We start from the raw sequence: 46,742 nt of genomic DNA on the forward strand, positions 1-46,742 counted from the left end.
GGGCGACGGTGGGGTGGGAGGTGCCCGCGCTCCTGGCGTTCGCAACGGTGTTCGTGGGGCTGGCCGCGTTCAGCGTGAGCCGCCGCGAGTAGTTCGCGCGGGCCCAGGGTTGCCTGGGGGTTGTTGGACTTGCCCGGTGCCTTCCACTACGACGGCGGGCACCGCATCACGGAAGAATCCTCCAGAGGAGACCGCCTCATGAAGCTGCGCCTGTTTGGCTTGTCGATGGTCGGTGTCGCGGGGCTGCTGGCCCTGCCCGCGTGCAAGAAGGAGGAGGCGCCCGCGCCCGCCGCGGCGGCCCCCACCCGGGAGGCCACGCCTCCGGCCCCCACGGCGGGAGCGGGGACGGGCGAGGCGGCGGCCCCGGCGGCTCCGGCGGGCAACGGCGTGGTGAAGGGCACGGTGTCCTTCACCGGCACGCCGCCGGCGATGGCGGACCTGGCGCCCAGCGCCGACCCGGCGTGTGACGGGCGGCCGGAGAAGGAGCAGTCCGTGCTGGTGAAGGACGGCAAGCTCCAGAACGTGCTGGTGCGCGTGAAGGGCCCCGTCGCGGGCGCGCCGTCCGCGCCGCCGTCCGAGCCGGTGGTGGTGGACCAGTCCAAGTGCACCTACGTGCCGCGCGTGCAGGGCGCGGTGGCGGGCCAGCAGGTGGTGTTCAAGAACAGCGACGGCACGCTGCACAACGTGCGCGGCGTGGTGGGCACGCGGCCCCTGTTCAACGTGGCGCAGCCGCCGTCCGGCGCGCCGGTGCAGAAGCCGCTGCCGGCGGACGCGGAGGTGCTGCGCCTCAAGTGCGACGTGCACCCGTGGATGACGGCCTACGTGGTGAGCAACGCCAACCCGTACTTCACCACCACCGGCGCGGACGGCTCCTTCACGCTGACGGGCCTGCCCGCGGGCACGTACACGCTGGAGGCGTGGCACGAGACGCTGGGCACCAAGACGGCGGAGGTCACCGTGAAGGACGGCGCGCCCGCGGAGGCGACGTTCGCCTTCGCCGCGACGGACGCGCAGGCGAAGCAGTAGTCAGGTAGCGGGGGAGGGGCTGCAAGCGCGGCCCCTTCACCCCGGCACGCCCGGAGGCCCGGCCTTGCGCACCGTGAAGCCCACGCGCGCGCCTCCATGGGGCCGGTTCTCCGCGAACGTCTCCCCGCCGTGGGCCCGGGCAATGCGCTGCACCAGCGCGAGCCCCAGCCCCAGCGACCCTGCCTCGCGCGCCTCGCCGCCCCGGTCCTTCCGGTAGAACGGCTGGAAGATGCGCTGCTCCTCGCCGGGCAGGAGCCCCGGCCCCCGGTCCTCCACGCTGAAGGCCAGGTGCTCCTTCCCGTGCTCCTGGATGCGCAGCGACTCCACGCCCACGCCGTGCTTGCGCGCGTTGTCGAGCAGGTTCACCAGCGCGCGGCCCAGCAGCGTCGCGTCCGCCATCAGCGCCACGTCGTCCGTCTCCGGCTGAAGCAGCGTCGCGGACAGCCCCACGCGCTCCAGTGCCTGCGCCGCCAGCACGCCTGCCTCCAGCGCCTTGGGCGTCAGCTGTCCGAAGTCCAGGCGCGAGCTGGCCAGAAGCTCGCCCACCAGCGCGTCCAGCTCCACCACCTCGCGGTCCACCTGGTCCAACGTGCGCGGGTTGCCTCCGCCGTCGCGCAACAGCTCCGTCAGCACCCGCAGGCGCGCCAGCGGCGTGCGCAGCTCGTGGGACACCGCCGCCAGCAGCTCGCGCTGATCCGCCAGCTGCTTCTCGATGCGCGCGGCCATGTCGTTGAAGGACTCGGCGAGCACCGCGAAGTCTCCGGTGAGGTGGCGGTCCAGGCTCGCGCGCGTGCCCAGCTGGCCCTCGCCCAGCGCCTGGGTGGCCTTCACCAGCGTGTCCACCGGCCGTGCCAGCCGGAAGGAGATGCCGCCCGCCGCCGTCCACAGCACCAGCACCGCGATGCCCAGCGGCAGCACGGCGCGCCACGGGCCTCGCGAGCGGTTCTGCAGGTAGCAGGCCTGCAGCGTGCCCAGCTGCGTGTCGTCCCGCATCACCGGGATGCTCGCGTCCGGCTTCGCGCAAGGAGCGCCGCCCCGCGCCACCGCCGCGCCGGACAGGTCCGTCAGCACGACGTCCACGTCCAGGTCGTCGGAGATGCTGCGCACCAGGGACTCGCGCTCGGCGGGCCTGTCCCACACCTCCGCGAAGCGGTGCCCCACGAACGCGCGGACGCGCTCCGTCTCCTGCCGCCAGCTGTTGCCGCCGGTGAGGTTCATCACCCACGACACCACCAGCACCGTCACCAGGATGGTGAGCCCGAACATGACGAACAGGCGCCGCCGCAGCCGCTCCTGCACGTAGGAGCCCAGCCGGCCCAGGTGGAACTTGCGCCGGTGGTGCTCTCGCGCGTGGCGGCCGAAGCCCCGCCTCAGTCCCGGCGCGCAGGGGTCTCCTTCCGGAGGCCAGTGGCGGTGGCCCCAGCCCATCAGGTGCCCTCCTTGGCGAAGACGTAGCCCACGCCGCGCACCGTCTTGATGAGGCGCGTGCCCACGTCCCCCAGCTTCTGGCGCAGGTGGGAGATGTGCACGTCCACCGTGCGCTCGCTCACCACCGTGTCGTTGCGTCCCGCCTCGCCCAAGAGCGCGTCGCGGGGAATCACCCGGCCCGCGCGCCGCACCAGCGCGAGCAGCAGGTCGAACTCCAGGCCCGTCAGCTCCACGGACCGCCCCTCCACCTTCACCTCGCGCCCGGACACGTCGATGGAGACCCCGCTCGACTCGATGCGGTCCGCCACCGCCGCCGGCTGCGCCCGCCGCAGCACCGCGCGCAGGCGGGCGAGCAGCTCGCGCGGGCCGAAGGGCTTGGGAAGGTAGTCATCCGCGCCCAGCTCCAGCCCCACCACGCGGTCCGTCTCGTCGCCCTTGGCGGTGAGCATCAGCACGGGGATGCGGCTCTTCGCCCGGATGCGCTTGCACACCTCCAGGCCGTCCATGCCCGGCATCATCACGTCCAGGAGCACGGCGTCGAAGGCGTTCGCCTCCAGCGCCGCCAGCCCCCGGCCACCGTCGGGCGCGTGGCTGACGGCAATGCCGTTCTGCCCGAGGTACTCCGCGAGCAGTTCGAACATCCGGGTGTCGTCATCGATGAGCAGGACGCGGGTGGGCATGGGCGGGGGCGAATCCTAACGTGCTCCCGGCGCGTCGGCGGTGCCCGCGGTGCCCTGCGGCCTCTGCCCGTGCCAGTCCCAGTACGGAGGCATCCCGTTGCGGTAGGCGGGGCCGCCCCAGTCTCCCCGGTGGCAGGCGGAGCGGTGGTGGCGGGCGAGGCTCGCGAAGCCGGAGGCATAGCCTCCGAGGGCACCCGCGGCGAGGAGGACGACGAGCAGACGGTGGCGCATGGGCAGATCTCCAGAGAGAAGAGGGCAGGGGGTTCAGACGAAGGACGCGGGGCCGTCATCGTTGTGGGGACGGCCACCCCAGCGGCCGTACCCGCCGCAGTGACGCCCGTGCCAGCCCCGGCCCCCGCCGCGCCAGCCTTGGCCCCAGCCGTGCTCGATGATGTCCGCGAGCTCGCGGCGCTGGTTGGGCTCCAGCGCCTCGTGCACCTGGGACAGGGCGTCCTGCACCGCGTTGCGCAGCGTCTCCAGGGCCACGTCGTGGCGGGTGAACAGCTCGCGGAGCATGGCGCCGTCGAAGTGCTCTCCGCGCAGCGAGCCCGCGAGCGACGTGCGGCTGGGGCCCCACTGGTCCTTCACCTTGGCGCAGGCCTCGCGCACGTTCTCCACGGCCTTCACGATGACCTTCTCCTGGCCGGGGGACGTCTCCAGCCGCTCGAAGAGCCAGCGCAGCCGGGGGCGCATGCCGAAGCGGCCTCCCCGGTGGTGGCCGTAGTGGCCGTGGCGCCCCCGGCGCAGGGTGGCGAAGAGACCGGCGAGGCAGGCGGTACCGAAAATGAATCCGAACATGGGCTTGGCTCCAGGAAGCAGGCGGGCACCCGCTTGGGTGGACCCGCGTCGTTTCTGACGGAGCTCAAGGTAGAAGGCGGGTGTGAAGCCTGGTTCCGGGGGCGGTGAAGAAGTGTGAAGGCCTCCGGAATGCCCCGCGGGGCATGGGATGTTCCAATGCCGGGCCTCGACTCCAGCCGCTGTGTCGGGTGGAGGACGACTGTCGGTGGGATTCCACCCTCAGGAGTGGAGTTCCCGCTGGAAGTGGGTAGAGTGCCCGGCGTGCCGGGGCGGTGTTCGTTCCGGCACCGGTGGAAGGCGCGAGCCTGTCACCTGTACAGAGCAGAGAAAGAGAAGAGACTCACAATGGCAACTGGTACCGTGAAGTGGTTCAACGACGCGAAGGGTTTCGGCTTCATCGCGCAGGACAATGGCGAAGACGTTTTCTGCCACCACACTGCGATCAACATGGATGGCTTCCGCACCCTGGCTGAAGGCCAGAAGGTGGAGTTCGAAGTCACCAAGGGCCCCAAGGGCCTGCAGGCGCAGAACGTTCGCGCGGCCTGAGCCAGCTGAACCTTCGACTCACCCCTTGAGGTGAGTCTTCGAAGCCCAGTCTCCCCAACGGAGGCTGGGCTTTCGTCTTTCCGGACGCAGGGCGGGCGAGCGGCCATCCCGACGCGGTCCGCCACGGCCCGGGGTCTTCCCTACCTTCTCCCAGGAGGAGCGCGGCGCCGGACGCCGCCCCCCAAGGAGAGGCGAACATGGGCGACACCAGCGTGAAGAAGGTCGAGAGCCGCCATTCCCCCAAGGGGGAGATGGGCCAGAAGTACCTCGCATCCGGCGTCCGCGTGGCCATGCGCCTCTGGGAGGACGAGCCGCCCGCCGAGGCCAAGCCCGCCAGCACGCGCGACTACGAGACCGTGGGCTTCGTGCTCAAGGGGCGCGCGGAGCTGCACCTGGAGGGACAGATCATCCTGCTGAACCCGGGTGACTCCTGGCTCGTGCCGCGCGGGGCCAGCCACACGTACAAGGTCCTGGAGACCTTCTCCGCCGTGGAGGCGACCAGCCCCGTGTCCTCCGCGCACGGCCGTGACGAGCACGAGGCCCCGAAGGGCGCCAAGGCCTGACGCGCCACTCGCGCCAGGTGGCCCATGTGCAAGCCACCTGGCGCTGAGCCTGTCAGCCCCTCGGGCACGCCGCGTCCGGGGCGCATGCGAATCCTGTCTGTCGAAGAGAAGCCCCTTCATGAATGGTGGTACCTGAACGCGGCGCCGCGCGGTGGAAGCCGCCCGGAGCGGCTGCCCTTGCTCTGCGGTTGGGTGGATGCCCTTCCGGAGGACTTGGACGCGGTCATCGCGCTCTCGGACCTCCAGGGCATGGCGCCACATGCCCTGCAGGACGGCGCGGCGGCGCTCTTGGGAGAGGTCCTGGCCGACGAGCTGGCGATGATGGGCGAGGCGGGCGACCTGCCTCCCGCGAGCCGCACCGGCATCATCCTGGCCGGAGACCTCTTCTCCAACGCCACCGCGGATGAGCGCGGCGCCTCCGGTGACGTGCGCAGCGTCTGGACCGCCTTCACCCGGAACTTCCGCTGGGTCGTCGGCGTGGCCGGGAATCACGACACCTTCGGGCGGGGCCTGGAACTGGAGCGCTTCTTCCGCCAACCCGGGCGCGAGCTGCTGGACGGCGGCGTCGTCGCGCCGGACGGACTGTCGGTGGGCGGGGTGAGCTACATCATCGGGCGCCCGGACAAGCTCAACCGGCGCGAGCAGTCCGCCCAGCTGGAGCGGATTGAGATGGTGCTGCTCCAGGAACCCGAGGTGCTGGTCCTCCACGAGGGCCCGGATGCTCCGGGGCTGCGCGGCAACCCCATCATCCGCGAGGCGGTGGAACCCTGGAGCCGGCTGCTCGTCGTCTGCGGCCACTGTCATTGGGACGTGCCCTTCGTCACGCTCCCCAGCGGCACCCAGGTCCTCAACGTGGATGCGCGAGCGGTGATCCTCAGGCGCGCCGGGGCGAAGTGAGCAGCCGCGCGTTCCGTGCTGACGCAGGCGCTTGTTGAGGTGACGCGGCGCCAGGGCCAGTGCTGGGCCCGCCAGGGGCGAGCGCACCGTGGCATCCGGCTTGCGTAGGGATTGGGGCATCCCCTCGCATCGGAAGAGAGCCCCCATGACCGCCAAGACGCCGTTCACCCAGGGCATCCTCATCTGCCCGACCACGCACATTGACTGGGATTGGGTCTACACGTTCGACCAGTACTACGCCTCCAACAACCAGGCGACGGGCGGCTCTTCTGGCCGCGACACGGTCCAGAACATCTTCAATGCCGCGGCCGCGCTCTTCTCCCGGCGGATTGGCTTCACCTTCTCCGTCACGGAGGTGGGCTTCCTCCAGCGCTACGCGCGGGAAAACCCGTCAGGCATCGCGACCTTCGCGGCGGCGGGGGAGGACTTCTGCCTGATGGGCGGCGGCATCACGTCGCCGGACAACCTCGTCTGCGCGGGCGAGCTCTTCATCCGCAACTACCTGGTGGGACGCACCTGGGCGAAGCAGGCAGGGCTCGGGGCCAACCTGTATGACTCGGCGTGGCTCCCGGATGACTTCGGGCATGACCCGCAGCTTCCGGTGGTGCTCCACGCCATGGGCCTCACCACGGCTGGAATCTCCCGCGTGCCCGGCTCGCCGCAGGGGTCGCCGGGGGCCAGGCCCATCGACCCGCCCGGGCCCTCCATCGCGTCGCAGCTGAACACCGACGGCCTGGTCTTCCACTGGCAGGCGGGGGACGGCTCCCGCATCACCACGCTCTTCATGCCCGACACCTACGGCACGGTGGGCTACCTGGACGCGGACGACATCCCCAGCAATACCCAGACGGTGAACCAGTTCGTCAAACAGTACAACTCGGGCTGGCCCAACGGCCTTCGCTTCATCCCCGCGGGCATCGACTTCGCCACGCCCGGTGCCATGTCCTCGTCGGGAGAGCCGATGAGCTGGTTGAACGTGACGAACGGCTACAACAGCAGCTACGGCAACAGCAACGGCGTCAAGGGAACCACGGGGACGTTCAAGACATACATGGATGCCGTCTTGAAGAGCGGCGCCTCGCTCCCCGTGAACGCGCCGCTCAACGCGCAGAACTACTGGACGGGGTACTTCGCCAGCCGCCCGGCGCTGAAGCGCAACCAGTACGTCGCGGTGCGCGCGTTGATGTCCGCGGAGGTCGTCAGCGCGCTGCTGCGCACCAGCAGCGGCTATGCCACCTCCTCGCTGGATGCGTTCGACGCCAGCATCTGGAATGGCTGGGAGGTGCTGGCCCCCAGCTCCCATCACGACTTCGTGACGGGCACGTCTCCGGACAACGTGTATTACGGCGAGCAGCTGCCGCTGAGCCGGCAGGGTGTCTCCGTGGCGAGGGCCGCCCTGGACCAGGGCATGGAGTTGCTTGCGCGGGGCATCTCGCCGAAGCCGCGGTCGCAGGAGCTGCCGGTCGTCGTGTGCAACACGCTCGGGTTCAAGCGGGTCCACGGACTGCTGGCGGAGCTCACGCCTCCCGCGGCGGACCCGCGCTTCGATGCAGTGAAGAGCGTGAGGACCCGCGACGGGTTGCTGCCCATCCAGCGGACCGCGAACGGGAACCTGCTCTTCATGGCGGCGCCCCCCAGCGCGGGCTACGAGACGGTCTCCCTCTCCACCCAGACGCCTCCGGGACGCGTGGCTGTCTCGAATCCTCCCGTGGGGGACACGGCGATCCTCGAGAACGAGTGGATCCGCGTCACCCTCTCCAAGGCGGACGGGTGGGGCATCAGCCAGTTCTCGTATGGGAAGGACGGCGCCAGCCTCTTCGCCTCCCAATGCGTGGGCAATGAGCTTCGGTTCTACACGGACTCCGGCAACATCTATCAGTTCGGCAATGAGCCGTATGGCTCCACCAATCCGCCTGCGTATGGCACGTTCAGCCACGACACCTCCGCGACGTTCGAGGGAGGAGAGGCGCGGTGGCTGGAGCAGGGGCCGTACCGCTACCGCCTGCTGGCGGAGGTGACGGAGCAGAACAGCGGCCACCGGTTCACGCTGGAGTACTCGCTGGTGGTGGGCGAGCGCTTCCTGCGGATGAAGCTCACGGGCGCGGCGCCCGCCGGAAGGTCGGTCGCGGTGGCGTTCCCCATGGTGGACCCGAACGGGACGGCGCCCACGACGCTCAGCTACGGCACGCCGCACTACCAGCAGGACGTCCTGCCCGTGCCCAACTGGCCCGGCCCGACCTTCGTCGCCACCCATGACTACGTGATTCCCTGCCTCCAGCAGGGCAGCCAGCCGGTGGGAGGCATCTACCATCAAGGCGTCCCGGCCTGGACGCTGGACGACACGGGCGTCCTGCTCGGCGTCGTGCTCCGCAACACCCCCGCGGGCGGCCGGGGCGCGTCCGGCAGCGACAATGGCTGGCACGAACAGGAGTACGTCGTGGCGCCTCCGGTGTCCGTCCATGGCGCGCCGGTTCTGGGCACGCCCCTGAAGGACGCCCTGTCGGTCACCACCCCGCTGGAGGCCCGCTTCATCCCCGACGGCCAGGAGGGCCAGGACCTCCGGTTGCCGGAGACGGGCACGCTGGGGCGGGTCTCGGCGACGAACTCCGGTGTGCCGGTGGAAGCGGAGGACGTGATGATCCGCGTGGCGCGGGTGCAGGCTCCCGGGGCAGCGGGGGGATACCCCAGCCCCGGCAATGCGACGGTCAGCGGCGCGATCCCGACCAGCCTGGTGGTGCGCACCGAGAAGCGGGGCAGCCAGGCGACCCAGCTCACGGTCCAACTGCCCTTCCTCAAGACGGCCGGTACTCCCAAAACGCAGGCCGTCACCGCGCTCGAAGCGCCGCTGGGGGAGCTGGCGGCCGTGCCCTCCGGGACAGACACCGTGACGGTGGACTCGTCCCATGCGCTGGCCGCGCTGCGGATCGCGTGGTGCCGCACGCAGGGTGGCTGAGCGCGTCCAACAAGCGCTTCTCTTCAGGGGAGGACCGGCACAGGATGACGGGAGGATGCCTCCCCGTGCTGCCCGTCCTCCCCGCTGTTCGCGCTGCAACCTGGCGAAACACCTGTGCCTGTGCACGGAGGTTCCCCGGGTGGAGACCCGGACCCGCTTCGTCTTCCTCCAGCACGTGATGGAGGTGTCCAAGCGCAGCAACACCGGGGGCGTGGCCGCGCTCGCGCTCGCGAACTCGCGGCTGCTCATCCACGGCTCCATGGCGGGGACCTTCGACCTGGAGGTCCTCTGCGAACCGGGGACCTGGCTGCTCTTCCCGGACGGCCCCACCGCGCCGGTGGACGCGCCCCCTCCCAGGCAGGTGGTGGTGCTGGACGCGAACTGGTCCCAGGCGCGGCGGATGACCCAGCGGCTCCCGGAGCTGCGGGCCCTGCCCCGGCTGGTGCTGCCTCCGCCGGAGCCCGGTTTGCTCATGCTTCGCGAGCCCTCGCATCCCGCCGGCATGTCCACCCTGGACGCCGTCGCCCGCGCGGTGGCGCTCCTGGAGGGGCCGGAGGCGGCGGCCCCGTTGGCGCGGCTGGCGGCGCTGCGCGTGCAACGCATCGCGGACTGCGGCACGCTGAACTGAAGGCACCCATGGCATACCGGCTGATCATCTTCGACTTCGACGGGACGCTCGCGGACAGCGCGGACTGGTTTCGCGGCGTCTTCAACGACGTGGCCCTGCGCTATGGCTTTCGCACCGTCAGCGCGGAGGAGCTGGAGTCGCTGCGCGGGCAGGACAGCCGGGCCATCATCGCGCGGCTCGGCGTACCCATGTGGAAGCTGCCCTTCATCGCTTCCCACATGCGCAAGCTCATCGCGCGTGACGCGCACCGCATCCCGGTCTTCCCGGGCGTGGAGGCGATGCTGGAGCAGCTGGAGGCGCGGGGCCTCATCCTCGCCGTGGTCAGCTCCAACTCGGAGGAGAACGTGCGGCGCGTGCTGGGGCCGGTGGCCGCCGCGCGCATCCGCCACTACGCCTGCGGCGCGGGCCTCTTCGGCAAGCGCCCGAAGTTCCGGCAGGTGCTGAAGGCCGCGGGCGTGCGTCCCGGTGAAGCCCTCTCCGTGGGCGACGAGGTGCGCGACATCGAGGCCGCGGCGGCCGAGGGCATCGCCACCGCCGCTGTGACGTGGGGCTACGCGACGGAGGCGCTCCTGCGCTCACGCTCGCCCACCGTCGTCCTCACCCACGTGGACGAGCTGCTGCGCACCGTCGCGGCTTGAGGCGCGACCCAAGTCAGCGCGTGGTGTTGCGCAGGTACTGCGCATAGAACCGGATGGCGGCGGCGTGCTCCTCCACGGAGAGCCGTTCGTCCCGGCCGTGCATCCGCGTCAGGTCCTCCCGCGTCAGCCGCACCGGCACGAAGCGGTACACGCTGTCGCTCAGCGGATGGAAGTAGCGCGCGTCCGTGGCCGCCACGGTGAGGAAGGGCGCCACCAGCACGTCCGGGTACACCTGCCGGATGCTGCGCTGCAGCTGCCGCCAGCCCTCCGTGTCCAGGCTCGACACCGGTGAGGCCTCGTCGCCCTCCGCCACCAGCTCCACGCGTTCGTCGTCCACCACGTCGCGCACGTGGACGCGCACGTCCTCCAGGCTGTCACCCGGGAGCAGCCGGACGTTGAGCACCGCGCGCGCCCGCGAAGGCATCACGTTGGGCTTGGGGCTGCCCTCCAGCATGGTGGCCGCGAAGGTGGTCCGGATGCTGGCGTTCGTGGACGGCGCCGCCGCCATCTGTCTTTCGATGATGGGCGCGAAGAGCCAGGTGTTGGCGAAGAGCAGCCGCATGCCGAAGCCCATCTCCGGCCCCACGTACTCGAAGAGGGCCCGCGTCCCGCCGCGCAGCTCGGCGGGGAAGGGGTGCTCCTCCAGCCGCACCAGGGCCTGGGCGAGGGTGTTCGCGGCCGTCTGCCGGGGCGGCATGGACGCGTGCCCGCCCGCGCTGCGCACCACCAGCTCCACGCGCGCCGAGCCCTTCTCCGCCACGCCCACCAGCGCCACCGGCGCGGCCACCCCGGGCACCAGCCCCACGCCGATGGGGCCGCCCTCGTCCAGCACCGACTCCAGCCGCACGCCCCGCTCGCGCAGCAGCGTGGCCACGCGGGCGGCGCCGTCGTGCCCGCCCACCTCCTCGTCCGCGCCGAAGGCGAGCATCACCGTGCGGCGGGGCCGGTAGCCCTCGGCGAGCAGCCCCTCCACGGCTTCGAGGATGGCCAGCACGCTGCCCTTGTCGTCCAGCGCGCCGCGCCCATGGACGAAGCCCTCCGCCACGACCCCGCCGAAGGGCGGGTGGCTCCAGGTGGCCTCCGCCTCCGCGGGCACCACGTCCAGGTGGCCCATCAGCAGGACGGGCGCGAGGCCCGGCTCCGAACCCGGCCACGTGTACAGGTGCGCGTGCGCGCCCACGGGCTCATGCGTCAGCTGTCCGTGCACGCGGGGAAACGCCTTCACGAAGCCCGCGTGCATCGCCCGGAAGGCGGCGTCGTCCGCGGCCATGCCGCCGGAACCCGCGACGGTGCGGTGGCGCAGCGCCTGGGCCAGGCGGTCCGCGGCCGCGGCGGCATCCACCGGGAAGGGATCCGCGGGTTCGGCCGCCACCTGTCTTGAGCTGAAGCGCAGCGTGCGGACGACGAGGACGCCCGTGAGCACCAGGACGCAGGTCAGCAGGACGAGGAGGACGCGCTTCATCGGTGGTGGGTTCCCGGGGTGGCGTCCGCCGAGCGTAGCAGCTGGCATGGCGCGGCAGCCCGGTGGAGACGCCCGGATTCCAACACCCGCGTTGTCCCTGGGTGCGGCTCCAGCGCAGGGGGCCAGAAGGCTACCCTGCAACGGGAAAGCCAGTAACAAACCGAAATACAACCATGACGACACATGCGAGCGGGCACCGTGCGCGTCTGGGTTCATCTTGTGCCGCCAGCAGCAGGGCGGCAGTGGACGTGGCGGGACCAGGGGGCGCGGACATGCGGATGATGCGAACGAGGGCCATGCTCGTCCCCGACCAGGGAGCCTTGGCGCTGTCGGAGGACTACTTCCGCTCCGCACACCACCTGCGCGCCGAGCAGGTGACGCATACGCTGGTCATCGAGGACGGCGCGGGGAACTCGCAGCGGCTGCCGCTCATCGTGCGGCCCATTGAAGGCACTCCCTACCGCGACGCCATCTCCCCGTATGGGTTTCCCGGCGGAGCGTTGAATGGGCTCTGGGAGGTGCCCAAGGACGCCGTGGACTGGACGGGGACGGAGCTCGTCAGCATCTTCGTGAGGGATCGCGTCGTGGGCCCCCGGTGCTTCGCGGGCGGCACGGAGCGCAACGAGGTGTTCTTCATCGACCCGCGCCTGCCCGTCGAGTTCCGGGAGATGCACTACCGGCACATCCGGCGCAACCTCCGGCTGGGCTTCGTGAGCCGCGCATGCGAGGCGCGCGCGGCGCCGCTCAAGGCGCGGGAGGGCTTCAAGGAGGCGTACCGGCAGACCATGATCCGCGAAGGAGCAAGCCCCCGGTACTTCTTCTCCGACGCCTACTTCGAGGAGCTGTTCACCTCGCCGTGGGCCTGGCTGGTGACGACGTATGCGCCGGAGGGGGACGTGGCGTCTGGCGCGCTGTGCGTCAGCAGCGACGGCATGTTGCACTACTACCTGGGCGGAACGGTGGATGCGCGCCTGTCGCGCTCGCCGGCGAAGAATGTCTTTGGGACGCTGGCGGAGCTGTGCACGCAGCTGGGGGTGCCGCTGCACCTGGGCGGAGGGGTGCGTCCGGGGGACAGCCTGGAACAGTTCAAGCGGAGCCTTTCCAACTCGAGCTCCCGCCTCCACACGCATGAGCTCATCTGCGAGCCCGCGGTGTACGCCCGTCTGTCTACGGGACACACCCCCGGAGACTTCTTCCCGGCCTACCGCGCGCCCCGGAGTTGAAACACATCCATGTGACGCGCCCGCGCTCCAACGCGGGGGCCAGCGCCTGCGGAAGACGTGACACATGCCCGCGACTGGAGGGGGCATGGTGGGAACGCCGGGACACCCCTACCGTTCGCTCTACCCCAAGTGCGAGTCGGAGCGGACCAGGAAGGCTGAGCCCGGATGACACACGTTCCTGCTGCTTCAGAGACGCATCCGCCAAGGCTGGTGGAATTGGATGCCCTCCGGGGCTGCGCCGCGGTGGCGGTCGCGCTGTATCACTTCACGGCGGAATACAGCGACCTGTACGGGCACTCCGTTCCCCTCTGGGAGATGCGCTTCGGCAAGTATGGGGTCCAGCTCTTCTTCGCCATCAGCGGCTTCGTCATCCTGATGTCGCTGGAGCGCGTCACACGGGCCCGGGACTTCGTCTGGAGCCGCGCGGTCCGGCTCTATCCGTCGTACTGGACTGCCGTGGCGCTCACCTTCACGGTGGTGACGCTGTTCGGGCTGCCGGAGCGTGAGTTCAGCCTCCAGACGGCGCTGATCAACCTGACCATGTTTCACGAGCTGCTTCGCGTCCCGCACGTGGACACGGTGTATTGGACGCTCACCATCGAGCTGTCCTTCTACCTGCTGATGTTCGTGCTCGCGTACGCGCGGGCGCTCCCCAGAGTCATCCCCATCTTCATCGTGCTCGTCGTGCTGCAGGCCCTGGCGGAGCTGGCGGCCCAGGCCCTGGGCATGACGTTCCTCTCGCGCCTCGCCAGCCGGCCGCACCTGCAATACTTCGCGCTGGGCGTGCTGGCCTTCAAGCACAGCCGCGCAGAGGTCTCCCTGCCCGCCGCGCTGACGCTCGTGGCCGTCAGCTTCGCGCACGAGGTGCTGGTGGGCAGCGAGGCTCCAGCTCCCGTGTTTCCGGTCGTGCTGGGCATTGCCTGGGCGTTGTCCCGGGGCGGGCTGCGGTGGCTCACCTGGCGGCCGCTGCTCTTCATGGGGTTCATCTCCTATCCGTTCTACCTGGTGCACCAGAACATCGGTTACGTCCTCATCCGGCGGCTGGAGGCCGCGGCCTGGCGCCCCGAGGCGGCCATCGCGGTGGCCCTGGTCACCGGGTTCCTGCTGGCCATCCTCATCACCTACGGCGTCGAGCAGCCCGCGCTGCGTGCCTTCCGGCAGTGGAAGCGGAAGGCCGAAACCCGGGCGGCGGTCCCGCCACACCTCGCCTGAGGGCCTTCGCGCCCCGCGCTGGGGCAGGGGGGGGGCGGCGTGCCTGCGTTGCTCATGGAAAGGATGCGTCCCAATGGTGAACCACACCGAGGCCTTGCGACTGACGTCTCCGGGCCTGAAGCCCTGCCGCGCCGTGCTGCTGCCGGATGAGGGGATGTCCGCGTTGTCGGAGGACTACTTCCGGTCCCCGCACCACCTGCGCGCCGAGGGCGCGACGCATACGTTGTGGGTCGAGGACGCGGTGGGACGCTCGCTGGGGGTCCCCCTCATCGTGCGCCCCATCGACGGGACGCCGTACCGGGATGCCATCTCCCCGTATGGGTATCCCGGCGCGCGGCTGGATGGCTTGAGCGAGGTGCCGAAGGACGCCGTGGACTGGACGGGCACCGGGCTCGTGAGCCTCTTCATTCGCGACCGGGTGGTGGGGCCCCGCTGCTTCGCGGGCGGGACCCAGCGCAACGAGGTGTTCTTCATCGACTCGCGGCGCGCGCTCCAGTTCCCGCCGGAGGCGCGCCGGCAGATGCGGCGCAACATCCGGCTGGGCTACGTGAGCACCTGCGCTCCGGTGCGAGAGACGACACCGGAGGAGCGTGAGGGCTTCAAGGAGGTCTACCGGCAGACCATGATTCGCGACGGCGCGCACGCCCGGTACTTCTTCTCCGACGCGTACTTCGAGAGCCTGTTCGCCTCGCCGATGGCCTGGCTCGTGACGACGCTTGCGCCGGAGGGCGGCATCGCCTCCTCGGGCGCGGCGGTCGTCAGCGACGGCGTGCTGCACTACTACCTGGGCGGGACGGCGGACGCGCACCTGGCGCGCTCTCCAGCCAAGAACACCATCTACGAGACGCTGGTGGCGCTCGGCGCGCAGCTGGGATTGCCGCTGCATCTGGGCGGAGGCGTGCGGCCGGGGGACGGGTTGGAGCAGTTCAAGCGGAGCTTCGCGAACCTGTGCTCCCGTCTCCACACCCACGAACTCATCTGCGAGCCCGCGCTGTACGCCCGCCTGTCCGCGGGCCGCGAAGACACGGGCTTCTTCCCGGCGTATCGCGCGCCCCGGGGCTGAGCGGACGCGCTATCCCTTCCGGTCCCGGCGCCACCTCGCGGGGGCGCCGGGGGCAGGCGGATGGGGCCCGAAACCGGGGATCGTCCTGCTCGACGGCGACACGGCATGGCCCCTGGTGGGCTACGCGTCGCTCATGGCAAGCGTGACGCTGGGGTGTCTGGCCTTCCTCCGGAGACGCTGACAGCGCGGCTTGCGGCCGCAGGGCGCGGATGGTCAATTCGCGCCCCTCGCGATGAGCGCCCCCACCTCAGAAGACTCCTTCCGGACGAAGCTCGACGGCCTGCTTGTCGTGGCGCTGCTGCTGTGGGGGCTCGCGCAGCTGGCGCCGCACCTGGCCCATCCCGCCATCTACAACTGGGACGAGGCGATGCATCAGGCCGCCGCGCGCGGCACGCACGACACGTTCTTCACGCCGCACATCTACAAGGACCCGCTCTATCCCAGTGACATCCGGCACTGGTGGGCCGCGAACGTCTGGATGCACAAGCCCACGGGCCCGTTCTGGTTCGGGGCGCTGATGATGCACGTCGTGGGCGTGACGCCGCTCGCGCTGCGGCTGGCCTCGCTCCTGGGACACCTGGCGGCGGGGGCCGCCATCTACCTCATCGCGCGCAGGCCCGCGGGCCGGCTGTGGGCCACGCTGGGGGCCATGGGGTTCCTGGCGCTGCCCTTCGGCTGGCAGCTGGTGCAGGGGCGCTTCTTCGGCGACGTGACGGACTGCACCCTGGCGGGCTGCAACGCCCTGGCGGTGGCGCTGCTCTTCCACGCGACCCGGGAGGATTCCTGGCGCTGGGGGCTCGCGGCGGGAGCGGTGGTGGGGCTGGGCTTTCTTTGCAAGACGGGGCTCGCGCTGACGCCGCTGGGCGTGGGCGCGACGCTGTGGGCCCTGAGCCGGCTGCGCTTCTGTCCGGGACCCCGGCCAGGCACGGTGGTGGCCATGGTGGCCGCGGCCGGCGTGGTGGCGGCGCCCTGGAGCCTGTACTCCGCGTGGCGCTGGCCGGAGCTGCACGACCTGGAGTCGCGCGTCACGCGCGCGCACCTCTTCCCTGATCCGGCCGTGGACGTGGGCCCCTGGCGCCGCCCGCTGGACGCCGTCCTCAACGAGGTCAACCGCACGAGCCTCCAGCCGCTCGCGAACGTGCTGCCACTGATGGCCTTTGGCTGGCTGCTGGTGCGCGCCGTGCGCAAGCGGGAGCTGGAGACGGTGGGGCTGGCGCTGTGGGTGGGGGCGACGTGGCTCGTGCTGTCCCTGGGCACGGTGAAGGTCCCGGCCATCGCGTGGGGCGCGGTGCCCGCTGTCATGGCCGCGCTCGCCATCGCGGGCTCGGACGCGCGGCGCCACCCGGTGCTCGCGGCCGTGCTGCTGGCGGGGCTCGCCACGCCGCTGGCCATCGAGCACCTGCCCGTGCTGACCCGCCTGCGCGAGTCGCTTCCCGCGTCGTGGGAGCAGACGCGGACCCTGCCGGGGCTCGCGGAAGGGCTGGTGCTGTCCTTGGGCGTGGCCGTGCTGACCGCCATCGTCTTCCGGCTCGCGCGCCGGCCCGGGTGGATGACCGTGGGGCTGGGCTTCGCGGCGTCGGCGGTGCTCGCGTGGCACCTGGCCCTCACGCTGCCGGTGGAGAAGGCGCGCTACCAGGCGGAGCACCTGGAGGAACTGTACGTCAGCCACACGCGCGAGGTGGGCCTGGCGGTGTCCCGGCACACGCCGAAGAACAGCGTCCTCTTCGCCGCGTTGGACTTCGACGCCCCGCTCAACTTCGAGAACCTCAACCTCATGTTCTGGAGCGGCCGCATGGCGTACCGGCGGGCGCCGGACGTGGCGCTGGCGCGCGAGCGGGGCTACCACCCCTATCTCGTGTCGCCTCTGGCGGAGCCCTACGCGCCCGTGCCCGGCATCCCGCCCCAGGCCGCGCTGCGAGCCTACGACCTGGAGGCGCCCCTGCCGCAGCCCGCGCCCCTGCCTGACGGCCTCACGCCCCTGTCCGTGCGGCAGGGGAACCTGGAGGTGCTGGGCTTCGCGTCCCGGGGCCTGGGCCATGGCCTGGAGCGCTATGCCTTCTACGTCCGGGCGCTCGGTCCGCCGCAGCCGCTGCGCGTCACCTTCCACGGTCCCGACGGCATCGTGGAGCGGGTGCTGGAGACCGGGGCGACGCTGCGCCACCCCCAGGCCCTGCGGGGCGCGGCGTGGTTCATCCTGCCCACGCTGGGCCCGCCTCGCGCGAAGGTGACGCAGCTGGAGTTCGGCGCCGTGGGACAGCGGGTGGCGCTGTCCCCGGCGTCTCCCTGAGCCGTCCCTACCTCACGGCGTGGCGGTGGGGTTGGAGTAGTAGACGATGAGCCGCGGCCAGCGGGCGCTGGTGTTCGAGTACTCGCGCGAGTCGTACACCGAGCGGCTTCCCGGCGAGTCGAGCCGGAGGGACAGCTGGCCGTTCATGGACAGCGTCTCCTGGACGATGGGCACCAGCAGCGGGCTCGCGTTGATGCCCACCTGCGTGGTGTACGGCACCGGCCGGCTGGGGAACTGCCAGGAGCCCAGCTCGCAGCTGAACACCGAGGGCCGGGTGTTCCACGTCATGGCCGTCTCGCTCCACGTGTTGTCGGGGACCCACCGCGTATAGACGTTCGTGTCCGCGCCCGCCGTGAGGTCGCCACCGGAGGACGTGGTGACGAGGACGACGGAGGCCACCTGGACGGTGGGCGGCAGGGAGGAGAGGTCGAAGCGCAGGAAGCTCTCCGCGTCCGCCCGGTCCACGGTCAGCGCCATGGACGTGCCCGCGTTCGCGTTCGAATTGCTCTTCCAGACGGACGTGTCCGCCACCGGGAAGAAGGACGCCGCCTCCAGGTGAGACGTCACCTGGGCGTCGTCCGGCCCGAAGTAGCTGACGACCAGCCGGGGCCGCTCGCTGGCGACGCCGTACTCCCGCGAGCGATACACCGTGTGGTAGCCCGGCGAGCGCAGCCGGAAGGAGATGCGCCCGTCCGAGTCCAGCGCCTGCTGCACGGGGGCCTTCAGCTTCGCGTCGGCGTTGACGCCCAGCTGCAGCGGCTTGGGCGAGGTGTTGGCGTTCCACAGCCACCACGAGCCCAGGTCGCTCCCGCTCACCGCCGGCCGGTTGTTCCACGTCATGCCCGTCTCGCTCCAGCTGTCGTCCGGCACCAGGTGCGCGTAGACGCTGCCGTCGCCCCCGGCCGAGGAGCCGTTGAAGGACAGGGCCTCCAGCCGGACGGAGGCGATGTGCGAGCCCGCCGGGATGTTGCCCAGGTTGAAGCGCAGGTACGTCTCACCCTTGCCGGAGTCGACCCACAGGTCCTGCGCGGTGCCGTAGTTCGTGGCCGGGTTCGCGGACCAGACGTACGTGTCCGCCTCCGGCTCCAGGACGACCTGCGTGGGCGCGGAGGCCACGGGCGTGGGGCAGGGGGGCGGGATGAAGTAGGAGACGATGAGCTGGGGCCAGCGGGCCTCCGTGTTCGTGTACTCGCGCGAGTGGAACAGCGTCCGGTACCCCGGCGAGTCCAGCCGCAGGGAGATCATCCCGTCCGACTCCAGCGCCGTCTGCACGGGCGCCACCAGCTTCGGGCTGGAGTTGATGCCCACCTGGGTCGTGTACGGGCCCGTGTGGTTCCACGGCAGCCAGGAGCCCAGGTCGTCGCTGGAGGCCGCGGGCTTGTTGTTCCAGGTGATGCCCGTCTCGCTCCAGGTGTTGTCCGGGACGAGCCGCGTGTAGACGTTGCCGTCCGCGCCGGCATACGCGGTGCCGTCATAGGACGTGGCCACCAGGGACACGGCGACCACCTGCGCGTTGACCGGGACGCTGCCCAGGCCGAAGCGCAGGTAGGACTCCGCCGCCGTCCGGTCGACGGTCATCGTCATGCTCTTGCCGGAGTTGGTGGTGGGGCTGCCCGCCAGGACCTGCGCGTCCGCCTGCGGGTAGAGGGCCACGACCTGGAGGTCGGTGTTCACCTGCGGATCCCCGGGCTCGAAGTAGTTGATGATGAGCTTGGGGCGCTCGCTGGCGACGCTGTGTTCACGCGAGCGATACACCGTGTGGTAGCCCGGGGACATCAGCCGGAAGGACACCAGGCCATCCGAGTCCAGGGCCTGCTGCACGGGCGCCTTCAGCTTCGGGTCGAAGTTGAGACCCACCTGCGAGGGTTTGGGAGAGGTGCTGGCGTACCAGAGCCACCAGGAGCCCAGCCTGTCACCGGTGACGGCGGGCCGGTTGTTCCACGTCATGCCCGTCTCGCTCCAGGTGTCGTCCGGCACCAGGTGCGCATAGACGCTGCCGTCGCCCCCGGCCGAGGAGCCGCTGAAGGCCAGGGCCTGCAGCATGACCGAGGCGATGTGGGCGCCGGCCGGGAGGCTGCTCAGGTTGAAGCGCAGGTAGGTCTCCGCCTTGTTGGAGTCGACCCACAGGTCCTGCGCGGTGCCGAAGTTCGTGGTCGGGTTGGCGGGCCGGACGTACGTGTCCGCCTCCGGCTCCAGGATGAGCTGCTTGGGCGTAGGCGTCGTGAGGAGTGGCGAGGCCTGGACCCGCGCTGACGGCGGGGCCGGCTCCGGCGGTGCTTCGCCGCTGCCACAGCCAGGGACGAGCCCCGCCACGAGCGGTGCGATGAGAAGGGAACGCAGGGACTTCTTCCACGGGGATGCGGGGTGCATGCAATGGCACTCGGAGGCACGCGCGCCGGTCCGTTCCGGCGCGACGTGCATCCCTTGAGCAACCCCCGCGCCAGAGGTCGGATCTCCTGTGACTTCCAATGCTTGCGTGGCGACGTGGCGCCCGCGCCGGGGTGGAACGTGCCAGAACCGGCACGCACGCGAGGCCGTCCAGCGGACGCGGGTGTCATGGGCTTCGCGAATGCCGCTGCTTCAGCTCGCGAGAGGCCGCGCGAACTTCCAGCCCACGAGCATGAGCAGGCTGGCGATGACGGCCTTGATCACTCCCCCGGGGATGAAGGGGAGGAAGCCCTTCTGGAAGGCCGTGGCGAAGTCGAGCCCGGCCTTCACGCGGAGCCACGACACGCCAATGGCCAGGACGAGCAGCTGGCCCGCGAGGAACAGCGGACCCGCCGTCCACCAGCGTCTGTCGTAGCCGTGTCGCGCCGCGAGGCCCACGAGGAACGCAGCGGGGAGGAATCCCACCAGGAAGCCGCCGGTGGCGCCGGTCAGCGCGCCCCAGCCGCTGGCGCCTTTCGCGAAGAAGGGCAGGCCCACCGCCCCCAGCAGGAGATAGGCAGCCTGCGCGGCCATGCCACGCACGGGCCCGAGCGCGGCCGCCGTGAGGATGACCGCGAGCGTCTGGCCCGTGATGGGCACCGGTGAGCCCGGCACGGAGACGGCGACCTGCGCGAGCAACGCGGTGAAGAGCGCCGCGACCAGGACGAGCAGGGCCTCCTGTGCGCGCGTGCGGACGAAGCGGTCAGCCAGGACGTCATGGGGTGAGTGAGACACGGGCCGATGCTCGGTGAGGCCGCACCCCGGTGCAAGGGCCGCCCATGGGCTTCATGAAACGGCTACCGTCGCGGCCTTCTCGTGGTTGGAGGCCTTCGCTTTGACGACCCCCCTGCTCGGCACGCTCTCCCTGGTCCCGGTGACTTCGCTCTACGCCGCGCTCAACGTCCTGCTTGCGGTGGTGCTCTCCATCAACGTCAGCCGGGTCCGCACGAAGCACCAGGTGTTCCGGGGCGACGGAGGACATGCCGGTTTGATCTCCGCCATCCGCGCGCACGGCAACAACATCGAGCAGGTGCCCATGACGCTCATCCTGCTGCTGCTGGCGGAGCTGAGCGGCGGGAACTCGACGGCGCTGCATGTCTTCGGCGGTGCGCTGTTCGTGGCGCGACTGGCGCATGCCATTGGAATGCTCCGCACCCATTCCATCCAGGCGGTGGGCGCGGTGCTGACGCTGGTCGTGCAGCTGGGCCTGTCGGTCTGGGTGCTCTGGCTGCGGCCCTGGGGCTAACCCGCATCCTCCTTCGCCCGCGCCCGGACCTCCGCCGCGAACAGCTCCGCCGCGGGCGTGCGCGGCGCGCCCTTGCGCCAGAGGAGCGCGGCCAGCTCCGAGCGGGGCGCGGGGGACAGCCGCTTCACCACCAGCCGCTCCGCGTCCGTGAGCCGTGGCTCGGGAAGCACCGTGACGGCGAGGCCCGCGCGGACGATGGCCAGCACGGTGGCCACCGCGTTCGACTCCAGCGCCACCCGGGGCGCGAACCGCATCGCCGCGAAGTGCGCGTCCACCCGCGCGCGCACCCGCAGGCCGCGTGACAGCAGCGCGAATGGCTCCTCCGTGAGCTGCTTCATCCCCACGGACTCCGCGCCCGCCAGCGCATGTCCCCGCGCGACGACGAGCGCCAGCCGGCTGTCGAAGACGGCTTCCGCGTCCAGGTCCGACAGACGCGCGGGCGCATAGCCCAGCCCCACGTCCAGCTTGCCGGCCGCCAGCTGCCGCTCCAGCTTCCGGACCACGGCCTCCTGCGCGCTCAGCGCCAGCCCGGGATGTCTGCGCAGCACCGCCGCCAGGGCCGGCACCACGAGCCCGCGCATGCTCGGCGGATAGCCCACGCGCAGCGCACCCGTGGCGAGCCCCCGCAGCGCACCCACCGCGGACAGCCCCGCGTTCACGTCCTCCAGCGCGCGGGAGGCATAGGTGCGGAACAGCTCTCCGGCCTGGGTGAGCCGCACTCCGGTGCGCGCCCTCTCGAAGAGCGGCGTTCCGACCTCTTCCTCCAGCTGGTGGATCTGGTGCGACAGCGTGGGCTGGGAGACGTGCAGCCGCCGCGCGGCGCGCCCGAAGTGCAGCGCGTCGGCGACGGCGGAGAAGTAGCGCAGGTGCCGGAGCTCCATGGGGGCATCATAGACAGCATCTATCGATTCGATGAAAACAGACGAATGTACGAATCGGTGCCCCTGGGTACATCTTCCGCGTCACCTGAGGAGAGGGACCCATGAAGGCATCGGATCTGTTCGTGAAGGCGCTCGAAGCCGAGGGCGTGCGCTGTGTCTACGGCCTGCCCGGCGAGGAGAACCTGGACCTGCTGGAGTCCATGCGCACCGCGGGCATGCGCCTCATCGTCACGCGCCATGAGCAGGCGGCGGGGTTCATGGCCGCCACGCAGGGGCGGCTCACCGGACGCGCGGGCGTGTGCCTGGCGACGCTGGGGCCGGGGGCCACCAACCTGGTCACCGCGGCGGCGTACGCGCAGCTGGGCGCCATGCCCATGGTGATGCTCACCGGCCAGAAGCCCATCAAGGTCAGCAAGCAGGGCCACTTCCAGATCGTCGACGTCGTCGGAATAATGCGGCCGCTCACCAAGTCCACCCGCACGCTCGTGTCGGCGGAGCATGTCCCCTCGGCGGTGCGTGAGGCCTTCCGCCGCGCGGAGGAGGAGCGCCCCGGCGCCACCCACCTGGAGCTGCCCGAGGACGTGGCGCGCGAGTCCACCGAGGCCCAGCCCCTGTCGCCGGGCGTCGCGCGGCGGCCCGTGGCGGACGAGGCGTCCATCGCGCAGGCGGTGGAGACGCTCGCTTCGGCCCGCCGCCCGCTGTTGATGATTGGCGCGGGGGCCAACCGCAAGCTCACGTCGGAGATGCTCCGCGCCTTCGTGGACCGCGTGGGCCTGCCCTTCTTCAGCACGCAGATGGGCAAGGGCGTGGTGGATGAAACCCACCCGCTGTGGATGGGCACGGCGGCGCTGTCCGACGGCGACTTCGTCCACCGCGCCATCGAGGCCTCGGACTGCATCCTCAACGTGGGCCACGACGTCATCGAGAAGCCCCCGTTCGTCATGCGCGACGGCCGCCGCACGGTCATCCACCTGAACTTCTCCTCGGCGGAGGTCGACCCCGTGTACTTCCCGCAGGTGCAGGTGACCGGAGACCTGGCCAACGCCGTCTGGCGCATCGCGGAGGGCGTGGGCCCGCGCTCGCACTGGGACTTCACGCCCTTCGAGCGCTCCAGGGCGGGGCTCGACGCGCAGTTCGTGAGCGGCGCCGCGGACGACCGCTTCCCCATCTACCCCGCGCGGCTCGTGGCGGAGGTGCGCCGCGCCATGCCGGATGACGGCGTCGTGTGCCTGGACAACGGCATGTACAAGCTGTGGTTCGCCCGCTACTACCGGTGCCGCCGGCCCAACACGCTGCTGCTCGACAACGCGCTCGCGACGATGGGGGCGGGGCTGCCGTCCGCCATCGCGGCGAAGCTCGTGCACCCGCGCCGCAAGGTGGTGGCGGTCTGCGGTGACGGCGGGTTCATGATGAACTCGCAGGAGCTGGAGACGGCGGTGCGCCTGAAGCTGGACCTGACGGTCATCGTCGTGCGCGACGACGGCTACGGGATGATCCGCTGGAAGCAGGAGGAGATGGGCCTGCCCGACTTCGGCATGACCCTGGGCAACCCGGACTTCGTCCGCTACGCGGAGGCCTACGGCGCACGCGGCCACCGCCCCACGAGCGCCACCGAGTTCGGCGCCACGCTCACGCGCTGCCTGGAGTCGGGCGGCGTGCACGTCATCGACCTGCCCATTGACTACACGGACACCGCGCGGGCGCTCGGTGCCGGTCCCCTGGAGGAACGCCATGCTGGCTGAGAGCTATCCGTACTACCTGGCCAACCGGCCCCGGCAGCCCAACGCGGAGCTGCCCGTCACCGACAAGTATTCAGGAGAGGTCGTCACGCGAGTGGCCGTGGCGGACGCGGCCGCGGTGGAGGAGGCCATCGCCGCGGCGGTGCGCGCGGCGGGGCCCATGCGCAAGCTGGCGCCGTATGCCCGCCAGCAGGTGCTGGAGCACTGCGTGCGCCGCTTCCAGGAGCGCGCGGAGGAGTTCGCGCTCGCCCTCTGCATCGAGGCAGGCAAGCCGCTGCGCGACGCGCGGGCAGAGGTCACCCGCCTCATCGAGACCTTCAAGGCGGCGGCGGAGGAGGCGGTGCGTGGAGGCGGCGAGGTCCTGAATCTGGAGGTGTCGCAGCGCACGGCGGGCTACCGGGGCTTCACCCAGCGCGTGCCGGTGGGGCCGTGCTCGTTCATCACGCCGTTCAACTTCCCGCTCAACCTGGTGGCGCACAAGGTGGCGCCCGCCATCGCCGCGGGCTGTCCCTTCGTCCTCAAGCCGTCGGACCGCACGCCGGTGAGCGCGCTGCTCATGGCGGAGGTGCTCGCGGAGACAGCGCTGCCAGAAGGCGCCTTCTCCGTCCTGCCCACGCGCCTGGAGGACGTGGGGCCGTTCATCGAGGACGACCGGCTGAAGCTGTTGTCGTTCACCGGCTCGGAGAAGGTGGGCTGGGATTTGAAGGCCCGCGCCGGCCGCAAGAAGGTGGTGCTGGAGCTGGGCGGCAACGCGGCCTGCGTGGTGGACGCGGACCAGGCCGGGCGCCTGGACTTCGTGGCGGACCGCATCGCGCAGGGGGCGTTCTTCCAGGCGGGGCAGAGCTGCATCTCGGTGCAGCGCGTGCTCGCGCACGAGTCGCTGTACGACGCCCTGAGGGAACGGCTCGTCGCGAGGGCGAAGGCCCTGCGCGCGGGCAATCCCCGGGATGAGGCCACCACGCTCGGGCCATTGATTGACGAGCCCGCGGCACGCCGGCTGGAGGGCTGGATCCAGCAGGCGGTGGAGCGGGGTGCCCGGGTGCTGACGGGAGGAGGGCGGCGCGGCGCGCTGCTGGAGGCCACGGTGGTGGAGGGCGTCCCGGAGGACGCGGCGCTGTGCGCGGAGGAGGCCTTCGGCCCCGTGGTGCTGCTCCAGCCGTTCCACGACTTCGACGAAGCCCTGCGCCGGGTCAATGACAGCCGTTACGGCCTCCAGGCGGGCCTCTTCACCCAGGACCTGTCACGCGCGATGCGGGCCTGGGACGAGCTGGAGGTGGGCGGAGTTGTCGTCGGCGACGTGCCCAGCTTCCGGGTGGACACCATGCCCTACGGCGGAGTGAAGGGCTCCGGGCTGGGCCGTGAGGGGGTGAAGTACGCCATCGAGGACATGACGGAGGTGCGGCTGCTCGTGCTCCGCCACTTTCTGGCAGAGTAAAGGCTTTCGCTGGGGGCCCCGCCATGCAGAGCAGTGCCATCACCGAGGTGTTCCTGCCTATTGCCCTGGGGGTGATCATGCTCGGCCTCGGGCTGAGCCTCACCCTCGCGGACTTCCGCCGCGTGGCCTTGTATCCGCGCGCGGCGCTGGTGGGCCTGGGCTGTCAGACGCTGCTCATGCCCGTGGTCTGTTACGGCATCGCGACAGGCTTCGGGCTGCCTTCCCAGCTGGCCGTGGGCTTGATGCTGCTCTCCGCCACTCCGGGCGGTGCGACGGCGAACCTCTTCAGCCACCTGGCCAAGGGCGATGTCGCGCTGAACGTCAGCCTGACGGCGGTCAACAGCGTGCTGTCGCTGCTCACGCTGCCGCTCATCGTGAACTTCTCCCTGGCGCACTTCATGGGAGAGGAGCGCGCCATTCCGTTGCAGTTCGCCAAGATCGTCCAGGTGTTCGGCATCGTCCTGGTGCCCATCTCGCTGGGAATGTGGGTGCGCGCGAAGCGGCCCGCGCTCGCGGATGGCCTGGACCGGCCCGTGCGCATCGTCTCGGCGCTGTTCCTGGTGCTCGTGGTGCTGGCGGCGACGCTCAAGGAGCGCGACCAGCTGGTCACCTACTTCCAGAGCGTGGGGCTCGCGGCGCTGGCCTTCAACCTGGCCAGCATGGCGGTGGGCTTCGTGGTGCCCGTCCTGGCGCGCGTCGAGCGCAAGCAGGCGGTGGCGATCGCGATGGAGGTGGGCATCCACAACGGCACCCTGGCCATCGCCATCGCCTCCAGCCCCCGGTTGCTCAATGACGGCGTGATGGCCATTCCCGCGGCCATCTACAGCGTCATCATGTTCTTCACCGCCGGAGTCTTCGGCGCCCTGGTCGCCCGCAGGCAGGCCGCGACCGTGACCGCCCCGTCAAACGCCCAGGGCTGAGGGCACCTACCGTGGCGACGGGCTGGTGAAGCGCTCCAACAGCCCGTCCACCCCGCCCGCCAGGCGGAAGACATCCATCCATTCATCGACCCCGGAGAAGCCCAGGTTGGTGGCCCGGCGCAGCAGGTCCGCCGCCGCCTGGGCGGACCGGAAGCCCAGCAGCTCGAAGAGGTGCGGACGGCCCCGCCGGTACAGCTCCGCGTCCAGGCGCTTCCAGGGCTCCAGGGACGCAGGCTCCTCCAGGGCCCAGATTTCGGCGCGCGGGGCCCGGGAGCCCGTCCGCTCCAGGATGGCATTGGCGGCGCGGCGGCCTGCCTCGCACGCGCCCTCCATCGTGGCCAGGTTGGTGTTCGTGCGGACGTAGTCCGACGCGAGGCAGAGGTTGGGAATCCTGCTCGCGGCTTCGGGCCGTATCTCCCAGGAGCCCGGTGGATGCACCAGCAGCCGTGAGGAATTGATTGGCGGGAGGCCGGCTCCGTAGTCCAGGTCCGAGTCCAGGTGCCACGAATGCAGGAGGCTGTCGGTCAGCACCTGCTCATCCGCGTCCCGGCCATTCAGGGCGGCCTTGAGCTGGGCCCAGACCTCCGTCTTGATCTCCTCCGGCGTGCAGTCCTTCGCGCGCTTGCGCACCAGCGTGCCGGGCGTGTCCCAATCCGAGATGTCGATGGACAGCAGGCCTCCCACCTGGCCATCCCCGTAGCGCTGCCGGAACAGCCCCAGCTCGCGCCAGAACTGGGGCTGGGAGATGGACGTCAGCGCCCACGGGGAGTCCGCGTAGAAGGTGTGGCCCCGGACCAGCGGCACGTCCTCGTAGAGGAAGAACTGGATGCCGACCATCCACTCCACCAGCCGGTCCACGTCCGCCAGCCGCAGCCGCGCCAGCGCCGGGTCCAGCGCGGCGAGCTCCGGCGTGATGAGGCCCTGCGCCGCGTCGATGGGGACCGCGAGCACGTAGTGGCCGGCGGTGCGCGCCTGGCCATCGTCGAAGTGGACCTGGGAGATGCGCCCGTTGGCCACGTCGAGCCCTGTGCAGCGGACGCCCTCGTGGAACTGGACGCCCAGCCCACGCAGGTGCGCGACCCAGGGCTCCAGCCACATCTGGCTGGTGGGCCCGCCCATGGTCCGGTCGTTGTTCACCTCGCTGGTGGCGAAGTCGAGCAGCAGCTGGATGAAGATGGTGCCCAGCGTCCGCGTGGAGCCGCGCCGGGGATCCATGGCCACCATCGTGCGCGGCAGCGCGCGCATCTGGCGCTGGAAGCGGGGCGCATAGCGGTCCCCTTCGATGAAGTCCCACCACGCCAGGTTCTCGTAGGCCCCCTGCCGGCGCTCGTCGCTCGATGAGAGGAATTGCAGGATCTTGAGGCCGAAGAAGCCGCCGTCCACCGCGCTCAGGTTCAGCTTCTGGAAGTACAGCTGCAACGCCTCCCAGATGTCATGGGGGCGGTCCAGCCGCCTGCGGGCGAAGCGATACCAGGTGTCCTCGTCCACCATCGCCACGGCGCTCTCGGTGGTGGCCTGGAGGTGCTGCGCCACGTTCCGGCCCGGCGCTCCGGCGGCCGGAGTCCGCTGCATCTGGTCAATCACGTGCCGGTAGAAGCGCGGGTAGAAGCGGAAGCCATGCTCCCCGGGCAGGTCGCTCCTTCCCCCGGTACCGGTGCCGGGCACCGGTTGGGAGCGGGCCTTGCCGCCCCACGTCGTTCGCGAATCGAAGACGTGGACCTCGTGGCCGCGCTCCGCCAACTCGTGCGCGACCGTCAGCCCCGCGACGCCTCCTCCCACCACGATGACCTCAGGCATGGCGTTCCTCCCGGATGAAGGAGGAACGCTAGCGGGTGCCTTTCGGATGGCGGATGACCCCGGAAGGCGAGCGGACGTCCAGGGCCCGACACCGTTCCAGTCTTCCCTGGCGTGGGGGCTACAGCCCCGTGCTCTTGAGCAGCACGCGTGGGTTCTCGTCTGGGAAGAACCCGGAGGAGTAGACGTTCGCGTCCGTGACGAAGGCCTTGTCACCCAGGACGGTCAGCTTGGGGCCGGTGGTGGCGCGGACGAACAGCGGCACCGCCAGCTGCGTCTCCGTCCAGCGCACCATGCCGTCCGTGCCGAAGGACGTGTCCAGGTCGCCGTTGGCCTGGAGGCGGAAGAGCACGGGCTTCGCGTACACATCCGCGAAGACGAGCGCCTTCCCATCCGCCTGGATGCGCACGCCGCTGACGTCCACCACGTCGAGGACTCCCGCCGGCGCGGTGAGCTGCCGCACGCCCGCGGGGCCGAAGGTGACGTCCGGCTTGCCGTCCGCCGTGTACGCCACGAGCTTGAGCACGCCGTGCAGTTCGCCACCGACCTTCACGTCCTGATCGGAGCCCGCCAGCAGGAAGCCGCCGTTCGGACGCGCGACCAATGCATGGGCCTGGCCGCCCTCGCTCGTCGCGAGGCCGCTGGTGCCGAACGTCAGGTCCTGGCTGCCGCTGGCGGTGATGCGCACGGCCTTGAAGTGATCTCCTCCGCCCAGGACGACGCTGGAGCCCTGGAGCGCCATTCCCTGCACGGCCTCCGCGTCCGTGTACGCGCCGCCAATCCAGCTGCCGGACGGACTGCCCGCGGACTTGAACGTCGTGTCGAGCGAGCCGTCCGCGTTGTAGCGGATCACCGCGAAGTCCTCATCGAGCCCGTCGGACTTGGTCAGGAAGCCGCCGGCGTAGAAGCGGCCGTCCTCCAGGGGCAGGATGCCGCGGAGGGTGCCCACGAAGTTGACGGCGTTGTCCTCGCCGAAGTGCAGGCGCGAGCGGCCCGTCTTGTTGAAGCTCGTGTCCAGCTGGCCGTCGGGCTTGAGCTTCACCACCGCGAAGTCGCGCGAATTCGTGGCGTTGCCGCCCCGCGCGAAGCCCGCGACCAGGATGCTGCCATCCGTCAGCACCGCCACCGTGTCCGCGCGGTCGTCCTGCTCGCGCTGGCCGGAGATGGGGCCCTTGGCGGGCCCTTCGAAATCCAGCACCACGGAGCCCTGCGTGCCGAACGCCGTGTCCACCTCACCGGAGGCCGTGTAGCGCCGCACGAGCAGGTCCACGCCCGTGGTGGCCAGGTTCACCTCCGTGGAGCCCACCACGACGAGCCCGCCATTGGACACCGCGAGCGCCCGGCCCTCCTCGGCGGGGAGCTTCGTCCCGGCGTCGGCTTGCGTCCCTCCGTCCGGGGAGGGGTTTTCGTCCGGGGGCCCGTCATCGCCGCCGCAAGCCCCTCCGCCCACCAGCAGGGCACCCGCCAGCAGTGCCACCCATCCAGCCTTCCGCGCGCTGTGATTCATTCGAGATGTCCCTTCCGAGCCGTCCGGTGCTGCCGCCGCACCAGGGTTACGCCGTCAGGGACATTTATTTCCGGGGGCTCCACCCCGGACGTGCTTCACGCGTAGTCCGACCTCAGCTCCTGTTTCAGCGTGTCATCCAGGTTGAGCTGCGCGGACAGGAGCTCCCAGTAGTCCGCCCCGCCCACGGTGGGGGCGTCGAGCTTGATCCGCCCGGCCACCTGTCCGACGTCGGTGACGGTGGCGAGGACGTCCTGCGGCTCATTGTCGAGCACGAGCTCGAAGGGCTCCGGGCCCGGCCGGTCGCGCGCCGCGAGCTCCATCCGACGCCGGAAGTCCGGCAGGTCCGCCATGGCTTCATCAAGGACCGAGCGCGCCGCGTCGAAGCCCAGGTCGTTGAGGGGGGAGTCGTCGGCCCACAGGTAGAACGACTTCTCGACGCCGTCGAGGGTCCAGGGCTCGGAGGGATGGATCGGGTCGAAGGCGAGCGGTTCCATCAGCGCGCGGTCTCCGTAGCGGGCCACACCATCCACGATGACCAGGCGCACCTGCTTCTCCGTGGCGGAGATCAACGTGTCATAGGGGTCGCCGCCCGTGCCCTCGATGACCAGGATGTCCGCGAGTGCGTTGGCGCGCAGCGTGCCCAATTGCGTCTCCCAGCCAGCGACCCGGGCGGCGTCACACGTCACCGAGCGCACCAGCGTCCGCGAGGGCAGGGAGACGCCCTGCCGCGCCGCTTCATGCCGGGCGACCTTCAGCTCCTGGAGGAGGTTCTTGCTGCCGGTGGGTGACCAATCACAGCCCAGCGAGAACGTCACGCCCGCGCCGAGCAGATCCGACACCGCCAGGGTCTGCCCATACAGCAGCAGGTTGCTGAACGGAGACCACACGACCTTGGCGTCCTTCGCGGCCATCGTGTCCAGGTCCGGGCGCTGCAATCCCAGACTGTGGATGCCCACCAGTGAGGGCTGGATGAGGTCATGGCCGGCCAGGTCGGCGTAGCGGCGGTGGGCGTAGTCATCGACGCCTTCGCCCAGGTGATAGAAATACGCCGCGTGGGTCTTCAGGGCGTCGCGGAAGGATTCAATGTCCTGGGCGTCGTCATGCAGGTCCATCACGCGGGTGCTGCCCGCGGGCAGGCGGTCGTCGTCGGGCTCCTCGACGTTGCGCATGGCGCCCCGGAAGAGCGCTTCGCCTCCAGACACACGCGTCCGGATTCCCTGGCCGGTGGTGGTGCCGGCCAGCAGCGCCTTGGCTTCGATGTAGCGGACGACGGCGCGGGCGGAGGGCGCATGCCCGCCGAGCACGCGGATGGGCAGGGAGATGAGCGGGGCGTAGTCCGCGTGACGCGGCCACTGGGTGCGATTGAGGTAGCGCTTGGGCACCCGCCACAGCGTCAGCACGTCGTAGACGAAGTGGTTGTGCAGGTCGATGAGCCCTGGATACAGCGTCCCCCCGGTGTCGATTCGGGGGGCGTCCCGGAAGGATTCAGGGAGCGGTCCGCCCGCTGGCTCGACCGCGACGATGCGGGAGCCCCGGACGAGGACGCGCCCCCGTTCCAATACTTCGTCCCGGGAGTTGAGCGTCACCACCCGGCCTTCCAGCACGTAGCGGGGGATTGCGGCGGTGGGCTCGGATGCTCCGGTGTTCATGGCGCGCCTCCCGTGGCGACAGGCCCCTGTGGCCCCAATGCCTTGAAGGTAGGGACGGGGCTGGGAGCGCGTGGGGCGGGGGCTGGCGCGAGCCCGCCGCACCCCGCTCGCTCAGACGGCTTCGTGGGCGCCGAGCGACGCGTCCCAGAAGTTCGCTTCGACCTTGTGGCCGTCCGGATCCCTCACGAAGCACCCGTAGTAGGGCGGGCCATACAGGGGCCGAGGGCCGGGAGCGCCGTCATCGGTGGCGCCCGCCTTGAGGGCCGCCTGGTGGAAGGCATCCACCGCCTGCTTCGACGTGGCGAGGAAGCAGAAGTGCGTGCCATTGCCCACCGTCGCGGGCTTCCCGTCGATGGGGGTCTGGACCCAGAACTCCGGGAACTGGCGGCCGTAGGCCACCGCGTTCGGGAACTCCAACACCCGCCGGCATCCCAGCGGCGTGAGGATCGCGTCGTAGAAGGCCACGGCGCGCGCGAAGTCGTTCGTGCCAATGGAGACGTGGGACAGGATGCTCGGGTTTTCGTCGCTCATGGCGGCAGGGATAGCACGCGCGAGAGGGCCGGGTGGTGCGCGTCGCCACCCGGCGCCTCCTGCGCCCCAAGGGCTGACCGGCGCTCCGTCGTTCTAGAGGGTGTTCATCGAAGGGCAGTAGGTCGCGTACCCGTGGCCGGACACGGTGCCGTTCGCGTAGGTGGCGTTCACGTCGAAGGCCACGAAGTGCTTCGCGGGAAACGTCCCGGCCTCGATGCAGCTGGGGCAGATCGAGGCCGCCACTGGCGTGAAGGTGAGGCCCGTACTGCGAACGGCGATCTGCGGCATGAGCGCGCCATCGAAGTCGAACACCACGGATGACGGTCTACCCCCCGTGGAGCCCGTCTCCGGGGTTGTGTCCACCGGTACCTTCACGAATTCGAGAGTGGCGATCTGCGGGGGGGTTGGCGAAGTGTCGGACGGGCACTCATCCGTCGCGCCATTGCTGAGTTCGATCCACAGCATCCAGGGGTCCCCGGCGTTCTCCGGCCCCGCATAGCCGAAGTAGGCGTGGTTCAGGACCACCTGGTTTTCGTACATCCGGGCCGTGACCGCGGTGTCCTGGCACGTACCCTCGCAGGTGGTGGAGAGGTCAGTGCCTGCATCCGCGCTGGTGCCCGCGTCGGGCTCGGTGCCCGCATCCGGTTCGGAGCCCGCGTCGGGCTCGGTGCCCGCGTCGGGCTCGGAGCCCGCATCCGGTTCGGAGCCCGCGTCGGGCTCGGAGCCTGCGTCGGGAGTGGTGCCTGCATCGGGCTCAGTGCCCGCATCGGGAGTGGTGCCAGCGTCCGGAGTGATGCCCGCATCGGGCTCGGTACCCGCGTCGGACTCGGTGCCCGCGTCCACTTCGGTGCCCGCGTCGAACCCGGTACCGGCGTCGGGCGGTGGGCCTGCGTCGGGTCTGGTGCCCGCATCCGGCAGGGTATCGCCGTCATCGGAGCCACAAGCGGAAAGGGCAGGCACGCCCGCGAGGGAGAAAATCAACAAGGAGAGAATCGAGCGTCGCAGGGTCATGCCGCGAATTGTCACGGGTTCCGTGCCAAGATGCGAGGGGGCTTGTCCCTGCGCGTCATCGCGTCCGGCGGAAACCGTTTTCGCTCCTCATGTGCGCCCACTATCCTGTGGTCACGAGCAGTCCGGCTTCGTGGCTGTCCGTGGGTTTCCCGTCAGCCACGTGCTGCCTACCCAGGAGATGAGATGACGCACGAGTACCCCCAGGAGCAGTTGCTGGCGTTCGTCCAGGCCATGGCCAACGTGGCGGCGAGCGATGGCCGCATCACCGACGAGGAGCGCCAGCAGCTCGACGAGGTGGTGCTGAACATCGGCCTGTCGCCCCGCGACCCGCAGGTCGCCGCGCTCATCGAGGCAGAGTTCCAGAAGCCCGGCCGGCTCACCGACATCGTCAGCAAGATTGAAATCCGCGAGCTGCGCGCCTCCCTGCTGCGCATGCTCGTCGAAGTGGCCTGCGCCGACGGACAGCTCGCCACCGAGGAGCGCGCGTCGGTGAAGGAGGCCGCCAGCGCCTTCGGCTTCGACGCCTCGGTCGCCGGCGAGCTCATCGACTGGACGCTCGACTCAATCAAGCTCGATCAGCGCGAGCGCGAGATCATGGCGAAGATGCTCTGAGCAGGCCCGCTCAAGCGCCCCTCGACGCGACGAGCGCGAGGTTGCGCGGAGACAGGCGTGGATCAAAAAGCTGGAGGAGCTCGACCTGGAAGCCCAGCTCCTCCAGCAGGATCGCGCGATCGAGCAGGAGCACGACCTCCAAGGCTCTCGCGAAGCGGTCCCTCAGCAGATGGCAGAGCAGCAGGTCCCGCGTCTCGGCGCGAACGGACACCTCGAAGGACTCCAACGCGGAGTCCGTCATGCCGGGCTCGAGGCCCAGGCGCTCCAGGCGGTCGCGCGCGTACGCGGCGAAGCGTCCGGCATAGAGCGCCCGGGGCGCGTCACCTGCCCGCACGAAGCCGAGCTCGGGAAACCGCTGGCGTGACAGGAGATGAAACGCGAAGCGCCACGCGTACACCTGCTTCATCCGCGCGAACTCCACGTCGGTCTTGTGATGCCGTCCCCGCGTCGTCAGCGCCAGGGCATGCGGAGTGAAGGGAAGGGGATGCGCGCCCCCGAAGCGGGAGACGGGGAAGTCTCGCGGGGCCTCCAGCTTGTCGTAGCAGCAGCCGACGTTCAGCACGAAGCCCGCCCCCTGGCTCTTGCGAATCTGCGTGAGGGCGAGCGGCCCGCAGGTGTGCAGACCGATGGTGGCCCGGTCCCCGCCGGAGAAGAGTGGATCAATCCGTGGCTGGAGCCCGTCCTCGACGGAGGCCTGGATGAAGCTCAGGGTGCCCGCACCGGAGGAGCGTGACTTCGTCAGCCAACGCTGCCCCTTGTCCTGCAGCGCGCCGTCCCGGTCGATGCTGTGGAAGGTCCACCCGAACGTCCGGGCACAGAGGCGGGCGAGGTGCCCCATGCCGCCGCCGATATCCACCGCCTGGTGGATGAAGCGCGTCCGGGGCGCGAGCAGGGCGAGCACCCGCTCGAGCTCATGGGTCTTCTTGGCGCTGAGCCCCTGCGTCTCCGACACCGTCAGTGCGTGAACGCCCTCATGCCACGGCAGCGCGGTCAGCTCCTGGAGTGTGCCAAGGAGCGCGACCAGGGACGGAGGCGGGGCGCCCACGAGGACGCCATGATCCAGTTGCCGCTCGCCCGCTTCATCCAGCGACCGGGCATGGGCCAGCCAGTCCTCGGGCCAGGCGGCGCCGGACTCGGGCCAGCCCTGGAGGATGGAGCGCGACCAGAGCGGGGCCCAGGGCCGGAGCAGCTGCGTGAGCGCCGCGAGTCGCGCCTGGAAGTCCATGCCGCACCATCCCATGCGCCGCCGCTCTCCGCGGGCTTGTAACTCGAAGGGTTACGGATGGGCGGCGCGTTGTGACCCATCGAGCCACGGTGGGCGCTCCCCAAGCCTGCGCCTCCGAGTGAGCGGCGTGTGGCGTGGGGACTGCAATGGGGGCGGGGGCCGGCCCCCCGTGCCGGCAAGCAGTCATCCCCTCAAATGAGGTTCAGCTCGATGAACATCCAGATCAAGGGTCGCCTGATGGCGGCCTCTCTCCTGTGCATGGCGGCGGTGGGTTGTGGTGAAGGGACGGCGTCCGAGGGCGACACGCTGATGGCGCAGGAGGCAAGCGCCACGCAGTGCATCGATGGCTTCAATGGCATCCGGAACTGCGCGACCGGCAACGCGACGCTGAAGTCCGGAACGAAGGGCATCGACGTTGCCGGGCTGAACACGGTGAGGCAGGACGGCTTCTCCAGCCAGTTCCCGCGTGCCTCGGCGTGGCGGATGGAGGCGGCCATCGGCGGTATCGGTGCGAAGGAGCAGGGCCTGTTCCTCACGGCGCGCGACGGCACCCGGGTGATCAGCACGCTGCGCATCGGGCTGGGCGGGTCCAAGGATCAGATGGTCCTGGAGCCCACCTTCCCGGGCACGAAGGGCGGCGCGCACTACGCGGCGGCCGTGTATTCGCGCGGGGCCCTGGTCGCGAAGGGCATCAACTTCAACAACTACGACCGCTTCATGCGGCCCTGGTGGTGGGACTTCGCGTCCTACTGGTACCCGTGCAACGTGGGCTTCAACGACCGGCTCCAGCTGGACATGGATGGCACGCTGGTGACGGCGCCCGGCTGGAGCTTCTACGGCGGCGGCTCCTACGGCCCGTTCTCCGTGGGGTCGGCCAGCGACCCGTTCCAGGTGGAGATCGACGGCAAGCTCGTGACGGGCGACCGCATTGATCTCATCGAGCTGCCGGGCAGCGGGACGCCGGCGTCCGTGGGCTTCACCGCCGTGGACGTGACCGCGGCGGCCACCCAGTTCACCCTCACGGGTGAGACCACGGCCCGCGCGAAGTAGGCGAGGGAGATGGACCGCACGCACGGGTAGACCGTGCGTGCGGCCGGGACTTCAGGAGGTTGCCGTCCTGCGCGAGCGGCGACGGCTCACTCCCCACGCCAGCATGGCCACCGCGCTCCAGGCGAGGCCACTGGTGCCCGGGTCCGTGGACGCACAACCGGAGCATGAAGGCGGCAGCGGCCCCTCCTCCGTGACGGGCTTGGGGTTCACCGTCACCTGGAAGGTGCAGTGGGACGCATTGCCCGCCGCGTCCTGCCCCGTCACGGTGACCGTCGTGGTCCCCAGCTCGAACACCGAACCCGACGGCTGGCTGTAGCCGAGCGTTGGCGCGGAGACCGCGTCCGTGGCGACAGCCGCCGCATACTCCACGCGAGTTCCCTTCACGCTGGTGGCCGTGGCGACGACGTTCGCCGGGCAGGTCAGTGCGGGCCCGGTCGTGTCCCGCACGGTGAGGGTGAAGGTGCACGTGGAGGCGTTGCCCGCCGCGTCCTCCGCCGACACCCGCACCTGCGTCTCTCCCAGGGGGAAGTCAGCGCCGCTCGGGTGGCTGTACGTCACGCGGGACGCGCTGGTGACGGCGTCCGAAACCACAGCGGCCGGATAGTCCACCCGCGTGGCCGTCGCGCTGGCGGCCTCCACGATGCGGGGCAGGGGACAGCTCAGTGCCGGCGCCACCGTGTCACGCACGGTGACGGTGAAGGTGCACGCGGCGGTGTTGCCAGCCGCATCCGTGGCGGTGATTCGCACCGGCGTCTCCCCAAGCGCGAAGCGAGACCCCGGAGGCGCGCTGGACGTCATCGTCACGGCGGGGCCGGAGACCGCATCGAACGGGGCGGCGGTGGAGTACGTCACGTTCGCGCCCGTGGCGTCCTCGGCCTCCACGACGACATCCGGGGCGCACCCCACCATGGGGGGCGTCGTGTCCCGCACGGTGACGGTGAAGACGCAGGACGACGCATTGCCCGCGGCATCCGTGGCCGTGACGGTGACCGGCGTCTGCCCCAGGGGGAAGCCATTGCCGGAAGCGTGGCTGTAACGCACCGTCGCGGGCCCTGACACCGTGTCCATGGCGGAGACCGCCGGGTACTCCACCGACGCTCCCATTGCTCCAGTGGCCTCGGCCACCACTGCCACCGGGCACGTGAGCGCGGGGGCAGTGGTGTCCACGACGATGACGGAGAAGGTGCACGTGGACGCGTTGCCCGCCGCGTCCTTCGCCGTCACCTCCACCTGCGTCTCCCCGAGCGCGAACCCACTCCCGCTCGCGTGGCTGTAGGTCACGGCAGGCGTCGCCGTGACCGCATCCGAAGCCTGCACGGCCGGATAGTCCACCCGCGTGTCCGTCGCACCAGTGGCCTCCACGACGAGGGGCTGGGGGCAGCTCATCTCCGGCGCCACCGTGTCGCGCACGGTGACGGTGAAGCCGCACGTCGCCCTGCGTCCCCGCTCGTCGCGCGCCATCGCGGTGACGCGCGTCGCCCCCATGGGGAAGACCGAGCCGGACGCCTGGCTGTACGTCACCGACAGCGCTCCCGTCCCCGTGGCGGCGGCGGGAGGGTAGGGGACCGAGGCGCCCTCGCCGCTGACGGCTTCGGCGAAGACATCCTCCGGACAGGTGATGGCCGGAGGCGCGGTCTCCGTCACCGTCACCGGGAACGTGCAGGAGGACGCATTGCCCGCGACATCCGTGGCCGTGACGGTGACGACGGTCGTGCCCACCGGGAACGTCGTCCCGGAGGCCTGGCTGTAGGCCACCGTCGCGGAGGACACGGCGTCCGAGGCCGTGGCCGCCGGGTACTCCACCGTCGCGCCATCGTCGCCCGTCGCCAGCGCCGACACGTCCGCCGGACAGACCAGGTCCGGCGCCGTGGTGTCCCGCACCGTCACCTGGAAGGAGCAGGCAGCGCTGTTGCCGGCCGCGTCCCGAGCCGTGACGGTGACGTTCGTGGCTCCCAGCGGGAACACGCTGCCGCTCGGATGGCTGTAGCTCAACGCGGGGCTGGCAGGGCTGTCGTCGCTCGCCGTCGCGGAGGGGAACTCCACCGCCGCGCCCTGCGGACCGGTGGCCGAGGCCACCACGGACGTAGGGCAGGTCACCGTGGGCGGCGTCACGTCGACGACGTGCCGTGCGTGCCACAGCTCGGCCCCATGCGTGGCATCACTGCCCTGGAAGTACAGCGTGTCCCCCTTGAGGACGAACCCGGTGGGCCGGTACGAGCCCGTCCCCGGCATGGCGAGGAACAGCTGCGTCCCTTCCGCGGTCCCATCCGACTGCCAGATCTCGGACCCCACGGAGGATCCGCTGAAGGCACTGAAGATGAGCGCATCCCCGATGACCTTCAGACCTTGCGGACTCGAGCCCGCGGCCCCGGGCCGGATGTCCTTCACGCGCACGGTGCCCGCCTCCGTCCCATCCGTGACCCAGAGCTCCCTGCCGCTCAAGCCGTCCTCCGCGCCGAAGAAGACCCGCCCCTGGTAGGGCGTGAGCTCGGAGACATAGGAGTGCGCCGCGCCCGGGGCGATGTCCTTCACGCGCACCGTGCCGGCCTCCGTCCCATCGCTCTTCCACAACTCCCGGCCGTAGCTGACGTCCTCCGCCGTGAAATAGAGCGTCCCGCCCACGACCAGGAAGTTGTCGGGGAACGAGAAGGGAGACCCGGGGTTGATGTCCTTCACGCGCACGGTGCCGGCCTCCGTCCCATCGCTCTTCCACAGCTCGAAGCTGGAGGTGGGATCCGTGGCGATGAAGAAGAGCGTGCCTGCCACGTCCGCGAAGCGAATGGGGTCGGAGCCCGCGGCACCGGGCCAGATGTCCTTCACGCGCACGGTGCCGGCGGAGGTTCCGTCCGTCTTCCACAGCTCCAGGCCGCTCGTGCCGTCGTTCGCCGCGAAGTAGAGCACTCCGCCCACGTTGCCGAACGCGGGAACACTCTGGGTGATGGACCCCGTGGCCCCGGCGCGGATGTCCTTGACGCGCACGGTGCCGGTCTCGGTGCCGTCCGTCTTCCAGAGCTCCTTGCCGCTGACACCGTCATCCGCCGCGAAGTAGAGCGTGCGTCCAACGCGCGAGAGGACGACGTCCTGGAGGTTCAGCGAGCCGGTAGCCCCGGGGCGGATGTCCTTCACTCGCACGGTGCCCGCAGACGTTCCATCCGTCTTCCACAGCTCGGCGCCGCCCGCCGCATCCTCCGCGGCGAAATAGAGCGTGTCCTCCACCCGGACGAATCCCGTCGGAGACGCACTCGCGGGGCCGGGGTTGATGTCCTTGAGGAGAACGGTCCCCGCCGCCGTGCCGTCGGTCTTCCACAGCTCGCGGCCATGAACGCCGTTGATGGCCGTGAAGAGGAGCGTGCCGTTCAGGTCCATCATGGACGCCGGAAACGAATTTCGTGGCGTCGTGTGGATGTTGCGCAGCAGCACGGTTCCCGCCTCGGTGCCGTCGCTCATCCACAGCTCCCGGCCATACACGCCGTCATCCGCCGCGAAGTAGAGGAAGCCGTTGCGCTGGACCAGGGACGAGGGGGCGGACCCGATGGCGCCGGGCCAGATGTCCTTCACGCGCACGGTGCCGGCGGCAGTTCCGTCCGTCTTCCACAGCTCCTTGCCGCTGACGCCGTCATCCGCCACGAAGAACAGGGTGGAGCCCACGGCGGTGAGCGAGGCCAGCGAGGGGCTCGCGGTCCCGGGGAGGATGTCCCGGACGCGCACGGTGCCTGCGTCGGTGCCGTCCGTCTTCCACAGCTCCCTGCCGCTGACGCCGTCATCCGCGAGGAAGTAGACGGTGTTGCCCACGGCGGTGAGCGAGGACGGCGAGGACCCCAGATTTCCGGGCCGGATGTCCTTCACGCGCACGGTGCCCGCCGGGGTGCCGTCCGTCTTCCACAGCTCGTCGCCGGTGGAGGCATCCGAAGCGATGAAGTACAGCGTGCCATTCACATCCAGGAATCCGGAAGGGTGGGAGCCTCCGGCGCCGGGCCAGATATCCCGCACGAGCTGCGTGCCCGCCGCGGTGCCGTCGGTCTTCCACAGCTCGAACCCGGAAGTTCCGTTATCGCCCTTGAAGAAGATGGAGCCGTTCGAGACCGTGAGCAGCGGTGGGATGTAGGGAGGCACGAAGCTGCCACTGCCGGGATTGAAGTCCTGGATGAGCGCGGTGCCGGCCTCGGTGCCGTCGCTGCGCCACAGCTCGAAGCCCAGGTTGGTGGTGCTCGCCACGAAGACGAGGGTGCCGTTGAGGTTCGTGAGCCAGGAGGATGCCCGCGCCCCGGGATACGTATAGAGCTGGACGGCGGTGGTCCCCCAGTCGAACCCGTTGCTCTTCCACAGTCGGTCGGTCCCGGCCTCATCCGTCGCGGTGAAGTAGAGCGTCCCGTTCATCGGCGTGAGCCAGGACGGATTGGAGTGGGCGTTGGGGGTGCCCACCGCCGCCTCCCTGTAGATGTTTTCAACGAGCACGGTGCCGGCCGAGGTGCCGTCCGTCTTCCACAGCTCGCGGCCGAACCAGCCATCGTCGGCGCTGAAGAACACGGTGTTGCCGACCGCCGTGAAGGACACCGGCCCCGCGCTGGGAAGCGAGGAGATGGACTTGAGGCGCACGGTGCCGGCCGCGGTGCCGTCGCTCTTCCACGGCTGACCGCCGATGAGGAATTCGGTGGCTTCGAAGTAGAGCGTGCCGTTGACGTTCGTCAGGGTGGTGGGGTTGGAGTCGGAGTCGCCCGGCCAGATGTCCGCCAGCAGCTCCGCCACCGGAGGAGTGCCTCCTGTCCCCAAGAGCCGCGAGGCCCGAGTGTCCACGGAGCCCGCTGCCTCCGGCGCGTCACCACAGCCCGCCGCCGTGAGTACAACCACCAGGCTGATGATCAGGCATTGCGCCTGGACTCCCCCTCGTCTCTGTTCGTGCATCCCCATCCCTTCGAAACGTCGGAGGGAAGCATCCCGGACGCAGGAGGGAAGAGCAATCCGGGTCAGGGAGAACCGGCCGCACGCACGGAGTGACCGTGCGTGCGGCGGCTGGGGCTTCAGGAGGCTACGGCTCCGTCCAGGGCGTGTGGCTGATGGGGCCCTTGATGAGGGTGAAGTACCGGGAGGTCGAGGCGCCCAGGTTCACCCAGCCGAACCCGTCGATGACCCGCGACGGCACGCTCAGTCCGATGGACACGTTCGCCACGTCGCAGTTGCCCAGGATGTGGCCCACGCGGATGGGCTTGCTGGCGGACGTCTGCGACTTGGTGACGAGCGTCGGCGCCTGGGTGACGACCCCGTCCTGCGCGAGCAGCGGGATGTTCCCGCTCCCTCCGGACACGCGCAGGCTGTAGGTGCCGGAGCCCTGGGGCTGCCACGCGGTGAAGTCCAGTTCCACCAGGTCGTTCTTGGTCACGTACGCCAGGCAGCCGCACTCCAGCGTGGGGTACACGCCCGCCGTGGGCGGCGTGGTGCTGGAGCCCACGCGCGGCAACTCCAGACGGACGCCGCAGCGGGTGTTGTCAACGAAGAGCAGCCGCGAGAAGGAGCCGCTCGGGATGGGCTGCTTGTTGGCGTCGAAGAAGTCCACCGTCAGGACGTTGTGGCCGTTGTCCGCGGTGGTGGTCCTCAGCAGCAGGCCCAGGTAGGCGTTGTACCAGAGGTCCGCCGGGTCGCGGATGGGGAACAGGCCTCCGGTGGAGGCGGTGGGCTGGTTGTTGAAGCGGGGCGGCGCGGCGGTCGCGTCCCACTTGAAGTCGTAGAACGTGTCCACGATGGAGCGCGTGAGCCCCGACGCCAGGTTCTTGAGCTTCACGCTGTAGAACCGGACCCCGCTGTTCCAGGCCAGCGGGTGGTTGAGCATCAGGCTCAGGTCCCCGCCGAAGGGCAGGTTGGGGTAGCCGCTGAAGTAGTAGCCGGGCGCGGAGCTGGTGTTGGCCTTGCCGTCGTCCGGCCCAGGCGTGGCGGGGTTCTGGACGGAGTTGTTGATGTAGTCGAACGGAATCAGGCCAATGCCCAGCATCAGCACGTTGGACACGGTGATGGAGCGGGTGAACCGGCCCATCTCCGTCGTGCACGCCACGTACAGCGTGCTGTCGGAAAAGACCTCGATGCTGGAGGGCCCGGGGGCCGGGGTGAGCGTGGTGCCTTCCGTGGTGATGCCCCCGGTGAGCAGGTCGACGCGAGCCACCTCCCGCGTGTCGGTGAGGGGGACGTAGAACGCGCTGCGCTCCGGGTTGGCCCAGGCGAGGAAGCCCAGCTGCGTGGTGCTGAGCTGGTAGGCCGGAAGCGAGACCTGGATGGGCGTGCTTCCCCCGACGTAGTCGGAGATGTCCACGGCGAAGACCTTGCCGCTGGACTCCGCGATGTAGGCCATCAGCGAGGGGCCGCTGCTGGACAGGAGCAGGCCCTTGCCGTTGGAGAAGCCCGTCACGACGGCATACGTCTCCTGCGTGGCGAGGTTGATGCGCCAGAGCTTGTGGGCATCCACCACGTAGATGAACTCCCCATCCAGGACCAGCTGCTGGGGCTCATCCAGGGGCTCGTAGGTGACGGGCTGCGGCTGGATGCTGAACTCGGGGTAGGGGCTGAGCGCGCTGCTCGTCCGCGGCGAGGAGAGGACGCTGTAGAGCCCGGAGTTCACGTCCAGGGCGCTGACGTACAAGGCCGTCTCGTATTCGGAGACAACCAGGTCTCTCACGTCCGAGAGCCCCGCGCCGACGCGGTAGGGATTGGGGCTGAGGGTGTAGGTCACCCACTCCATCCACGTCTGGGCGCCCAGCTTGTAGATGCGCAGCTTGGCGTAGTGGTACTCCGACGCGTAGTTGATGCGGACGGCGTAGAAGCGCCCGGTGGTGGACGACCCGTTCTCAGGCACGGAGTTGTTGTTCGGCACCGACGCCCAGTTGGCGGCCTCCAGGCTCGCGGGCGTGATCTCCGCCAGCGAATTGACGCCCGTCAGCGGCAGGATGCGGGCGAAGTTGCGGGCCACCAGGTTGGCGCCGGCGGTGTCCCACTGGACGTCCGCCGTGGCGAAGACGTTGAGGTTGATCTGCTGGCCCTTGGCGACCACCTGGCTCCGGGACACGAGCTGGGTGGCGGGGTTGACGGGCATCCACCACACCTCACCGGTGCCGACATCCGTGTAGTACAGATGGTCCGCGCCGGGGGTGTAGTGGGTGGCGGTGACCTGACTGAGGGAGGGGATTCGCGTCTGGTATTGCATCATCGCGGTATGTCTCCATCACTGCGTTGGTGGGGATGTCCACCAACGCGGGATACCCTGACATGACCGTCTGACATTTCTGGAATACCCGGAGTGCGTATGGGTATGCTGGAGCCATGCGAAAATTCCTGAAGGCATCCTGGTGGGTCGTTGCACTCAGTCTCCCCGTGGTTCTCATGGGAAACCCCGCGGCGGCGGGGGCACCGGCGGGGATTGACGACCCAGGTTCAAGACATACCCGGAGTGTGAAGGCTCCTCCGTTCATGGCCGTGGCGGGAGGCATGCGGCACGGCCTGGGTGTCACCCGGGACGGGAGCGTGTGGTCCTGGGGCGCGAATGACGGTGGGCAGCTGGGTCTGGGAGTCCTGGATGGCTATGGCTATCTCCCGCAGCTCGTGCCGGGATTGTCGAACATCGTCGCGGTGGATGCGGAGTGGGCCCACTCCCTGGCCCTGCGCTCCGACGGAACGGTCTGGGCCTGGGGTGGGAATGATTACGGGCAAGCGGGTGATGGCACCACGATCCGCCGCCCGACGCCATCCCAGGTGCCAATGGTTTCAAACATCACGGCCATCAGTTCGGGATTCACTCATGCGTTGGCGTTGCAGTCAGACGGCTCTGTTTGGGCCTGGGGTGGCAATAACAGCGGACAACTGGGCGATGGAACCCGGACGCGGCGCTTGTTCCCCGTGAAGGTCCCCGGGCTGTCGAACGTGGTGGCGGTGGCGGCGGGGGGATCCCACTCGCTCGCGCTGCGGAGCGACGGGACCGTGTGGGCTTGGGGAGAGTCCAGCGATGGCAGGCTTGGAGAGGGCTCAACGACACCGCGAGAATCGCCTGTCCGGGTGATGGGCCTGACGAACGTGGTCGCCGTGGCGGCTGGCGGCGGTCATTCGTTGGTGCTGCGCTCCGATGGCTCGGTCTGGGCCTGGGGGCAGAACTACTACGGGCAGGTGGGGAATGGGACGATCTACAGCCAGTGGTTTCCAGCGCCTGTTCCTGGACTGACCGGGGTGATCTCCGTGGAGACCGGGACAACCCATTCGTTGGCGCTTCGCTCCGACGGAACAGTCTGGACCTGGGGCGACAACTGGTATGGCCAGCTGGGGGATGACACCGAGTTGCGGCGGCTTGCCCCTGTTCAGGTGTCAGGATTGAAGAACGCGGTGGCCCTTTCAGCGAACCATCTGATCTCTTTCGCGCTGTGTTCGGATGGATCGATCTGGGGGTGGGGGTTGAATGTTGGCGGAGCGCTGGGGCAAGGAGAGACCGTCTTTCGGAAGTCCCCGGTCGCCGTGGCCGGACTCACGGATGTCGTCGCCCTGAATGTGGGAACTGGTTTTTCGGTGGCATTGCGTTCGGACGGATCCGTCTGGGCCTGGGGGGCTCATGAACGAGGGGGCCCCGTGGGTGACGGTTCCAGGTCTTCCACCATCGTGCCAACACAGGTGCCTGGCCTGCGGGACATCGTGGCTTTGGGGACGGGGTTCAGTCACTCACTCGCGGTGGCGATGGATGGATCCGTCTGGGCCTGGGGAAAGAATTGGTCGGGGCAACTGGGAGACGGCACGACGACGGATCGACCTCTCCCGACGAGGGTCGCCGGGGTCTTGAATGCCGCCGCCGTGGCCGGAGGAGACGGTTTCTCCGTGGCCTTGCTCGCGGATGGCACCGTCTGGGCCTGGGGGAATAACAGCCTGGGCCAGCTGGGGGATGGCACCACCGTTGCCCACCTGTTCCCCGTCCAAGCGCTCGGGGTAACGGATGTGGTGGCCATCGCCGCCGGGGCCAGTCATGTCCTGGCCCTTCGTTCGGACGGCACTGTCTGGGGGTGGGGCTCGAATGGTTTTTGGCAGCTTGGGGACGGGACTTATGTGTCTCGAAGCGTGCCTGCCAGGATCGACGGACTGTCAAACGTGATGGCGCTGAGCGCCAGCGGATTTCATTCCCTGGCACTGGGAATGGACGGAGCCGTCCATGCCTGGGGGTATAACCTCGATGGGCAGCTGGGAGACGGAACGCAGAACACGGGCATGTTTCCCGCGAAGGTCCCGGGCCTGACGAACGTGGTGACGCTGGCCGCTGGCCGCAATCATTCCCTGGCGCTCCGGTCGGACGGGAGCCTTTGGGGATGGGGAAACAACAACTATGGGCAACTGGGGGAGGGGACCACCCTGACGCGCCTGTCTCCGGTCCGGGCCCCTGGCGCCGTGGGGACGGCCGTGCTGGCCGCGGGGGAGTTTCATTCGCTGGCGTTGCGCATGGATGGAAGCGTGAGTGCCTGGGGCTCGAACAGCGCGGGCGAGCTGGGAGACGGCACGGCCATGTGGTTCACCCGCCCCGTTCGCGTTCCCTGAGGTAGGGCCGGCTCGGTGGTGCACGCGGCCGGAGTTGGTGCGTGAGCGCTTCGAGTCGCGCCTGGAAATCCATGCCGCACCATCCCATGCGCCGCCGCTCTCCGCGTGCTTGTAAACCGAAGGGTTACGAATGCAGGCGCGTTGTGACCCATCGAGCCACGGTGGGCGCTCCCCACGCCTGCCCCTCCGAGTGAGCGGCGTGTGGCGTGGGGACTGCAATGGGGGTGGGGGCCGGCCCCCCGTGCCGGCAAGCAGTCATCCCCTCAAATGAGGTTCAGCTCGATGAACATCCAGATCAAGGGTCGCCTGATGGCGGCCTCTCTCCTGTGCATGGCGGCGGTGGGTTGTGGTGAAGGGACGGCTTCCGAGGGCGACACGCTGATGGCGCAGGAGGCAAGCGCCACGCAGTGCATCGATGGCTTCAATGGCATCCGGAACTGCGCGACCGGCAACGCGACGCTGAAGTCCGGAACGAAGGGCATCGACGTTGCCGGGCTGAACACGGTGAGGCAGGACGGCTTCTCCAGCCAGTTCCCGCGTGCCTCGGCGTGGCGGATGGAGGCGGCCATCGGCGGTATCGGTGCGAAGGAGCAGGGCCTGTTCCTCACGGCGCGCGACGGCACCCGGGTGATCAGCACGCTGCGCATCGGGCTGGGCGGGTCCAAGGATCAGATGGTCCTGGAGCCCACCTTCCCGGGCACGAAGGGCGGCGCGCACTACGCGGCGGCCGTGTATTCGCGCGGGGCCCTGGTCGCGAAGGGCATCAACTTCAACAACTACGACCGCTTCATGCGGCCCTGGTGGTGGGACTTCGCGTCCTACTGGTACCCGTGCAACGTGGGCTTCAACGACCGGCTCCAGCTGGACATGGATGGCACGCTGGTGACGGCGCCCGGCTGGAGCTTCTACGGCGGCGGCTCCTACGGCCCGTTCTCCGTGGGGTCGGCCAGCGCCCCGTTCCAGGTGGAGATCGACGGCAAGCTCGTGACGGGCGACCGCATTGATCTCATCGAATTGCCGGGCAGCGGGACGCCGGCGTCCGTGGGCTTCACCGCCGTGGACGTGACCGCGGCGGCCACCCAGTTCACCCTCACGGGTGAGACCACGGCCCGCGAGAAGTAGGCGAGGGAGATGGACCGCACGCACGGGTAGACCGTGCGTGCGGCGGCAGCGGCTCCGTCCAGGTTATGCTCCGCCGGCTTCAGCGTGATGAAGGAGCCGCCATGTCGACACACGTCACTCCCGATGCCATGGGGCTGCTCTGCGCGCTCATGCCGGGCGTGCTCATCCTCGCGTTCGTGGCCTACCAGTCGATGAAGCTGGTGCGCTTCCAGCGAGGCGCCTTCCGGTTGCCGGCCGAGGTGAGCTGGGTCGTGGGGGGAGAGGACTTCGCGCACCACTTCAGGCGGGGCGACGGGGTGGAAATGATGCGCGACAAGGAGTTCCGCCGCAGGCACCTGTACGGGCTCTGGGTGCTCATCCGTCCGGGCGACGGTGGGCTTGCCCCGATTTCGTGGACAGGTTCGTTAAGCTGCCGCACTTCGGGTTGAGGCGTTCCGCTCGTACTCCTCGGGGCTGACATAGCCGAGTGCGGAGTGCCTGCGGCGGCGGTTGTACCACGCCTCGATGTACTCAAACAGCGCCCGCTTCGCCTCTTCATGCGTCTGGAAGCTGCGCTCGTAGACGAGCTCCATCTTCAGCGAGGAGAAGAAGCTCTCCACCACCGCGTTGTCCCAGCAGTTGCCCTTCCTCGACATGCTGCATTCGA

Annotated in this window: 37 protein-coding genes; 20 read left to right on the forward strand and 17 right to left on the reverse strand. The window is 69.9% G+C overall.

The features are described from left to right. The first annotated feature begins 198 nt into the window (after nucleotides 1-198). On the forward strand, nucleotides 199-1,026 hold the full coding sequence (locus D7X96_RS22695; protein WP_121770710.1) for a carboxypeptidase regulatory-like domain-containing protein: 828 nt from the start codon (nucleotides 199-201) through the stop codon (nucleotides 1,024-1,026). Between the two features lie 36 nt (nucleotides 1,027-1,062). Here D7X96_RS22695 and D7X96_RS41525 read toward each other — a convergent pair whose 3' ends face one another. Genes D7X96_RS41525 through D7X96_RS22715 form a run of 4 tightly spaced genes read right to left on the reverse strand, consistent with a single transcriptional unit; the run spans nucleotide 1,063 to nucleotide 3,932 of the window. Continuing rightward, complete coding sequence (locus D7X96_RS41525; RefSeq protein ID WP_121770686.1) at nucleotides 1,063-2,454, reverse strand: HAMP domain-containing sensor histidine kinase; 1,392 nt, start codon at nucleotides 2,452-2,454, stop codon at nucleotides 1,063-1,065. Further along, a complete protein-coding gene (locus tag D7X96_RS22705) occupies nucleotides 2,454-3,134 on the reverse strand; it encodes a response regulator transcription factor (RefSeq protein WP_121770687.1) in 681 nt (226 codons plus the stop codon). The genes D7X96_RS41525 and D7X96_RS22705 overlap by 1 nt, the downstream gene beginning before the upstream one ends. Nucleotides 3,135-3,149: 15 nt before the next feature. Next, nucleotides 3,150-3,365, reverse strand: coding sequence for a hypothetical protein (locus D7X96_RS22710; protein ID WP_121770688.1), 216 nt, complete (start codon nucleotides 3,363-3,365; stop codon nucleotides 3,150-3,152). Nucleotides 3,366-3,398: 33 nt separating this feature from the next. Beyond that, nucleotides 3,399-3,932 (reverse strand): periplasmic heavy metal sensor, encoded by a 534-nt coding sequence (locus tag D7X96_RS22715; protein WP_121770689.1) that lies wholly within the window; start codon nucleotides 3,930-3,932, stop codon nucleotides 3,399-3,401. A 345-nt stretch (nucleotides 3,933-4,277) separates the two neighbouring features. On the opposite strand from D7X96_RS22715, the gene D7X96_RS22720 reads away from it, so the two are divergent. From D7X96_RS22720 to D7X96_RS22745, 6 genes are all read left to right on the forward strand, one after another. After that, nucleotides 4,278-4,478, forward strand: coding sequence for a cold-shock protein (locus D7X96_RS22720; protein WP_014395088.1), 201 nt, complete (start codon nucleotides 4,278-4,280; stop codon nucleotides 4,476-4,478). A 197-nt stretch (nucleotides 4,479-4,675) separates the two neighbouring features. Then, nucleotides 4,676-5,041 carry a cupin domain-containing protein gene (locus D7X96_RS22725; RefSeq protein ID WP_120549128.1) on the forward strand — a complete coding sequence of 122 codons (366 nt, stop codon included), beginning with the start codon at nucleotides 4,676-4,678 and terminating at the stop codon, nucleotides 5,039-5,041. 84 nt (nucleotides 5,042-5,125) lie between these two features. Then, nucleotides 5,126-5,938, forward strand: a complete 813-nt coding sequence (locus D7X96_RS22730; RefSeq protein WP_244219684.1) for a metallophosphoesterase family protein — start codon at nucleotides 5,126-5,128, stop codon at nucleotides 5,936-5,938. Between the two features lie 145 nt (nucleotides 5,939-6,083). Continuing rightward, a complete protein-coding gene (locus D7X96_RS22735) occupies nucleotides 6,084-8,891 on the forward strand; it encodes a glycoside hydrolase family 38 N-terminal domain-containing protein (protein WP_121770691.1) in 2,808 nt (935 codons plus the stop codon). Between the two features lie 55 nt (nucleotides 8,892-8,946). Next, on the forward strand, nucleotides 8,947-9,519 hold the full coding sequence (locus tag D7X96_RS22740) for a tRNA-uridine aminocarboxypropyltransferase (protein WP_120549125.1): 573 nt from the start codon (nucleotides 8,947-8,949) through the stop codon (nucleotides 9,517-9,519). 8 nt (nucleotides 9,520-9,527) lie between these two features. Continuing rightward, nucleotides 9,528-10,157, forward strand: a complete 630-nt coding sequence (locus tag D7X96_RS22745; RefSeq protein WP_120549124.1) for an HAD hydrolase-like protein — start codon at nucleotides 9,528-9,530, stop codon at nucleotides 10,155-10,157. A gap of 13 nt (nucleotides 10,158-10,170) precedes the next feature. Here D7X96_RS22745 and D7X96_RS22750 read toward each other — a convergent pair whose 3' ends face one another. Beyond that, entirely contained in the window at nucleotides 10,171-11,619 is a 1,449-nt protein-coding gene (locus tag D7X96_RS22750) for a M20 family peptidase (RefSeq protein WP_120549123.1), read from the reverse strand. A gap of 296 nt (nucleotides 11,620-11,915) precedes the next feature. On the opposite strand from D7X96_RS22750, the gene D7X96_RS22755 reads away from it, so the two are divergent. From D7X96_RS22755 to D7X96_RS41530, 4 genes are all read left to right on the forward strand, one after another. After that, entirely contained in the window at nucleotides 11,916-12,842 is a 927-nt protein-coding gene (locus D7X96_RS22755; RefSeq protein ID WP_244219685.1) for a GNAT family N-acetyltransferase, read from the forward strand. A gap of 165 nt (nucleotides 12,843-13,007) precedes the next feature. Next, on the forward strand, nucleotides 13,008-14,054 hold the full coding sequence (locus D7X96_RS22760; RefSeq protein WP_121770693.1) for an acyltransferase family protein: 1,047 nt from the start codon (nucleotides 13,008-13,010) through the stop codon (nucleotides 14,052-14,054). 73 nt (nucleotides 14,055-14,127) lie between these two features. After that, on the forward strand, nucleotides 14,128-15,117 hold the full coding sequence (locus D7X96_RS22765; protein ID WP_121770694.1) for a GNAT family N-acetyltransferase: 990 nt from the start codon (nucleotides 14,128-14,130) through the stop codon (nucleotides 15,115-15,117). Nucleotides 15,118-15,349: 232 nt separating this feature from the next. Continuing rightward, nucleotides 15,350-17,404, forward strand: a complete 2,055-nt coding sequence (locus tag D7X96_RS41530) for an ArnT family glycosyltransferase (protein ID WP_121770695.1) — start codon at nucleotides 15,350-15,352, stop codon at nucleotides 17,402-17,404. Between the two features lie 12 nt (nucleotides 17,405-17,416). Here the strand turns inward: D7X96_RS41530 and D7X96_RS22775 are convergent, their stop codons facing one another. Next, nucleotides 17,417-19,774, reverse strand: a complete 2,358-nt coding sequence (locus tag D7X96_RS22775; RefSeq protein WP_158626611.1) for a CBM96 family carbohydrate-binding protein — start codon at nucleotides 19,772-19,774, stop codon at nucleotides 17,417-17,419. Nucleotides 19,775-19,984: 210 nt separating this feature from the next. Beyond that, the gene (locus D7X96_RS22780) at nucleotides 19,985-20,566 is read right to left on the reverse strand and encodes a biotin transporter BioY (RefSeq protein ID WP_120549119.1); all 582 of its coding nucleotides are present in this window, start codon (nucleotides 20,564-20,566) and stop codon (nucleotides 19,985-19,987) included. A gap of 100 nt (nucleotides 20,567-20,666) precedes the next feature. Here D7X96_RS22780 and D7X96_RS22785 point away from each other — a divergent pair, with 100 nt between their 5' ends. Beyond that, nucleotides 20,667-21,077, forward strand: coding sequence for an MAPEG family protein (locus D7X96_RS22785; RefSeq protein ID WP_158626612.1), 411 nt, complete (start codon nucleotides 20,667-20,669; stop codon nucleotides 21,075-21,077). Here the strand turns inward: D7X96_RS22785 and D7X96_RS22790 are convergent. Continuing rightward, entirely contained in the window at nucleotides 21,074-21,958 is an 885-nt protein-coding gene (locus D7X96_RS22790; protein WP_121724186.1) for a LysR substrate-binding domain-containing protein, read from the reverse strand. The two genes, D7X96_RS22785 and D7X96_RS22790, sit on opposite strands and share 4 nt — an antisense overlap. 101 nt (nucleotides 21,959-22,059) lie before the next feature. On the opposite strand from D7X96_RS22790, the gene D7X96_RS22795 reads away from it, so the two are divergent. From D7X96_RS22795 to D7X96_RS22805, 3 genes are read left to right on the forward strand one after another with little or no spacing between them, the layout of a single operon-like run. Then, on the forward strand, nucleotides 22,060-23,700 hold the full coding sequence (locus tag D7X96_RS22795; RefSeq protein ID WP_121770698.1) for an acetolactate synthase large subunit: 1,641 nt from the start codon (nucleotides 22,060-22,062) through the stop codon (nucleotides 23,698-23,700). Then, complete coding sequence (locus D7X96_RS22800) at nucleotides 23,690-25,132, forward strand: aldehyde dehydrogenase family protein (protein ID WP_121770699.1); 1,443 nt, start codon at nucleotides 23,690-23,692, stop codon at nucleotides 25,130-25,132. The genes D7X96_RS22795 and D7X96_RS22800 overlap by 11 nt, the downstream gene beginning before the upstream one ends. A gap of 23 nt (nucleotides 25,133-25,155) precedes the next feature. Further along, nucleotides 25,156-26,052: a bile acid:sodium symporter family protein gene (locus D7X96_RS22805; RefSeq protein WP_121770700.1), complete on the forward strand. Its 897-nt coding sequence runs from the start codon at nucleotides 25,156-25,158 to the stop codon at nucleotides 26,050-26,052. A 6-nt stretch (nucleotides 26,053-26,058) separates the two neighbouring features. Here D7X96_RS22805 and D7X96_RS22810 read toward each other — a convergent pair whose 3' ends face one another. From D7X96_RS22810 to D7X96_RS41535, 5 genes are all read right to left on the reverse strand, one after another. Continuing rightward, the gene (locus D7X96_RS22810) at nucleotides 26,059-27,849 is read right to left on the reverse strand and encodes a hydroxysqualene dehydroxylase (RefSeq protein ID WP_121770701.1); all 1,791 of its coding nucleotides are present in this window, start codon (nucleotides 27,847-27,849) and stop codon (nucleotides 26,059-26,061) included. A gap of 118 nt (nucleotides 27,850-27,967) precedes the next feature. Continuing rightward, entirely contained in the window at nucleotides 27,968-29,323 is a 1,356-nt protein-coding gene (locus D7X96_RS22815; RefSeq protein ID WP_244219686.1) for an NHL repeat-containing protein, read from the reverse strand. A gap of 125 nt (nucleotides 29,324-29,448) precedes the next feature. Then, nucleotides 29,449-31,002 carry an amidohydrolase family protein gene (locus D7X96_RS22820; RefSeq protein WP_121770703.1) on the reverse strand — a complete coding sequence of 518 codons (1,554 nt, stop codon included), beginning with the start codon at nucleotides 31,000-31,002 and terminating at the stop codon, nucleotides 29,449-29,451. A gap of 111 nt (nucleotides 31,003-31,113) precedes the next feature. Next, nucleotides 31,114-31,533 (reverse strand): VOC family protein, encoded by a 420-nt coding sequence (locus tag D7X96_RS22825; RefSeq protein WP_120549111.1) that lies wholly within the window; start codon nucleotides 31,531-31,533, stop codon nucleotides 31,114-31,116. A gap of 93 nt (nucleotides 31,534-31,626) precedes the next feature. Continuing rightward, on the reverse strand, nucleotides 31,627-32,544 hold the full coding sequence (locus tag D7X96_RS41535) for a hypothetical protein (RefSeq protein WP_121770704.1): 918 nt from the start codon (nucleotides 32,542-32,544) through the stop codon (nucleotides 31,627-31,629). A gap of 183 nt (nucleotides 32,545-32,727) precedes the next feature. Here D7X96_RS41535 and D7X96_RS22835 point away from each other — a divergent pair, with 183 nt between their 5' ends. Further along, the gene (locus D7X96_RS22835; protein ID WP_120549109.1) at nucleotides 32,728-33,156 is read left to right on the forward strand and encodes a tellurite resistance TerB family protein; all 429 of its coding nucleotides are present in this window, start codon (nucleotides 32,728-32,730) and stop codon (nucleotides 33,154-33,156) included. A gap of 10 nt (nucleotides 33,157-33,166) precedes the next feature. On the opposite strand, the gene D7X96_RS22840 is transcribed toward D7X96_RS22835, so the two are convergent. Beyond that, nucleotides 33,167-34,381 carry a methyltransferase gene (locus tag D7X96_RS22840; RefSeq protein WP_121770705.1) on the reverse strand — a complete coding sequence of 405 codons (1,215 nt, stop codon included), beginning with the start codon at nucleotides 34,379-34,381 and terminating at the stop codon, nucleotides 33,167-33,169. 210 nt (nucleotides 34,382-34,591) lie between these two features. On the opposite strand from D7X96_RS22840, the gene D7X96_RS22845 reads away from it, so the two are divergent. Continuing rightward, entirely contained in the window at nucleotides 34,592-35,431 is an 840-nt protein-coding gene (locus D7X96_RS22845; RefSeq protein ID WP_121770706.1) for a hypothetical protein, read from the forward strand. A gap of 51 nt (nucleotides 35,432-35,482) precedes the next feature. Here the strand turns inward: D7X96_RS22845 and D7X96_RS22850 are convergent, their stop codons facing one another. Next, a complete protein-coding gene (locus D7X96_RS22850; RefSeq protein ID WP_158626613.1) occupies nucleotides 35,483-40,225 on the reverse strand; it encodes an ELWxxDGT repeat protein in 4,743 nt (1,580 codons plus the stop codon). A gap of 232 nt (nucleotides 40,226-40,457) precedes the next feature. Further along, nucleotides 40,458-42,620, reverse strand: coding sequence for a hypothetical protein (locus D7X96_RS22855; RefSeq protein WP_121723665.1), 2,163 nt, complete (start codon nucleotides 42,618-42,620; stop codon nucleotides 40,458-40,460). Nucleotides 42,621-42,793: 173 nt separating this feature from the next. Between D7X96_RS22855 and D7X96_RS22860 the strand changes: the two genes are divergently transcribed. From D7X96_RS22860 to D7X96_RS22870, 3 genes are all read left to right on the forward strand, one after another. Then, on the forward strand, nucleotides 42,794-44,974 hold the full coding sequence (locus tag D7X96_RS22860; RefSeq protein ID WP_440588245.1) for an RCC1 domain-containing protein: 2,181 nt from the start codon (nucleotides 42,794-42,796) through the stop codon (nucleotides 44,972-44,974). Nucleotides 44,975-45,256: 282 nt separating this feature from the next. Further along, complete coding sequence (locus D7X96_RS22865) at nucleotides 45,257-46,096, forward strand: hypothetical protein (protein ID WP_121770708.1); 840 nt, start codon at nucleotides 45,257-45,259, stop codon at nucleotides 46,094-46,096. A gap of 101 nt (nucleotides 46,097-46,197) precedes the next feature. After that, nucleotides 46,198-46,524 carry a hypothetical protein gene (locus D7X96_RS22870; protein ID WP_121770709.1) on the forward strand — a complete coding sequence of 109 codons (327 nt, stop codon included), beginning with the start codon at nucleotides 46,198-46,200 and terminating at the stop codon, nucleotides 46,522-46,524. On the opposite strand, the gene D7X96_RS22875 is transcribed toward D7X96_RS22870, so the two are convergent. Beyond that, nucleotides 46,501-46,742, reverse strand: a 242-nt coding sequence (locus tag D7X96_RS22875) for an integrase core domain-containing protein (RefSeq protein ID WP_147468371.1), incomplete at its 5' end; no start/stop codon positions are given. The two genes, D7X96_RS22870 and D7X96_RS22875, sit on opposite strands and share 24 nt — an antisense overlap.

Origin of the sequence: Corallococcus interemptor (genome assembly GCF_003668875.1) — a bacterium.
GTDB lineage: Bacteria > Myxococcota > Myxococcia > Myxococcales > Myxococcaceae > Corallococcus > Corallococcus interemptor.

Coding starts and splice junctions, on each gene's coding strand:
- D7X96_RS22695 (WP_121770710.1), top strand. CDS start 199: ATGAAGCTGCGCCTGTTTGGCTTGTCGATGGTCGGTGTCGCGGGGCTG.
- D7X96_RS41525 (WP_121770686.1), bottom strand. CDS start 2,454: ATGGGCTGGGGCCACCGCCACTGGCCTCCGGAAGGAGACCCCTGCGCG.
- D7X96_RS22705 (WP_121770687.1), bottom strand. CDS start 3,134: ATGCCCACCCGCGTCCTGCTCATCGATGACGACACCCGGATGTTCGAA.
- D7X96_RS22710 (WP_121770688.1), bottom strand. CDS start 3,365: ATGCGCCACCGTCTGCTCGTCGTCCTCCTCGCCGCGGGTGCCCTCGGA.
- D7X96_RS22715 (WP_121770689.1), bottom strand. CDS start 3,932: ATGTTCGGATTCATTTTCGGTACCGCCTGCCTCGCCGGTCTCTTCGCC.
- D7X96_RS22720 (WP_014395088.1), top strand. CDS start 4,278: ATGGCAACTGGTACCGTGAAGTGGTTCAACGACGCGAAGGGTTTCGGC.
- D7X96_RS22725 (WP_120549128.1), top strand. CDS start 4,676: ATGGGCGACACCAGCGTGAAGAAGGTCGAGAGCCGCCATTCCCCCAAG.
- D7X96_RS22730 (WP_244219684.1), top strand. CDS start 5,126: ATGCGAATCCTGTCTGTCGAAGAGAAGCCCCTTCATGAATGGTGGTAC.
- D7X96_RS22735 (WP_121770691.1), top strand. CDS start 6,084: ATGACCGCCAAGACGCCGTTCACCCAGGGCATCCTCATCTGCCCGACC.
- D7X96_RS22740 (WP_120549125.1), top strand. CDS start 8,947: ATGCCTCCCCGTGCTGCCCGTCCTCCCCGCTGTTCGCGCTGCAACCTG.
- D7X96_RS22745 (WP_120549124.1), top strand. CDS start 9,528: ATGGCATACCGGCTGATCATCTTCGACTTCGACGGGACGCTCGCGGAC.
- D7X96_RS22750 (WP_120549123.1), bottom strand. CDS start 11,619: ATGAAGCGCGTCCTCCTCGTCCTGCTGACCTGCGTCCTGGTGCTCACG.
- D7X96_RS22755 (WP_244219685.1), top strand. CDS start 11,916: ATGCTCGTCCCCGACCAGGGAGCCTTGGCGCTGTCGGAGGACTACTTC.
- D7X96_RS22760 (WP_121770693.1), top strand. CDS start 13,008: ATGACACACGTTCCTGCTGCTTCAGAGACGCATCCGCCAAGGCTGGTG.
- D7X96_RS22765 (WP_121770694.1), top strand. CDS start 14,128: ATGGTGAACCACACCGAGGCCTTGCGACTGACGTCTCCGGGCCTGAAG.
- D7X96_RS41530 (WP_121770695.1), top strand. CDS start 15,350: ATGAGCGCCCCCACCTCAGAAGACTCCTTCCGGACGAAGCTCGACGGC.
- D7X96_RS22775 (WP_158626611.1), bottom strand. CDS start 19,774: ATGCACCCCGCATCCCCGTGGAAGAAGTCCCTGCGTTCCCTTCTCATC.
- D7X96_RS22790 (WP_121724186.1), bottom strand. CDS start 21,958: ATGGAGCTCCGGCACCTGCGCTACTTCTCCGCCGTCGCCGACGCGCTG.
- D7X96_RS22795 (WP_121770698.1), top strand. CDS start 22,060: ATGAAGGCATCGGATCTGTTCGTGAAGGCGCTCGAAGCCGAGGGCGTG.
- D7X96_RS22800 (WP_121770699.1), top strand. CDS start 23,690: ATGCTGGCTGAGAGCTATCCGTACTACCTGGCCAACCGGCCCCGGCAG.
- D7X96_RS22805 (WP_121770700.1), top strand. CDS start 25,156: ATGCAGAGCAGTGCCATCACCGAGGTGTTCCTGCCTATTGCCCTGGGG.
- D7X96_RS22810 (WP_121770701.1), bottom strand. CDS start 27,849: ATGCCTGAGGTCATCGTGGTGGGAGGAGGCGTCGCGGGGCTGACGGTC.
- D7X96_RS22820 (WP_121770703.1), bottom strand. CDS start 31,002: ATGAACACCGGAGCATCCGAGCCCACCGCCGCAATCCCCCGCTACGTG.
- D7X96_RS22825 (WP_120549111.1), bottom strand. CDS start 31,533: ATGAGCGACGAAAACCCGAGCATCCTGTCCCACGTCTCCATTGGCACG.
- D7X96_RS41535 (WP_121770704.1), bottom strand. CDS start 32,544: ATGACCCTGCGACGCTCGATTCTCTCCTTGTTGATTTTCTCCCTCGCG.
- D7X96_RS22835 (WP_120549109.1), top strand. CDS start 32,728: ATGACGCACGAGTACCCCCAGGAGCAGTTGCTGGCGTTCGTCCAGGCC.
- D7X96_RS22840 (WP_121770705.1), bottom strand. CDS start 34,381: ATGGACTTCCAGGCGCGACTCGCGGCGCTCACGCAGCTGCTCCGGCCC.
- D7X96_RS22845 (WP_121770706.1), top strand. CDS start 34,592: ATGAACATCCAGATCAAGGGTCGCCTGATGGCGGCCTCTCTCCTGTGC.
- D7X96_RS22855 (WP_121723665.1), bottom strand. CDS start 42,620: ATGATGCAATACCAGACGCGAATCCCCTCCCTCAGTCAGGTCACCGCC.
- D7X96_RS22860 (WP_440588245.1), top strand. CDS start 42,794: ATGGGAAACCCCGCGGCGGCGGGGGCACCGGCGGGGATTGACGACCCA.
- D7X96_RS22865 (WP_121770708.1), top strand. CDS start 45,257: ATGAACATCCAGATCAAGGGTCGCCTGATGGCGGCCTCTCTCCTGTGC.
- D7X96_RS22870 (WP_121770709.1), top strand. CDS start 46,198: ATGTCGACACACGTCACTCCCGATGCCATGGGGCTGCTCTGCGCGCTC.